Origin of the sequence: Paenibacillus sp. NEAU-GSW1, from assembly GCF_009737085.1 — a bacterium.
GTDB lineage: Bacteria > Bacillota > Bacilli > Paenibacillales > Paenibacillaceae > Pristimantibacillus.
Genome location: NZ_WOVL01000021.1, coordinates 1 through 57,671, shown reverse-complemented (window position 1 = coordinate 57,671; position 57,671 = coordinate 1). Strand labels below are relative to the sequence as shown.

Genomic DNA, 57,671 nt, shown 5'->3' with positions numbered 1-57,671 from the left:
CTCGTCCATTCCTCAGCCCGATCCCGGGCGCAAAAGGCAGTTTTCCGCGATAAGCGGCGAAATTCCATCGCCTGCAAACCCGCCGTCAGGATGTCGTTTCCACACGCGATGCCCGGCGGCAACCGCTCGCTGCCGCGAAGAAGAGCCGAAGCTTCGCGCTGTCGGCTCCGATCACCTTGCGGCTTGCCATTATCCTCTTGGCTGAGCTTTGATTTTATCGGTTTCATAGGCTGTCTTGAAGGTCGTAAACGGGCTTTCGAGACGGCTTTTTTTCGTTTGACATTGCTCCCGACCTTCAAGTGGCTTAAACTAACGTAAATAGAACCTTCTACACCATCATTAGAGGAGCTGTATGGTTTGTACGAAATTACGATCGATTTGATAAGAGATTGGAACGATACGGTAAAGGAAATTTTTCGCGGATCCGGTTATCCGCTTCCTGAGAATATAAGCGACGAAGAGATTGGAATCGCTTATTTTATGCAGACGGCGCAGTCGGAGGAAGAGGCCGCGCAGCTAAGCGCGGAAAATCGAGTACGGCTTTCTTCGCTGCAGCAAACGATTGCGGACAATCTCGAAAGCGTCATTGCGCCGGATATTCGCAGCCGTACCGGGTACGAGGGTACCCAGTTCTCATTCAAGTGGGTGTACAACAACGGCGAGCATATTGTCGAGGAACGCTCTTCCTATCGTATTCCGCTGTAAGCTGTAAAAAAAACCGCCATTCAATATGCTCGCTGCCGAGGCTGTTGAATGGCGGTTAAATATTTTCGTTTATTCCTCGGCCTCGCCGTAATGCGCAGCGCAAAAAGCGGCAAGCTCCTGAAGCTCCTCGTCCTCAAGCTCGAAGTCCAGATGCTTCTCCGATTCCTTCTCAATAATATCATGCTTGATGATTTCGCCTGCTTCGCCCTCTACCCGATATACGACGCGCAGATAGATGCCTTTGCTGGAGTATAGCTCGTCCTCTTCATCAAGCTCGATGTCGATCAGAAATTCATAACGTTTGCCGGCCAGAATGCCGAACGGATCTTTAATAAACTCAACGCTGTAACTGCTAATTGTCAGTAACTGTTCTGCTTCCATTTGTTTATTTCTCTCCTCGGAACGGATTATAGAATAGTTTTGGAATGCCTGTGTCAAAACGCAGCAATTTGCCGCTTACAGGATGCTCGAACGCGAGCACGCGCGCATGCAAGCCAAGACGCGGGATCGGCTTGGCGCGGGAGCCGTACTTCTTGTCGCCGACGACCGGGTGGCCGATATCTTGCATGTGGACGCGGATCTGATTTTTGCGACCGGTTTCCAGATGTACTTCCAGAAGCGAAAATTGCTTGCCTGCTTGCAGCAGCTTATAGTGGGTAACCGCGAGCTGTCCGTCATTCGGGTGCGGGCTGGAGTACATGCGCAGCGTGCTGCTTTCCTTCAGCCACGATTTGACCGTTCCGACCGATTTCTTAACGGTTCCCTCGACAAGGGCAACGTAAGAACGCTCTTGGACAATATCTTGCCAATTGTTTTGCAGCTTCTGCTGCACCGCTTCGCTCTTGGCGAACATCATGACGCCGGATGTGTCGCGATCGAGACGGTGAACGATGAAAATACGCCCTTTAGGATCGGCTGCGCGCACATGGGCATTTAATTGGCGGTAAGCGGTAAGCTCTGTTTCTTTATCCGTTGCAATCGAGAGCAGACCGGAATCTTTGTTCACAACGATAATGTGCTCGTCCTCATGCAATATAGCCAAACCGGCAAGCGGAACTGTCTCCGGCGCGCGCTCCTTGCGGATTATGACCGTTTGTCCCGGCTCCAGCATGAAATTGTATTTCGTCTCTGCGCGTCCATCCACAAACACTTGGCCATGCGCCAGCAGCGATTTCACGCTGTTTCGGCCTTGATTCAGCTGCGCGAGCAAAAAAGAGAGCAGCTCCGCCGGCTCCGCCGCCGTCAGCCGATTCTCCGGCGAGCCCGTTCCCCTCGGTCCGGCGCTCTTTGGTTTCTTGGACATTGCTGTATACCTCCTGCGAGTTCCTTGCTGCACCAACTATATCATGATTGCGAATGCAATACTATTCGCCGCTTTCTGATCGAGCACCGATTGCATCAATCTATGAAAAGTGTTTCATAGACAATAAACGGGAGCGATGTTACGATATTGAAATAATGTCCAGCCATAATGTGGAGGTCCTCATACTGTGAAAATGTTTAAAAATTCTGTTCTGCTAAGCACCGTCATCGCAGGAAGCTTGCTAATTGCCCCATTGTCCGGCGGCGCGGCCCATGCGGCCTCGGCGCAGCCTGCTTCAGTTGCAAGCGCCGCAAAATTAGCGGTCACTGCCACAAGCACGAAATCGATATCGGTATATCTCAATGATGAGAAATTACAGCTGTCCTCGCCGCCGTTTGTTAAGGACGGTGTCACTTTTGTGCCGATGCGTTCGATTTTCACTGCGCTTGGAGCTTCTGTTTATTGGGAATCGAAGTCGCAAACCATAGTCGGATCGAAGCCAGGTGTTACCGTCACGCTTACGGTGGGATCCAAAACAGCGGTCATTAACGGCAAGGCTTCCAAACTGGAAGCCGCTCCGATTGTGAAGAGCGGCGTTACTTACGTGCCGGCGAGGTTTGTGGCAGAGTCACTTGACGCAACGGTCAATTGGGATGCAAGGACGAATTCCGTTCGCATTATGACCCAAGCATATGAGCAGCAAAAAGAAGCGGAAGCGCAACGGGCAAAGCTGACCACGACGCAAATCGTTGATAAATATGACGATAGCGTAGTGCTTATTTCAACCAACAGAGCGATGGGTAGCGGCGTCGTTATCGGTGACCGCTGGATACTGACGAACCATCATGTCATCGTTGATGCCGCCTCTGCGACTGTTTTGACGGTTGACGGCGACAATTTCGAGGTTGCCGGTGTCGCGGCCTACGATGAGGACTATGATTTGGCGATTATTCAAACGAAAGAATCGCTTGGCGTTGCGCCTGTTGAGTTAGGCTATGCCGACCTGACATCTAAAAAAGGCGATAAAGTCGTAGCAATCGGCAGTCCGTTAGGCCTTCAAAACACGGTTTCCGACGGCTTGATCAGCAATATCGTATATGAAGGCGGCGTTCGCTATATTCAAACGAGCGCGCCGATTGACCACGGCAGCTCCGGCGGCGCGCTGTTTAATGAATACGGGGAATTAATCGGCATTACTACAGCCGGCTACACCTCGCAAGCGGATTTGAACTTTGCCGTTGCCGTAACGTACGGGCGATTGCTTTATGCAGGTTTGCCGGCTAAACCGGCTGCCAACGTGAAATTTCTGGAATCGCCGCTGCCAAAGACGCTTGTCGGCGCATCGAACGAACGGATACAAGAAGTTATAGCGGACAACTTTTCCTATCTGCAGACGAGTGAAGGTCTTGTAGAATTTAGCGATTGGAACGTAACGCGCGACGCTGAGGGCTGGCTCGTCATTTCAGCAACGATCGACCCGTCTGCTTACTTGCTTTACGGAGGCACAATCGAAGCGGATTTGCGCGCATGGGCGTTAAATTTAGGCTATGAGCTGAGTGAAATGCTGCCGGACGAGCCGGTTCAGCTGCTCATTAACTTTGACCGCGAATACAGCTTTAAACCGCGAGGTTTTACTGAAGATGAAGTGCACGCGACAGAAGACGGCAAATGGCGCTTGTTCTTTCCAGTCATCAACTTGCAGGTGAAGGACAAGGCAATTATTACCGTTCGGGCCTAATTATTATCATTCAATCGGATACATTTGTTTTCAATGCCGGGGGTTCTCCGTTCAGCATGTACGCTGACGGAGAGCCCCTTCTTTTTTGCGGCGCTTTTCGGTACAATAGGAAGCATCTTGATTGAAGGCAGAGAGGGTATCGCTATGAAAGTCGTATTGACTACATTAAACGCTAAATATATTCACACGTCGCTTGCGCTTCGTTGCTTGAAGGCATACAGCGCGAAAGATTTCGATATCGACATCGTCGAATATACGATTAAGGACCCGGCTATGAATATCGTGTCCGATCTTTTCACGCGCAACCCGGATGTCGTAGGCTTCTCCTGCTATATTTGGAATATCGAAGAGACCATTACGGTTATCAATATGCTTCGAAAAATCAAGCCGGAGCTGAAGATCGTCCTAGGAGGACCGGAGGTCAGCTACGATACGGACTATTGGATGGAACGCATCCCTGAGGTTGATTTTATCGTCGTTGGCGAAGGGGAAGAGACGTTTCACCATTTGCTTACGGAGCTTGAGGGAGCAGGCAAATTCCATATGGTATTCGGACTTGCTTATCGCAAACAGCGCGAGGATCGCGTTGAAGTGCTAATTAATCCCGGACGTCCGAAACTCGACCTCGCGACGCTGCCGTCGCCTTACCGCTTCAAGGAGGATTTGCCGACGCTTGCGAACCGGATTGTCTATTTCGAGACGAGCCGCGGCTGCCCGTTCAGCTGCCAGTTCTGCTTGTCCAGCATCGAGGTCGGCGTACGTTACTTCGATATGGAACGGACGAAGGCGGACATTTTGTATTTAATTGATTCAGGAGCCAAACTTATTAAATTCGTCGACCGTACCTTTAATATTAAACGGGACTATGCGCTGGAAATTTTTCAGTTTCTTATCGAGAACCATCGCGGCTGTGTATTCCAATTTGAAATCACAGCCGATATTATGCGCCCTGAGGTGCTAGACTACTTGGCGGAACATGCGCCGCCTGGCATATTCCGCTTTGAAATCGGCGTTCAGTCGACGAACGATCCGACAAACCTCGCTGTCCAGCGCAGACAGAACTGGTCCAAGCTGGTGCGCACCGTCACGAAAGTGAAGGAGTCCGGGAAAATCGATCAGCACCTCGATTTGATCGCCGGCTTGCCGCTTGAAAACTATGATACGTTTACGGGCACTTTTAACGACGTGTTCGCTCTGCGTCCAGAGGAACTGCAGCTTGGTTTTCTGAAAATGCTGCGCGGCACCGGACTTCGCCGCGACGCCGAAAAATGGGGCTATATTTATATGGATCACTCCCCGTATGAAATGCTGGGCAACGACTTGATGCCGTTTGGCGATATCGTGCGCATTAAGCGGGTAGAAGACGTGCTTGAGAAGTATTGGAACGCGCATCGGATGGACCGCACGCTGCTGCATCTGATCGACAACGTGTTTCCTTCCGCTTTTGCGTTCTTCCAGTCGTTTGGCGACTATTGGGAAGCGCAAGGCTGGCAAAAAATCGGCCATCAGCTGGAGGATTTGTTCTCCCGTCTATGGTCGTTCCTGAACGCTTATCGCGATGATGCGGCTTCGGAAGGCCGGGATAAGCTCGATTTGGATGTCGTGCTTGGGCTGATGAAATACGACTATTTCCTCAATCACAACTACAAGCCGCGCAAAACGTGGTGGGCGTTTACGATGGATAAAGCGGAATGGGGCGCTTGGATGCGCCGCCTTGTCGAACGGCCGGAGGACGTTTCTGCCGGGTTTGCCGCACATGGCCTGTCGGAGAAGGAGCTGCACAAGCATGCGGTCATTGAGATGCTGCCGTTTGATTTGGAAGCTTACTTGGAAAAGGGGGAAGTCCGCAAGGATACGCGGACGCTGCTCGCTGTCCTGTATGCGCTCGACAACGGAAACGGCGGAAAGCCGGTGCCAAAGGCCTACATGTTAAAAGACGGAGCTGCGGAAACGGCCGGCGCTTAACCGACAAAAAAATGCCGCTAAACCGAAAAAGACGCCTTCATTGAAGGCGTCTTTTTCGGTTTAGCGCAATGCTGGTTGCAACTTAGTTGATCTCATGCGCGAACTGGCGGGGACGGTAATTTGACTCCTGTTGGCGCACAATTTCGTTGAAATAGCACTGTCGCACAGTGTTATTTGGTCGAACGGCAGGCACGTTGGTGAAATAGCGCTGTGGCACAGCTTTATATTTCAAAATTGGCTGGGCTGCGCACAATTTCGTTGAAATAGCACTGTCGCACAGTGTTATTTGGTCGAACGGCAGGCACGTTGGTGAAATAGCGCTGTGGCACAGCTTTATATTTCAAAATTGGCTGGGCTGCGCACAATTTCGTTGAAATAGCACTGTCGCACAGTGTTATTTGGTCGAACGGCAGGCACGTTGGTGAAATAGCGCTGTGGCACAGCTTTATATTTCAAAATTGGCTGGGCTGCGCACAATTTCGTTGAAATAGCACTGTTGCACAGTGTTATTTGGTCGAACGGCAGGCACGTTGGTGAAATAGCGCTGTCACACAGCGTTATCAATATGTAGGGCTTAGCTTTTTAAGCTTGCCGTCGTTTTTCAACGGCAATTAAGTATGGCGCGGTTTGTCTCTGCGGCTGCCGGTACAGCATCGCGGCTGCGGCCGCGCCTGGCAGCTGCGATGCCCATGCTTCAACGGCAGCAGCCTCGATCTCTCCGCCGGGATGGCCCGGGTAGAGGACGCAAGTGACGATCCCGCCGGGGCGAAGCAGCGACAAAGCCGCATTCAGGGCAGCAATCGTTGTCGCCGGCTCCGTTATGACCGTTTCGTCGCCTCCCGGCAAATAGCCGAGATTAAACATGACGGCGGCTACGTTGCCTGCAGCTTCCGGAGCAACGGCTGCAGCCATTTCTGCATGGCTGCGGAGAAGCAGGCGCAAGGCGGGAAGCCTGCCGTCCGCGTCCAGCGCTGCAAGCCGCGTCCTCGTCCGGTCGAGCGCGTCCTGCTGAATATCGAACGCATACAAGGTACCCTTCGGTCCGACGAGAGTGGCGAGAGCAAGCGCGTCTACGCCGGTGCCCGCTGTCGCGTCAATGACGATATCGCCCGGATGAGTCCGTTCCGCAATCCACTTATGCGCCATGCCCAGTACAGAAAGAAATCCCATTTTAAACCTTCCTCCAATGCTTGCCTTGCCACGAATCTCGGCGTTTCAGCTCGTCGTCGATACCGTTGAGCACAGCCCACTTGTTCATGCTCCACATCGGCCCGATCAGCAGGCTGCGCGGCGCGTCTCCGGTCAGCCGATGGACGATCATTTCCGGCGGCAGAAATTCAAGCGAATCGACGATCAGTTTAATGTACTCGTCCTGCTCCAGAAACCGCAGCAGGCCGGCTTCGTATTGCTTCACCATCGGCGTTTTGCGCATCAAGTGAAGCAGATGAATTTTAATCCCTTGCACGTCCATTTGGGCGACAGCGCGTCCGGTATCGAGCATCATTTCATGCGTTTCTTGCGGCAAGCCGTAAATAATATGGGCGCAGACGCGAATGCCGCGCTTGCGAAGGCGGCGCACTGCATCAAGATAACAATCGGTGTCGTGTGCGCGGTTAATGAGAGCGGAGGTCGACTCATGGATTGTCTGCAGCCCCATCTCCACCCACAGGTAAGTTCGCTCATTCAGCTCCGCCAAGTAGTCCACGACATCGTCCGGCAAACAGTCGGGACGCGTTGCGATCGACAAGCCGACAACGCCGGGCTGCTGCAAGATGATTTCATAATACTCGCGCAGCTCCTCCAATGGAGCATAAGTGTTGGTATAAGCTTGGAAATAGCCGATATATTTCGCGTCCGGCCATTTCAAATGCTGGCGGTCGCGGATCGTATTGAATTGCGTGACGAGATCGTCGCGTCTACTGCCGGCGAAATCTCCGGAGCCTCTGGCGCTGCAAAAGGTACAGCCGCCCTTGGCAATCGAGCCGTCGCGGTTCGGACAGGTGAAGCCGGCGTCGAGCGTCACTTTAAACACTTTTTCCCCGAAATGCTCCCGCATCTCGTAGTTCCAGGTATGAAATCGTTTGTCGCCCCAAAGCTGCGGCTCAGGCGATAGCTGCAAAGCGTTCATGCGTTCACCTCCTTACATCAGAATCTTTGAACATGACATCAGGACCTTTGAGCGGAGCTCAAAGTCACTCTGCATCTTCAAAGTCACTCCTTAGCTAATGAATTGCTTTTTATTTTACCGAAAACCGTCCGCAATTGCCATGCTGCGAAAGGGGATTTGCGGATCAAAAAACAACTGGAAAAAATAACGCTTTCACCACAAATTGGGCTTGCTAAACCTAACACGATCTGTTATATTAAAAGTGCGACAAGACAACAAAAAAACCTAACATACTCTATTCGTACTGATTGTCATAGAACGTCGATTAACTGGAAATGCTGTAAATAAAATCGATGAGGTGATCTGTAATGAGCCAAACAAAAATTCCGCATGGCGACGAATTGGTAAAGGTAGAATTGACAGTGAAAGAACTGATGGCGCTTAGCGGCGTCCGTTTCCCCAACAATCATCATATTGAGGTGTCTGCACGCAGAAAGCTGAACGAAGTGCTGGAAGAAACGTTCGAAATCGATTCGAGCAGCGCTCCGATCGACTATCGCATGCTTACCTAAGTACAAAAAATAATTAGCCATTGGCTAAATTTAAGCCGCGGGATTGCTCCTGCGGCTTTTTCATGGTCATTGCGAAACGCAGCGTATGCCGCTGCACAGAGGCAGCGTGTACGCTTGTTTGTCCAAGCCCTTTACAACCGGACGGAACTTGGGCAAAATAAGTATCAGTTTATTGATCCAATGGATTGTAGGAGGACATCATCAACATGCGTTTAAGAGGAAGAAAAGGAATTCGTGAAAGCATAGAGGCGCAACCGGAGCTGGTCGTGCTTGACGGAGCGCCGCTTAAAGGCAAATGGCGCGAGTTTTTCGGCAACGACAACCCGATTTATGTCGAGCTTGGCATGGGCAAGGGACGCTTTATTAGCCATATGAGCGCTCTCAACCCTAATATCAACTTTATCGGCGTCGATATGTATGACGAGCTGATCCGCCGCGCAAGCGAGAAGGCGCGCGAAATTTGGCAAGAGCAGGGCGTAGACAATCCGCCGAATCTGGCGTTGCTTCGTGCAAATATCGAGCATATTGAGACGATGTTCGAGCCGGGAGAATTGCAGCGCATCCATCTGAATTTCAGCGATCCGTGGCCGAAAAGCAAACACGCTCGCCGCAGGCTGACACATCCGCGGTTTCTCGCGAAATATGAGCAGCTGCTGAACGAGCGCGGTGAAATTCATTTTAAGACCGATTCGCAATCGCTGTTTGAATTTTCGTTAAACAGCTTCGCGGAAGTGGAAATGCATTTGCGCAACATCTCGCTTCATTTGCATAAGGACGAGCCTCGCGAGGATCTCGTATTTACCGAATATGAAATGAAGTTTATGGGCAAGGGCCAGCCCATTTATCGGCTTGAAGCGGTAGTCGGCGAAGCCGTGCTTGCCGAGCATCGCGCCAACAAGCGCGAGGCTGCCCGCCGTGAAGCGGCGGCTGCTGAGGCAGCTGATGCCGCAGCGGCAGCAGGACTCGCAAGCCGGGAAGAGGACGAATAGCCATTCGTTGAACGGCTATCGACTCGTGCGGCGGCTGGCTAGATCGGATTTACCCAATTATATTCGACCGCAATGGCTGTCAGCGTGCCGATCAGCGCGCCGACGGCCACATCGGAAGGATAATGGAGTCCGAGGTACATTCTAGACCAGCCGACCGATACGCCGATGACAACAGCGATCGGCAGCGCGATGACAATCCAGGTCCCGCTTGCGGCGACCAGCGGTATTAGCCAAGCAAATATGGCGGTCGTATGACCGGACGGAAATGAGGAATCGACCAGCGGTTTCCTTCCCGTATTCATCCCCTCAAGCGCTTGATAAGGGCGCAGCCTCTTGAATTTTCTCTTCACGATAAAAACCGGAAAATGACTGATTACGACTGCGGTAAAGCATTGCCACCCCGTCATGTTCCAAGGCGCGGGCGCAAGAAGCGCGAAGAGCAAAGCGCTCGAGCAAGTGAAAGTAGCACCGCCCATATGCGTAATCGTTGCCAGCCATTTTCCAATCCATCGATGCAGCCTTCTGTGCATTCTCCGTTGATTGGCCCAGATGATGAACTGTTGTTCGCGGGTTCTTAGTTTTTCTATCACTCGTCTCATCTGTGTCCCTCCTAAAAAGTTTGCGGGGCAAACTTACTTCGAAAGCGTGTGCTTAAAGTTTGCGGAGCAAACGAATGCATGATTCGCACACATTATAACCGATATTGCGATATAGATGTTTAAAAAAAAGATAACTTCATTTTGAAATTTATATAAAGGAGCCCCGTATTACAAAATGGGCCTATTGGCAAAACTGATATGGAAGTGCAAGTTTTGCCGCATAATCGTTCACGTTTTTGACACAATGCGGAGCAATAGCCCGGGAAACTTTTTAGCGTCTCTTGTCGTTAGTAAGGACGGAAGGGCTAAAAAGAAAGCAAACAGGTGAAAATAAGGCTGATTCGCCGCAAAAGGAGGTAATTGAGATATTCATACGCCATGCAAGCGTTTTTCTGGCTGGATTGCGCATAATGGCGGCAAATTAAGCTTTTGACAAAGTTGGTCATTGTGTGGAAAATCAGTAAAGTCAACGATGACGTTTTTCCATATAGATAAGCGAAGTGCGTCAAAGTAGAGAAAATATATAATAAAGAGCCTGTCGGGGCTGCAGTCGCAAGTTGGACGCAGTGATTAGAACGGGCAATTAAAAAGGGGTCTTAAGGGGGCAGTACCGAATGTTCAATACGATAATGTTTGTGTTTCAAATCGCTTTTGCTTTGCTCGGCTTGTACCAGCTGTTTCTAACGTTTTACGGCTGGCACCGCAAAAAGGAAGATTTATCTCATGCTCCGCAAAAGAAATTCGCTTTGCTTGTCGCCGCTCACAATGAGGAACAGGTAGTAGGCGCATTGATCGAAAATTTATTGAAAATGAAATATCCTCGCGAGCTGTACGATATTTTCGTTATTTGCGACAACTGCACAGACGGAACGGTTAAAGTTGTAAACAGCTACGACGGCGTGTATGCATGCGAACGGGTTAACACGAACCAGCGCGGCAAAGGCTATGCCGTAGAATGGATGCTTAAAGAGCTGTGGAAAATGCCGAAGAGCTATGACGGCGTATGTATTTTTGACGCTGACAATCTTGTGGCGACTGACTTCCTGCAATATATGAATAATGATCTGATCAATGGAAACAAAGTGATCCAAGGTTACCTTGACACGAAAAACCCGAACGACTCGTGGGTTAGTTCCGCAAACGCGATTAACTACTGGTTCTGCAACCGCCTTTGGCAGCTGCCTAGAACGAACTTGAAGCTTGCCAACTTCCTTGGCGGCACAGGCATGTGCTTTGATGCCAAGCTGCTGAAAGAAATGGGCTGGGGCGCAACGAGTCTTGTTGAGGATCTCGAGTTTACCGTACGTTGTATCCAACGCGGAATTTACCCGAAATTTAATTATGAGGCAAAAGTATTTGACGAGAAGCCGATTACGTTCCAGGCTTCGGCTCGTCAGCGTCTTCGCTGGATGCAAGGCCATTTCGACGTAACGCGCAAATATATGCTTCCGCTGCTTTGGCAGGGCATCAAAGAAGGCAGCTGGACGAAGATCGACGCCGCGCTTTATGTTTTCAACGCATACAACTACTTGGCAGGCTTCTTCATCTCGGCGATAATTTGGGGCGATATCGTATTGTCGGGAGGCAACTACGTCACTTCGGTTTACAATCTCCTGCCGCTGTGGCTGAGCATTCCGTATATGCTGTACGTATTTATTCAAATTCCGCTTTCGATGTACCTGGCGAAAGTCAATTGGAAGCTGTATCTGCGCATTCCGACGTTTCTGCTGTTTACGCTGTCGTGGTGGCCGATTACGGTTCACGCCTTCTTTACGCAAAACAACAAAAAGTGGAGCCACACGCAGCATACGCGCGTTATTCGTCTGGAAGAAGTGCAAAGCAAACAGCTTTAAAGGTTGCTTGCTGAATGGGTTGACACAGTAAAGAACGCTATGGTATATTATATCGGTAACAGTTTTAAAGTGAATAGACGCACAAGAAGAAGCGCCCGCTTCTCACCTTTCGGCACAGGCTGACTGGTTCGCGATAATCGATTGTTATCGAACATTTCTATGTCTGAAATGATGAGAACGGTTATGGAATGCGGGTTCGCGCGAACCCGCATTTTTTTTATTTTTGAGAACCCAATGCGCAAGCATTCCACTATGGAGGTGGCACGTTATTAGCAGAGAACATCAAATCAACGATGAGATCCGGGCTAGAGAGGTACGCCTTGTCGGCGCGGAAGGCGAGCAAATCGGCATCAAGTCGATTCGCGACGCACTGCAAATGGCAATTGACTTGAATCTGGATCTAGTGAATGTTGCTCCTACAGCGAAACCGCCTGTATGCCGCATCATGGACTACGGCAAATTCCGTTACGAGCAGCAGAAGAAAGAGAAGGAAGCCCGCAAAAATCAAAAGATCGTCGACTTGAAGGAAGTTTGGTTCCGTGCGAACATCGATGAGCACGACTACCAAACGAAATACCGCAATGTCGTGAAATTTTTGGGCGAGGGCGACAAGGTCAAAGCTTCCGTTCGGTTCCGCGGGCGTGAAATCGCGCATGCGGCGATCGGCCAGAAAATTCTGGACCGTCTGTCGCAAGAGGTTGCCGAAATATGCAGCGTAGAGCGTGCGCCGAAGCTGGAAGGCCGGAGCATGATTATGATTTTGGCACCAAAAAGCAATAGTTAATTTAAGGGAGGATAAACGACATGCCTAAGATGAAAACGCACAGCAGTCTGAAAGACCGCTTCAAAATTACCGGTACTGGTAAAGTGAAACGCTACAAAGCGTACCGCAATCACTTGCTTTCCCACAAATCGGGACGTCAAAAACGCGTTCTTGCTGGCCAGCCGCTTATGGCTGCAGGCGACGTTCGCCGCATTCAGCAAGGCCTTGCTAACCTGAAATAGTATTGTACGACCATTATAGAAAGTAAAATCAACTTATGGGAGGTTTCCACTCATGGCAAGAGTTAAAGGCGGATTTGTCCGCACTCGTCGTCGGAAAAGAATTTTAAAGCTGGCTAAAGGTTATTTCGGTTCGAAACATCGTCTGTTTAAAACAGCGAAGGAGCAAGTAGGTAAATCCCTGCTGTACGCTTACCGTGACCGTCGTACGACTAAACGCAATTTCCGCAGACTGTGGATCGTTCGTATCAACGCGGCTGCTCGCCAAAACGGCCTGTCGTACAACAAATTCATGTACGGCTTGAAACTGGCTGGCGTAGAAGTGAACCGCAAAATGCTTGCTGACCTGGCTGTTAACGACATCAACTCGTTCAACTCCCTTGCAGGCGTTGCAAAATCGAAAATCAACGCTTAGTATTGCATTAAGCGTATAAAGAGGCTGTCCCCGAGCGGGACAGCCTCTTCTTTTTGCCGTTATTTAACGAGAATTTTTACTTCTTTAGGTTCGAGCGTTACGTTAATCGAGCCGTTATTAACCGTAACTTTATCGGTGCCCATTTGGTTTGTTAATTGCGCGCCGTTGGAAAGGCTGCTGAGATTGCCGATCGTGCGCGTCTGCGAGCTCCACGAATCGTTAATGAGCACAACGACTTCGTCGCCGTCTTTGGAGCGTTGGAAATCGGTTCGGGCCCCCTAAAGACATGAACACAACCCTCCCCTTATTTATGCAACCGTTTGCGCAAAAGACAATGAAACCACCTTTTTTAGTAGTGAACGATCCAACATTAATCGATTATTCAGAATCATCTGAATACAATCAACCGACCTTTGTGAACGGTTGCAAGCTAGATTATAAAGCAAACACCAGAACAAACAACCGAATACATTGAACAGTAAAGTGTAGAATTTTGTCTAGTTCTATGGATATACCTCTCTAGCATTAGCGCTCATTTTTGTTTATTAAGGACAAACAAACAATCCCTCTTAAAAAATATGAATATAGTATAGAACAACGGAGGGAAGGAGGGATTTGGCATGGGTCATGTGACGAAAGAGCAGGCAAGACGGCTGGTCGGCAAAAATATTTATGCAGTACGCAAAGACGGCACAGTTGTAAAAGGCAAGCTCGTTCGCGTGCATAACAACCAGCTCGTCATTGCTCCGCTGGCAAGTAAAAACAAAGGCAAAAAGGTTCAAGTGAAGTTCGGTTTCTGTTTTCTACCGCTTCTTTTCCTGTTCGCAATAGGAACTTGCGGTTTCGGCGGCGGCTTCGGCGGCGGTTACGGCGGCGGCTATGGAGGCAGTTACTGCGGTTGCGGATGCGGCGGCTACAACAAGTGCTATAACCAAGGCTACTATTAAGCTGATCGTTATAGATTAGAACCAAGCTGCGGCTGGGGCGAAGCGAGCGGCTTCATCATTTCATAGCATCGAAGGTTGGCGTCATAGCGGGTTATTTGATAGCCCAGGCGGGAGTAGAAACGATGTGCTCTACCATTGTTCTCGTCAACAAACAAGTATGCTGCGGCGCACTGATGAGCTATGCCGTAAGCTTCGCAACCAGCCATAAGCTTTTTTCCCCATTCTCGATTGCGGTGCTCAGGGTGGGTAACGAGCATGTCGATGTACAAGAAGGAATCGAGCTTTTCAAAATGGACAAAGCCGTAGGGCTTTGTCGTTTTGCCTGCCGCGGCAACGTAGGTAGCGCCTCTTCTGAAGCGTATAGGCAGCTCGCGCACAGCATGCGCGTCCAGCGTATGCACGGAGTGTGACAGCGGCATCAGTTCCGTGCGGATCAAGCGGAATATTTCCGCGTCGTCAGTTCTTGCGTTTCGAAATCGGATCATCGGCGAACAATTCCTTCCCGGGCAGAATGAGATTGCCGACAAACGGCTATGCTACTATATGAGGAAAATGATGTTTGTGCGACGTTGTTTTTTTTAAGCCATTTTCCTTGACGAACAGGAATTGACGGAATATAATGAAGGCAGTCTTATTTAATATGTCATCGGCAATGATGAGGACGAAGTGTTAAGGGCTCTTACTGTTCAGAGAGCAGACGGATTAGCTGCAACCGTCGCCAGAATCCCTTTTCTACGAGCTCACCTCGGAGCTGTTTCCCTGAAAAGCAACAACCGTTGCGCATTAGGGGAAATCGCAAGGCACGCGTTACTGTGCCGCAGGTATGGACGTTTTGTGCACACACGTTCTTACCTATTGAGGTTATACATCGAGAGATGTATAACGAATTTGGGTGGTACCACGGAAGATCAACCTTTCGTCCCTCGAGTCTTCGAATTATCGAAGCGAGAGGACGAAAGGTTTTTTTGTTTGATCACATGATTTTGGTTTAATTATGTCAGGAGGAGGATGGCCGATGGTCACGCAAAGCGCAACACTGAAGTCAAAACAAGAGTTAATTGAAAAGATGAAAAAGCCGGAAGTAATTACAGGCTCCGAAATGTTACTCCGTAGTTTGGTGCTGGAAGGCGTCGAATGTGTATTTGGATATCCGGGTGGCGCAGTGTTGTACATCTACGACGCGATGCACGGATTCTCCGATTTTAATCATATTCTTACCCGTCACGAGCAAGGCGCAATTCATGCAGCAGACGGTTATGCACGCTCCAGCGGCAACGTAGGCGTTTGTATCGCAACTTCTGGACCGGGGGCAACAAACCTTGTTACAGGCATTGCAACCGCATATATGGATTCGGTTCCGCTCGTTGTTATTACAGGTAATGTCATGTCCAGCCTGATCGGCAGCGACGCTTTCCAAGAAGCGGACATTACAGGCATCACGATGCCGATTACGAAGCACAGCTACCTGGTTCGCAATGTAGAGGATCTGCCGCGCATCATTCACGAGGCGTTCCATATCGCGAATACGGGCCGCAAAGGTCCGGTATTGATCGACATTCCTAAGGATGTATCGGCGAACAAAGCGCTGTTCCAGCCGGTTAACGAAGTGAGCATCCGCGGCTACAACCCGACGGTGACGCCTAACAAGCTGCAAGTCGACAAGCTGATCAAAGCGATCGAGCAAGCAGAGCGTCCGCTTATTCTTGCAGGCGGCGGCGTCGTTTACTCCGGCGCTCACGAAGAGCTGCTCGAGTTCGTTACGAAAACGGAAATTCCGATTACGACAACGCTTCTGGGTCTTGGCGGCTTCCCAAGCGGCAACGATCTTTGGATCGGCATGCCGGGCATGCACGGCACCTATACAGCGAATAAATCGATTCAATCGGCTGATTTGCTCATTAATATCGGAGCGCGTTTCGATGACCGCGTAACCGGCAAGCTTTCCGGCTTCGCTCCGCTTGCAAAAATCGTTCACATCGATATCGATCCGGCGGAAATCGGCAAAAACGTACCGACGGACATTCCGATCGTTGGCGACGTTAAGACGGTGCTCCAGCTTGCGAATCAGCAAGCGAAACGCGCAGATAAAGCAGATGACTGGCGCGCGAGCGTGCAAGCGTCGAAGCTGCAATATCCGTTCAGCTATCAGGACTCCGATGAAGTGCTGAAGCCGCAATGGGTAATCGAGATGCTTCATGAAACGACGAACGGCGACGCTATCGTAACGACGGACGTAGGCCAGCACCAAATGTGGGCCGCGCAATATTACAACTTCAATAAACCGCGCTCGTGGGTAACTTCCGGCGGTTTGGGCACAATGGGATTTGGATTCCCTTCCGCGATCGGCGCTCAGATGGCCAACCCGGATCGGGTTGTCGTATCGATCAACGGCGACGGCGGCATGCAAATGTGCGCGCAAGAGCTTGCGATCTGCGCAATCAACAACATTCCGGTAAAAGTTGTTATTATCAACAATGAAGTGCTTGGCATGGTTCGCCAGTGGCAAGAGCTCATTTATGACAACCGCTACAGCCATATCGACCTTGCAGGCAGCCCCGACTTCGTGAAGCTGGCTGACGCTTACGGCGTTCGCGGATTCCGCGCAACGAACAAGGAAGACGCTCGCAAAGTTTGGGAAGAGGCGCTTCGCCATCCAGGTCCGGCAGTCGTCGAATTCGTCGTTAATAAAGAAGAAAACGTGTATCCGATGGTTGCCCAAGGAAGCACGATCGACGAAATGATCATGGGGGATGCGTAAATGAAAAAGCATACGATTGCAGTTATTGTCAATGACCAGCCCGGCGTTCTGCAACGCGTATCCGGCTTGTTCGGACGCCGCGGTTTCAATATCGAGAGCATTACAGTAGGAACAAGCGAAGAGCAAGGCTTGTCCCGTATGGTTATCGTCACCACTGGCGATGACCATACGCTGGAACAAGTAACAAAGCAATTGTACAAGCTCATCGACGTCATTAAAGTTGTCGATCTGAGCTCCAACCCGATGGTAGCGCGCGAGCTTGCTTTAATTAAAGTAAGCGCTGAGCCGGCTGCCCGTCCGGAAATTCTTGGCGTAGTCGAGACGTTTCGCGCGGCTGTCGTCGATATCGGCACTCATTCGCTTATCGTACAGGTTGTCGGAGACACGGAAAAAATCGACGCAATGGTCGAGCTGCTCAAGCCTTACGGCATCAAAGAACTTTCGCGCACAGGCGTTACGGCGCTGAACCGCGGCAACAAATAAACTACTATATCTATAAACATCCCGCTTTGAGCGGGAGTTTAAGCGGAGAAGCTGTTTCTCTTCTTAAACACCCGCTCAAAAGGGTTAAATTAAAGGAGGCAATTATTATCATGGCAGTTACTTTGTACTATGAAAAAGATTCAGACATCAACGTTCTCCAAGGTAAAACAATCGCAGTTATCGGTTACGGCAGCCAAGGTCACGCACAAGCGCAAAACCTTCGCGACAGCGGCCTGAAAGTCGTTATCGGTCTTCGTCCGGGCAAATCCGCTGACGTTGCTAAAAAAGACGGTTTCGAGGTTCTGACAGTTGCTGAAGCGACTAAAGTTGCTGACGTCGTTCAAATCTTGCTTCCAGACGAAACACAAGCAAAAGTATACGCGGAAGAAATCGAGCCTAACCTGAAAAAAGGCGCTTCGCTCATGTTCTCCCACGGCTTCAACATTCACTACGGCCAAATCGTGCCTAGCAAAGATACAGACGTATTCTTGGTTGCGCCTAAATCGCCAGGTCACATGGTTCGCCGCACATACCAAGAGGGCTTCGGCGTTCCTGGTCTGATCGCGATCCATCAAGACGCTACTGGCAATGCGAAAGCAATCGGCCTTGCTTATGCAAAAGGCATCGGTTGTACGCGTGCTGGCGTTATCGAAACTTCTTTCAAAGAAGAAACAGAAACCGACTTGTTCGGCGAACAAGCTGTACTTTGCGGCGGCGCTTCCGCGCTCGTTAAAGCTGGCTTCGAAACGCTGGTTGAAGCAGGCTACGCTCCAGAAATGGCTTACTTCGAGTGCTTGCACGAGCTGAAACTGATCGTTGACCTGATGTATGAAGGCGGACTTGCAACGATGCGCGATTCCATCTCCAACACAGCTGAATACGGCGACTATGTAACAGGTCCTCGCATCGTTACAGAAGAAACGAAAAAAGAAATGAAACGCGTTCTTGAAGACATCCAATCCGGACGTTTCGCACGCGACTTCATCCTTGAAAACCAATCCAACCGCGCTATGCTGACGGCTACTCGCCGTAACGAAGCTGCTCATCCAATCGAGCAAACTGGCAAACAGCTGCGCGAGCTGATGCACTGGATCAAGAAGTAATAACAGATAGCCAGTCATAGGGACAGGCTAAACCAAATAGACTGCAATTGATTGATATTATCCCGGTTCGCCGGAGCTGTCCGGATGCGTTGCCGTATCTGTGGCAAAGTCTCCGCGCGCTCCGGGATGATTCTGTTAGCGGAGGTGCAAGCAACATGCGGAAAATATATATTTTCGATACGACGCTTCGTGACGGGGAGCAATCGCCCGGTGTCAATCTGAACACGAAGGAAAAGGTGGAAATCGCCCTTCAGCTGGAGAAGCTTGGCGTGGATCGGATGGAAGCCGGCTTCCCGGCAGCATCGCCCGGCGACTTGGCTGCGGTTAACGCCGTTGCGCGCGCAGTGAAAAATGCAACGATTATCGGCCTGTCGCGTTCCCGCGAGCAGGATATTGATGCCGTGCGCGAAGCGTTGAAAGGCGCAGAAGATCCTTGCATTCATCTGTTTCTGGCGACCAGCCCGATTCACCGCAAGCATAAACTGCGGATGGAGAAGGAGCAGGTGCTGGAGACTGCTGAGCGCGCGATCCGCTATGCGAAGCAATATTTTAGCAAAATCGAATTCTCTCCTGAAGATGCAGGCCGCACAGAGCTGGACTTCCTGTGCCAAGTAACGGATATGGCGATTCGCGCAGGCGCGACGGTTGTCAACATTCCCGATACGGTCGGCTATTTGAATCCGCTTGAATACGGCAACATCTTCAAGACGCTGAAGGAGAACGTTCCGAATATCGAAACGATTCAGCTCAGCGCCCATTGCCATGACGATCTTGGCATGGCGACAGCGAATGCGCTTTCCGCGATTTTGAACGGCGCCGATCAAATCGAGGGCACAATCAACGGTATCGGCGAGCGTGCAGGCAACACGGCAATCGAAGAGATTGCTTTGGCGCTTGAGACGCGTTCGGACTATTTCGGCGCGAAAACGTCGCTGAATTTGAAAGAAATCGCAAAAACGAGCCGTCTTGTCAGCAAGCTTACGGGCATGGTTATTCCAGGCAACAAAGCGATCGTTGGCGCGAACGCCTTCGCGCATGAGTCTGGCATTCACCAGGACGGCATGCTGAAGGAGAAAACGACTTACGAGATTATTTCTCCCGATACAATCGGCCTTCGCGAATCGAAGCTCGTACTCGGCAAGCATTCCGGACGCCATGCGTTCCGTGAAAAGCTGATCGATCTCGGCTACGAATTGGAAGAAGAGTCGATTAACGCTGCGTTTGCGAAGTTCAAAGACCTTGCTGACCGCAAGAAAAACGTAACGGACGAAGATATTCGCGCGATGCTGGAAGAGAAGCTGACGGATACGCCGGAAGTATTCACATTGGAGACGATCCAAGTAAACTACGGCAATCAGTCGACGCCTAGCGCTTCCGTTCGCATCCGTAAAGCGGAAGGCGACGTTCGCGAAGAAGCTGCAATCGGCAACGGTTCTGTGGACGCGATCTACAATGCAATCGATAAAGTGACGGAGGAGACGGTCGAGCTTGAGGACTACTCCATCAAGTCGGTATCGCAAGGCAAAGACGCGCTCGGCGAAGTGCATGTCGTGCTGAAGCAGGATGAAGTGTCGGCGCAAGGCCGCGGCCTGAGCACCGATATTCTTGAAGCAAGCGCGCGCGCTTATATCGATGCGCTGAACCGTTTGATCGAGAAGCGGAAGGCTCCGGGACGCCGCGACAAAATGAGCTTGATATAAAAAAGAGGCTCTGTCGTTTGAAAACATGATGGATGATTATTTTCGCAGATGGAACGTGGAATCTCCTTACGGCCGCTGTTGTATTTCCTTTTTTGTTGAACCATTAATTAGGGGAACAAAAAGGAAATACAAAGGCGGACGCGATGCTCCTTCAGGAGATTTCCACTTTTCCAACACTGCGATAATCATCCATATGTTAAAAACGGCAAGAGCTTTTTTTATATCAAAGAGAGAGAAAGAGAAGGTGCTGGGATGCTGGCTAAAGAGCATTTGAGGACGTCGAGACGGGACGAGATGATCGACATCACAAGGCAAGTGGGCGCAATTGTGAAGAACGAAGGCTTGGCTGACGGGCTGGCCGTCGTCTATTGCCCGCATACGACAGCAGGCATTACGATTCAAGAAAATGCCGATCCGGATGTAAAGCATGATATTCTGATGCGGCTGGACGAGGTCTATCCTTGTGAGCATCCGAAATATCGTCATGCAGAGGGCAATACCGCTTCGCATTTGAAGGCGTTGACGACCGGGACGAGCCAGACGGTCGTTGTAAGTGAAGGCAAGCTGCTGCTCGGCACATGGCAGGGCATCTATTTTTGCGAATTCGACGGGCCTCGCGCAAGAACTTACTATGTAAAACTGCTCAAAGGATAATTTTTCTCAAATTATAGGAAAGTATAAGTTTTCTCTATACTTGACCTATAATTCTCGGAATGAAACGCGCTGCGCCGCCAAAGGACGGCGACAGCCGTTTCACCTTGAATAACTTTATAAGCGTTGCCTATAAAGATGATAGATTTTATATCTTTGTTTAAATGGACGAAATGTGGTACAAATGATAATAGATTGAGAATCACAAAGCTTATTTCAAGCTAATATGAGGGAGTGTAATATTCACATGTCAGAAGTGAAAAAAATCGCGGTTATCGCCGGCGACGGCATTGGTCCTGAGGTTGTAGGCGAAGCGCTTAAAGTATTGAAAAAAACGGAAGAGCTTTTCGGCTATCAATTTGAAACGGAGCACGGTTTGTTCGGCGGTATCGCGATCGACGAAAAAGGTACTCCGCTGCCGCAAGAAACGCTTGATCTTTGTAAAAACGCTGACGCTGTATTGCTTGGCGCGGTTGGCGGCCCGAAATGGGACAACAACTCGAAAGAGCTTCGTCCAGAAACAGGCTTGCTCGGCATTCGCAAAGCGCTTGGCCTGTTCTCCAACATTCGCCCGGCTAACGTATTCGATTGCTTGAAGGAAGCTTCGACGCTTAAACCGGAAGTGCTCGAAGGCACGGATCTGATCGTCGTACGCGAGCTGACAGGCGGCATCTACTTCGGCGAGAAATTCCGCCGCGAAGGCGCAAACGGCGAAGAAGCGGTAGACACTTGCGTATACAATGTGCAAGAGGTTGAGCGCATCGTACGCCAAGCATTCGATATCGCAATGACGCGCAGCAAGCGTCTGGCATCGGTTGACAAAGCGAACGTATTGGAAACTTCCCGTTTGTGGCGTGAAGTTGTAAACCGGATTGCTCCTGAGTATCCGGAAGTTGAGCTTGAGCATGTACTGGTCGACAACTGCGCAATGCAGCTGCTCCGCCGTCCGTCGAGCTTCGACGTTATCGTAACGGAAAACATGTTCGGCGACATCCTGAGCGACGAAGCAGCGATGCTGACAGGCTCCATCGGCATGCTTTCCTCCGCTTCCCTGGGCGAAGGCAGCTTCGGCCTGTACGAGCCGGTTCACGGCTCTGCGCCTGACATTGCTGGACAAGGCATCTCCAACCCGATCGCTACGATTCTGTCGGTTGCGCTTATGTTCCGTTTGACTTTCGGCTACCACGAAGCGGCTCAAGTCATCGAAGATGCGGTTAAAAACGTACTCGACGCTGGGCACCGTACAGGCGACATCGCCGTTGACAAGAGCACGGCAATCGGAACGACTGCAATGGGCGATCTGATCGTTGCTGCAATGAAAAAGGCTTAATTATATTTATTATAATTAAGTAATAATTTTAATATTGACTTGATTATAGTCTAATGATAGTATCTATGGCATAGTCACCATTGGTAAATGGCGGATGACGAGAGAAAATTCGGATAGGTCAAGGAGGATATTACAATGGCAGAACGTTTGGTAGGTCGCCCGGCACCTGATTTTACGATGGAAACAGCCACTGGCGACGGTAAAGACTTTGGTACGGCATCTTTGGCGGATTACAAAGGCAAATGGCTGGTATTATTCTTCTACCCATTGGATTTTACATTTGTATGCCCTACTGAAATTACAGCTCTGAGCCTTGCTTCTGAAGAGTTCGCAAAACTGAACACGGAAGTGCTCGGCGTCAGCGTAGACAGCAAGCATAGTCACCGCGCGTGGATTAACACGCCTGTTAACGATAACGGTCTTGGCAAATTGAGCTTCCCGCTTGCTGCTGACATCACGAAAAAAGTAGCAGGCGATTATGGCGTATTGATCGAAGAAGAAGGCATCGCGCTTCGCGGCCTGTTCATTATCGATCCGCAAGGCGAAGTGAAATACCAAGTTGTTAACCATAACGATGTTGGCCGCAGCGTTGATGAAACGCTTCGCGTTCTGCAAGCTTTGCAATCCGGCGGTCTTTGCCCGATGAACTGGAAGCCGGGCCAACAACATCTGGTTGCGAAGTAATCTCTGCTACAAGCCAGAGAAACAGCTCACATAAGCAATTAGTGAAAAAATAGCGGTGCAGGTGTTATCTCTGCATCGCTATTTTACGTTTATTCGAATGATTCTGGAGAAGCGATAGCGTTCGCTTTTGCTTGTGGATTCCTATATTAAATCTTTCAATTGGAATGATTAATATTTCAATATCTGACAATGGGGTCTATAAAGCAGGAATTTCATCTTCACTGCTCGAATAGTTTATATGAAACAAACAGCCATACAACCAATCGAATAATTCTCGTTTGTCTGCTGCAGATCGATCTGCGGCCGGACGCATAAGGAGGGAACCGGCGATGAGCTTTTGCTGCGGTGCAAGTATGATTGGCACGAAAGGGACGCTGAAACATATTCGGACGAATATTCATAATGTTCCGATCATGTTCTGTCCGGTATGCCATCGGGTTGAAATTCACTATCTTGTGGAGAACGAATACGAGATATTGGCTGAATATGCGCACGGAGACGGCGCAGACGAAGTCGATTTTGGGGAGTATGTTGAACAGGAAGGCAAGGAGCTTTTGGAAAATTGCGTCAATCATGAGAACGAGGATCCGATGGACGTCGTTCTAAGCCAGATTGACATGGCGCTCGATTTGCTTTGTTTTGCGGGACAAATCGGCGATAAGGCATGGCAGGATGAACTGAAAAAGCGGTTAGGCACATTAAACGGCAGACGCAATAAATTGAGACAGAGACGAACCTCTGTCTAATGTTGATATGAAACGATGCCTCCTTCGCGGAGGCTTTTCATTTTTCTCAGAAAATTGAACGTACACCCCCTGAAATCAAATCATGCTAGCGAAACATATGAACAGAGAGGTGGAGCGGTTGTTACTCTTGTTGTTCAAACGGTTTATGGGGAAGTCCAATTCCTCGAATGCCGAAGAGCTGCAGCATAAAGCGGCTCCTGAACAGATCATTGTAAGAATTAAGCAAGGCGATGAGGCGCTGAGAGAGCAATTCATAGCCGACTATAAGCCTTATGTCACGAAGGTGACAAGCCGTTTCTGCAAACGGTATATAGACCCGTCAAGGGATGATGAATTCAGTATTGCTTTGACGGCGTTCAATGAGGCAATCAACCAGTTTTCCTCCGAATCCGGCAGGTCTTTTCTAGGGTTCGCAGAAACGGTCATACGACGCCGTTTAATCGATTATGTACGCAAGGAGCAGCGTCACTTTCAATCGGTTCCATACAGCTCCTTCGACCAGCAGGATGAAGAGGAGCAGCCCTACAATCCGGTTGAAACCCGGCAAGCGCTGCAAGCTTACGACTTGGAACGGGCGGCAGAAGAACGCCGGATGGAAATTATGGAGTACAGCAAGGAGCTGGAAGGCTTCGGCGTAACGTTTCTTGAGCTGGTGGAGTGCTCGCCTAAGCACGCCGATTCACGGGAGATGCTGAAAGGCATCGCCGGGTCGCTGGCGTCGAATGAGAAATTGTTTGAACAATTGCGCACAACAGGCAAGCTTCCGGTTAAAGAGCTGACGGATCTATGCGAAGTCTCTCGCAAAACGATTGAGCGCAATCGGAAATATATAATTGCAGTTGCTTTTATTATGAAAGGTACATATCCTTATTTGTTCGATTACATAAATAAGTACGATCAAACTACGCAAATGGGCAAGGGGGCAGGGTTATGAATCGCGGCGTCGTGATGCAAGTGAAAAATAATAAAGCTGTAGTCATGACGTCCGACGGCGGATTTGTATCCGTTCCGCTTAACCGCAAGGCGCAAGTCGGGGAAGAGATCGTATTTGATTCCCTTCATTTGCAAGCGGTACGCCGTAAGCCTCGCCGCACCCACTGGTATGCTGGAGCAGCTGCCGCTATCGTTCTTATGCTGCTGCCGTTGCTTTTTCTCGTGCAAAGCGCAAACCACCCGGTTGTTGCCTATGTGAGCATGGATATTAATCCAAGCATCGAGATTGGAGTCGATGAGAATAAAAACGTATGGGAGCTTCGCGCGTTAAACGATGACGGCAGCGACATTATCGAAGATATTGACTTTAAAGGCAAGCCGATTGATAAGGTTGCGGATCAAATCGTTAAAAAGATCGCAAACGCCGATTATTTGGCCGGGGCGGATAAAGATATTGTCATTACAAGCTTGCTTCTGAATGAAAAGGCCGGAGTCGAGTTTGAAAAGGCGTTGTCCAGCCAGCTCGATGCGGCAATTATGAATGTGATCGACCAGTTGGCTCTTGAAGTGGAAGCGAACATTATGGCATTGTCGATTCCTGTCGAGCTTCGAGACGAAGCAGCTATGAATGGCGTATCATCCGGCAAAATGGCGGTCTATTTGATGGCCAAAGAAGAAGGGTACGAAATTCCGCTGGAATTGTTGAAAAACGAGTCGATCGACAAGGTGTCGGAACCGTACGGCGGCGTGGAGCAAATCGTCGACCATTCGGATAATGCGAGCAAGGAAAAGCTCAAGGAGCTCGTAGATAAAGAAAAGAAAGAGAAGAAAGAAAAGGCGGATAAGGCTAAAGATCAATCTGCGAAATCGACGCCAAATCCGACTGAGGGGAATTCCGGAACGGCAACAAGCAAGCCGCAGCAAACCTCTAAGCCAAGCGCTGCTGCTGATAAACCGAAAAGCGGCCAAACGGATAAACCGCGCACGACGAAGCAACCGGATCTTAAGAATGATAAACGCGGCAACAGCGGCAAGAACAGCGGCGGCAGCAGCAGCAATAAGGGCTCGTCCGGCAAGAAGGACGATGATGATCGTTCGGGCTGGAATTGGGGCAAGAAGGATGACAATTCCAAATCTAACGATAAAAATCGTAATCAAGACAATGACGATGGCGACGACGATAATCGAAAAAATGATGATAATCGCGATCGCGGCAATGCGGATGGCGATTACGGCGATTATGGAGATGATCGCGACAATGATAGAAATGACAGCGATTCGAATAAGAACGATAAGCAAGAAGACAGCAATGAGGATCGAGACAATACGAATAAACATAACGATGACGATGACCGCAAAGATGACGGTGATCGTCGCGGCGGCCAGCGCAATTGATATTGTTTACAATATATTAGGAATGGAAATTCCAATATTCGACAAAGTCTCCGATTGACAGCAAATGTTAACAAATTTTATGATAAAATAAATTGTTCGCATCGTCATTGATGTTGTCGGGGAGGATTATTGGATGCAGCTGGCTCAAAAGCGCTATTTCCCGGCTCTTGCCGAATTTGTTCGCAACGGAATGGAAATGTCTCTTGTTAAAGCAAAGGAACTCGGAAGTGAAATGCAAGGCTTTCGTCCCGAGGATGTCATTGCTCTTCATGAAGAATGTATGCAGACAATTGTGGCTAATGTTGAATCGGATGAAGCGATACAGCTTTATAATCGTTCGTTTATGTTTTTAATAGAAGTGATGGTCACTTTTCGTGAGGCCTCGCTGGATGATCAGCTCAACAATCAACGATTTTCTGAAATGCGGGAAATGCTTTTTCATTCCAACCGTTCTTTCGAAATGGTAAAAAATAAGTATGAAAACGTGCTTCAACACATGGACAGCGGGATCGCATTGTTCGACAGCGAAGGCGTACTGTCTTTTATTAACGTTCAAATGGCAAAGCTGCTCGACATTCCTCGCAAAACGCTTATCGGCTGCAATTTAAACGAGATTTTAACGAATCGCCAGCTGAATACAACGACAAAACGGCTAATCGTACGCCTTTATAAGGAATTGTTCCGAAGGAGAAGCGGCTATTACGAATTTCAAGACAAGGATGGCAAGCATCTGCTTGTAACCGTTACTTATGGAGATCAGCTGGACGGCGATTTTCTAATAAGCGTGAAGGATGTTTCCGAATACAAGCAGATTGAGCAAACTGCGCTGCAGAACGACAAGCTTGCCATGCTCGGACGAATATCGGCTGCAATAGCGCACGAAATTCGAAATCCGCTCACTTCGATTCGAGGATTCATACAGCTATTGCGGCCTTATTTAATGCAGCTGGGCAAAGAGGAATACGCGCGCATTATTTTAGCGGAAATTGACCGGGCTAACGACATTATTTATGAGTTTTTAAATTCATCCAAGCCTTCTGCTCCAATGAAGAAAGCAGTATCGATCAATCAGCTTGTCCAAGAGGTTGTGCTGTTAACGGAAAGCGAAGCGCTGATGCGCAATTGCCATATTCAAGTTGAATCCTATGACAATGATACCGATGTGACCGTGTCGATCGATGTGAAGCAAATTAAACAGGTCATTTTAAATATTATGAAAAACGCTTTGGATGCCATTGAGGAGATCAGTGACAAACGAAGAGGCCGAATTGACGTCATAACCCGTTCAGACGGGCAGAATGCAGAAATTATACTTCGCGATAACGGCAAAGGGATGGACCGTCCGACGCTCGCCCGATTGTTCGACCCTTTTTTTACGACTAAGGAAGCGGGAACCGGTCTTGGATTGTCTGTCAGCTATCGCATTATCCGCAATCATAACGGTTCGATTCGCGTGGATAGCTGTGAAGGTAACGGAACAACATTTACAATCTATTTGCCATTGGCAGAATAAAGCATTAGAATCGGGGTATGCACCCCGATTTTGTTTTTGAAAGAGAGGTTTAAAAGATATGACTACATCCTTTACATATGAATCAGCAGCGTCTGCCGGTTCGGCGGAAGCAATCGTTCGACTGATCAGTCCAACAGATCTGAAGGATCAGACGGCGCAGTGGGTACAGCCGCAAATCGATATCGCGCTTCGCGCATGTCATGCAAAGGGGCTGTTTAAAGGAGAACAGGAGCAAGCGGAGATTATTGCTACGCTCGGTCTTCATTCGGCTAACCATATTATTTTCGTAGGGATAGGCAATGCTGTAGGACTTGCTGGTCTGCGACTTGCAGGAGCAACAGCTGCGAAGGCGCTAAAGCGAATTAAAGCGCAAACGGTACAGCTTCAAGTGCCGCAGGAAGTCATTGATGGCGGAAACGGATACTCGGCTGAACAAGCGTCGCAAGCGTTAACGGAAGGTCTTAAATTAGCGATCTATGACAGACTTCCAGAGCTGCGAAATGAGAAGCAGCGCTACGAGATTAGCAAGCTTTCTTTCGTCCTGGCTGGCGGAGGCGCTGAACCTTCGGGCTATGCCGAGAAATGGAATGCAGGCATTGCTCGCGGAGAGCTGTTCGCGGAAGGCGTAAAAGCGGCTCGCGATTTGACGAATCTCGCAGGCAACCGGCTGACGCCGGAAGGGCTGGCAGCTTATGCGGAAAATATGGCGCGGGAATATGACTTTGATATTGAAGTCATTGACGAGTGGACGGCTGCCGAGCAAGGCATGGGCGGATTGCTTGGCGTCGGACAAGGCAGCGCGAATCCGCCTCGAATGATCGTGCTTCATTATAAAGGCGCTCCCGATGATAATGAGACTTGGGGATTGATCGGGAAAGGCATTACGTTTGACACTGGCGGTATTTCGCTGAAAAAAGCGGCAGGAATGGAAGAGATGATATCGGATATGGGAGGAGCGGCTGCCGTTATTGGGGCGCTGCGAATTGTCGGTGAGATAAAGCCTGCCGTCAATATCGTTGCAGTCATTCCTACTGCGGAGAATATGCCGTCGGATCGGGCGTTCAAGCCGGGCGATATTATAACGATGATGAACGGGCTGAAGGTAGAAGTGGTAAATACCGACGCAGAGGGCCGACTTGTGCTGGGCGACGGTTTAACGACGGCAATTCGCCGGGGAGCGACGAAGCTGGTTGACGTTGCGACGCTTACCGGTGCCGTTCTGTCCGCTCTTGGCATTGAAGCAACGGGAGCGGTAACGAATGACGAGAGCTTAATGGAGCAAGTCAAACAAGCCTCTGAGAAAAGCGGAGAACGGGTATGGCAGCTTCCTGCTTACCCGGAGTATAAAAAGCAATTGACAAGCGATGCCGCTGATTTGAAAAACAGCGGAGGCCGATACGCAGGAACGATTACAGGCGGACTGTTCGTCGGCGCATTCGCAGAGGAGCTGCCTTGGGTGCATCTGGACATTGCCGGTACAGCTTTTCTGGATCGAAGCAGAAGCTGGGAGCCTAAAGGAGCAACCGGCGTTATGGTCCGTACGCTAGCTGAGCTTGTTACGGGCGAATAGACAACAGAGGCGGATTAACAGGGATGGGGAAGGAGAAATAGCATGCAGCTTATCAATAAGCAATCCGTGCAGGAACGTATTAATGCTTGGAAAAACCGGCCGCTGTATGCGCATGTCGAGATGACGTCTGGCGCATATGCGGCACATAACGACAGCAGCAAACATCCGGCGGCTACTTTTATAAGCAACGCCGTTGTACAATATTCAGCAGGCTCAATTGCCGGCGACGGGCCGTATCGCGTAGGTTTGAAAACGTCCAATGGCTGGATTTATTCGGAAGGATTGACCCATTGGGACTCTGGCGACGTCGAAAGACTCATTCTGGCTGGACATGACAGCCAAGGCAAGCTCGTTGTCGCGTTGCAGCTGAGTGAGAGCCCTTTTTAGAATAGCAGTGGGTATTAAGAACAAGAAAGGGAGGATCGAAGATGGCAACTTGGCAAAAAGCAGAGCGTATTCTCGTCATTCTGCCGCATCCGGACGATGAAGCGTTCGGCCTCTCGGGAACGTTGGCCAAATCGATAGAGGAAGGCGCACATGTGACCTATGCGTGCCTGACGCTTGGCGAGATGGGGCGCACAATGGGCGTGCCGCCGTTTGCAAATCGGGTAACGCTGCCGGAATACCGCAAGAAGGAGCTGGAGGAGTCTTGCCTGGCCATCGGCATTCAAGATGTTCGGCTTCTTGGCTTTCACGATAAAATGATCGAGTTTGAGGATCAGGACAAGCTGGATGGCAGCATTGACGCTATCATTAAGGAAATTCGGCCAGAAGTAATATTGACGTTCTATCCCGGTTATAGCGTTCATCCCGATCATGACGCATGCGGAGCATCGGTCGTCCGAACAGTTGGCCGGATGCCTGCTAATGAGCGCCCTCGCGTATTGTGCATAGCGTTCTCGCGCAATACGGTGGAAAATATTGGCGAACCCGATATTTATAACGATGTGACAGACTTTTTGGAGCAAAAGGTAGCGTCAATTCGCGCGCATCGCTCACAGTTTCAATTTGCCGAGCTGGAGGGCCGTGAGAGCTGGAAGCGCAAAGAGGTTCGCGACCGTTTTGGAATAGAGCGGTTCTGGACATATCGGTATTAATTTTATATGCTGCGCTGCCGTTGGGATGTAAACGGCGGCGCAGTTTTTTATTTTAGGCTCAAATGAGCCTAAAACGAGCAGAAACAGCATTCGAGAGCGTGAAAAGCGAACAGCTGTAGGTGTGCAGCGGGATCACTTTAATCTTTTAAGTAAATGCTATAGTTTTGCGGGTACTCGGATGATTAGCATCCCTTTATAATATTCGGCATTGTCGAATTGATAGATGATTATTCCATATATTAAGGGGATGATTCTGCATATAGCGATACTTTATAATTAAAACTGGTGTGTTGAAAGGGGAATGATTATGTACAAAGTGCTGCTGGTGGATGACGAAATTTTTGTCCGCAAAGGATTATTGAATTTAATGGACTGGCAATCTTTGCATTATGAAATATGCGGAGAAGCGGAAAACGGCAGCGAAGCGCTTGAACAGATTAGCCTGCTGCAGCCGGATCTTGTCATCACGGACATTCGGATGCCGGTATTGGACGGACTGGGGCTCATTCAGAAGCTAACGGAAAGCATGGAGAATCCGCCTGTTTTTATTATTATAAGCGGTTATCACGATTTTAAATATGCGCAGCAGGCGTTAAGATACGGCGTACACGATTATATATTGAAGCCAATAGACGAGGCTGAATTGGAGTCAACGCTTCGCAAGCTCTCCGGTACGCTTAACGTCAAACGTTTGGCCAGCTTGACCGGAGAGAAGCAGGTCTCGGAATCGGTCGTCGAGACGCTCATAAAAGGCCACCTCTCCGAAGATGATGTGAAAGCGCTTGCCCGCGCGCTGCAGCTCGACGAGTCGGAGTCGTTCGTCTATGTGCTGGCGGAGCTTCACGGACGGGGAGCGAACGGACAACTGCCAGCGCAGTGGACAGCGAAAGAAGCAGCGGTCGCGCTGCAGTTTTTGCCGGAGGAGCATCGCAGCCGCATTCCGGTCTATGAACAGCAGAAAGGGCTGTTCGGGCTGCTGTTGCCGATTGACCGGATAACGGAAGGCAGCAGCTGTGAAACCATATATCGAGGTCTTCAAAGGGAGCTAAGCCGCGCCGCGAAAGCGGATGTGATGCTCTATATTGGCGATTCCGTCGAAGGGCTCGGAAAGGTGAAGCAAACGTACCAAAGCGCGAACGAAGCAATGTCCTATAAATTTGCCGAGGACGGTCAAAACATTTTGTTCGCGAACCGGCTTCAAGGCACTTTGCTCTATTACTTCGACATTGAGAACGATACGTATAAAAAGCTGCTGGAGCATGTGGAAGAGAATGATCAAGAGGCTTATGCGAGCGACATTGACCGTCTGTTCCAGGAATTTATCGAGAAGCGTTTTGCTCCAAGCGCGGTGGCGAATGCGATTACCCGCTGTGTCATCGGCATTATAAATATTATTCGCGAGATGGATGGAGATGAAACGGAGCTGAAGCTGCTGCCGAAAGTGATGGATTGGCAGAACGGATACAATCGGCTGCAGCATTTGAAGCCGTTATTTCTGGCGTTTGCAGCGGAGGCTGCCGCATACATGTCGGAACGGCGAGGCGAGCAGTCCAAGGGCGGCATTGAGCGGATTAAGAAATATATCGAGGCGCATTATACCGAGAACATTAGCTTAAAGAGCATTGCGGCTAAATTTTATATGAATTCGGCATATCTTGGGCAATTGTTCCGCAAATCGTACGGCGTATATTTCAACGATTATTTGTTAAGCATCCGAATTGCGGAAGCGAAGAAGCTGCTGCGTCAAACCGATCTGCGCATGTATGAGGTAGCAGAGCGGGTCGGATTCCAGAACGCCGATTATTTCGTTACCCAGTTCGAGAAGCTGGAGAAGGCGACGCCTACCGACTATCGCAATAAATTGTTAGGCAAAAAATGAACGGATGGAGATACAACGTGGGACGATTTCATTTAAACCATCTGAAGCTGCGCGACAAGCTGATTTTCATGTATTTTTTGTGCGTCTTTATTCCAATCGTGCTAACCAATATTTTTTTCTATAATGTGTCAACGAACAATATTATAAATCAAAAAACACATGATGCGGATATTGCGCTCGAACAGCTGCAGCGAGAGCTTCGTGCTGTCATCGACGAGGCTGCAGGCATATCTTATCTCTACTATATTGATCCAGTGCTTAACGACCATTTGAACCACCATTATGCCAGCCAAGCGGAGTATATTGAGGCGCTTAACGAAAAAATGCGCGGCATGTTCAATAAATCGGAGCAAGCGTATCATACGACGAACTCGACAATTATTTATACAGATAACAAGACGATGCTGGCCTCGGGCAATATTTTGCCGCTTACCGAATCGGTTGTTGCTGAGCCATGGTACCAGGATTTTATTCAGACAAACGTATCCTACCCTTATTTATACGTTAACGATAGTCAGATCAGCATGATCCAGCGCATGAACAATACCGTCACATCAGTCAACAGCATTGTAAAAATTGATCTGAATATGGCGACGGTAAGGCAACTGTTCGCCAATTCCGGTTTTGAGGGAAACATTTATTTTGTGCACCCGAATCAAACGGTTCATTTTGCCAACGATAAAGAAATGGACTGGAGCTCGGGCACGCTTCCAATAACGAAAGTCGAGAAGCCGGAAAAGCCGATTGAATTCAACAAGCTGTATGCCAACAACAACTATTTGAATGGATGGGCGCTGCACGGTGTCATGGATGAGAAAAATGTTTTGCACGAGGTCCGCAAGTCGGGCTCTTTTATTTTTTATTTGGCGGCTCTGAATTTCCTCCTCCCAACGATTATTATTGTGGTCATATCGAGATCGATTCACCATCGGCTCGTCCGCATTCTGATATATATGAAAAAGGTTAAACACCAGCAGTTCGAACCGATCCCGTACGAGGATTCGCGCGACGAGATCGGCCAGCTCACCAGCGAGTTCAATCGAATGACTGCGAGGATCGACAATTTGATTAATGACGTCTATATGGCTGATATCCAGAAGAAGGATTTGGAAATCCGTCAGCGTCAAGCGCAGCTTCACGCCCTGCATAGTCAGATCAATCCGCACTTTTTGTTCAATGCGCTGGAAACGATTCGGATGCGCAGCTTGATGAAGGGTGAGGGAGAGACGGCCAGGACGATCAATTACATGGCTAAAATTTTCCGCAAGTCTATTTCATGGAAGCGCAGCTGGGTGACGATTCGTGAAGAAATCGAGCTGATTGAATGCTTCCTTGAAATTCAAAAATACCGTTTCGGGGACAAGCTGCAATATCAGTTAACCGTTGAGGATGCTGTTTACGACCAAATGATTCCGAAAATGACGTTCCTGCCATTTGTAGAAAATGCCAGCATACACGGCGTCGAGGGATCGCCTGCTATCGGGCTGATCGCGCTGCATATCGGTTTATCCGGCAATCGGCTTGTTTTCCGCTTAAGCGACAATGGAATGGGGATGACGGAAAGCAAGCTTGACGAGCTGCTTCACTATTTGAAGGACGACGATACGATAGGCGACAATGTCGGCATGAAAAATGTATATACGCGTCTAAAGCTTTGCTACCCGGATGCGTTTGAATTCGATATTCAAAGCGAGCATGGCAAAGGGACGACGGTCGAGCTTCGGCTTCCTAAGGATGGAAAAACGGGAGAAGATATGCAATAAACCAATAGCGGCCTATAGCAAAACTATGCATTTTAAAGTACGAACTAAAGTTTGGCGGGTAATCAGGCAAGCGGTTTCGATCTATACTGAAAGTGCTTACAAGACGTTTGAAACTGAAAGGGGTATTTATGAAGATGGGCAACAAGAAATGGTTGAACGCAGGCCTGGCTGCCATGACGGCTTCTGTCATGCTCGTTGTTGGTTGCAGCAATGGCAACACGGGCAGCAAAGAGAGCAATAAACCGGCTGAATCGACAGCCGCTGCGGAAAACGACAAAACGCCGGTAACCTTTACTTACTACAGCTTTGGCAACAACAAAGATGTACTTGCAAGCGACACCATAATCGGTAAAGAGCTTCAAAAGCAAACTGGCGTGGACTGGAAAATGGAATTTCTCGTTGGGGACGTTAAAACAAAATCCGGCGTCATGATCGCGTCCGGCGACTATCCGGACGTTATCGTTCCAGAGGGCGAGATTGACAAGCTGCTCGATGCCGGCGCTTTTATCCCGCTGGACGATTTGATTGAGCAATACGGCCCTAACATTAAACGCGTTTACGGTCCTTATTTCGATAAGTTCAGACAAGAGGACGGCAAGATCTATCACCTGCCATTCTCCGCAGACCAAGGCTATATCGGCGACCCGACGATCGGTCAAGGCGCGTTCTGGATTCAACGCTCCGTACTGAAAGAGTTTGGCTATCCAAAAATCAAAACACTTGACGAGTACTTCGATCTGATTAAGAAGTACCAAGATAAATATCCGCAAGTTGACGGCAAGGACACAATCGGTTTTGCAACGTTCGCAGGCGTGAAGGACAACTTCTTCACAATCACGAACACTCCGATGCACCTTGCAGGCTATCCAAACGACGGCGGCGTTATGGTCGACATGACTACGCATGATGCTAAAGTTTACGCGGCGTCCGACTATGAGAAAAGATGGCTGCAGAAGCTGAATGAAGTGAACGCGGCAGGCATGTTCGATCCGGAATCGTTCACGGCGAACAAAGACCAATACTTGGCTAAGCTGACTTCCGGCCGCGTACTCGGCTATTTCAACTACGGCTGGCAAGTAGGAGACGCAACGAACAACTTGAAAAAAGCGGGCATCGATGAGAAGCGTTACGCTCCGCTGCCAATCGTGTTCGATGCGAATACGAAAGATCAGTATGTAGATCCTCCTGCTTTCGTTAACAACCGGGGTATCGGTATTTCCGTAAAAGCGAAAGATCCGGTACGCATTATTAAATATTTCGACAACCTGCTTAAAGAAGAGAACCAAATTCTTGTTCAATGGGGTATTAAAGATACGCATTATTCCGTGGATGCAGACGGCCGTTATGTCATGACCAAAGAGCAAATTGTAGACCGCAACGACAACGAGAAAAAACGCTCGATCGGCTGGAGCTACTTCGAGTACAGCTGGCCGCGTTACGGCAACAACTCCCTGCTTGCCGACGGTAACTCATATGCCGTAGGCAATCAGCCTGAAATTGTGGCTACAGAATACACAGACGGCGACAAAGCGATTCTTGATGCATACGGCGCGAAAACATTTTCCGAATACTTCGCGAAGCCGGATGAGCGCCCATGGTTCCCTGCATGGAGCATCAACAAAGGCCAAGGCACGCCTGAGCAAGTTTTCGAACAAAAAACAGCTGACGTACAACAAAAATACATTCCGAAACTCGTTCTCGCTGCACCAGGCGACTTCGAAAAAATTTGGAACGAATATGTAGCCGAATACAACAAGAATGATGTAAAAGGTTACGAAGCATTTATTACAAAAGTAGTTAAAGACCGCATCGACGGAAAATGGTAAAAAACTAAGCGTTAACGGAGGACCGGGGCGAAGCACGATGCTTCGGTCCTCCGGTTTTATGGAAGGGAGATTAATCAGGTGGAGAAACATATAGAACAAGCCGTTGCAAACCTTAATAGACCGTTATCCGGCAGCTCTCGTTTGCAGCTGTTTTTCAAAAAACTGCTGCAGCAAAAAGTGCTGATGCTGATGTCGCTTCCTTTTCTGCTGTGGGTATTCGTGTTTAAGTATGTGCCGCTTTGGGGCTGGACGATCGCGTTCCAGAAATTCAGACCGGCAAAAGATTTGTTCGATCAGCAATGGGTAGGCTGGAAAAACTTCGATTTTCTATTCAGCGAGGATCGCTTTTATCTCGTGCTTCGCAATACGCTCGTTATGAGCTCGATCAACTTAATTCTCGGATTCGTTACGGCCATCGTATTGGCCATCCTGCTAAATGAGCTTCGCAACATTATATTTAAGCGGTTCGTGCAGACGATCAGCTACTTGCCGCACTTTATATCGTGGGTTGTAGCGGCAAGCATCGTATCTTCGGCATTGTCGCCGGAAGGCATTATCAATATTATGCTTATCAAGCTAAACATTATCGATCAACCGATCCTATGGATTGGAAAAGGGGAATATTTCTGGGGCATTCTCGGCAGCGCTGAGGTGTGGAAAAACGTCGGCTGGAATACGATCATTTATTTGGCGGCTATTACGACGATCGACCCCTCGCAGTACGAGGCTGCGGAAATCGATGGGGCCAACCGGTTCCAGCGCATTCTGCATATTACGCTCCCAGGCTTGAAATCCGTCATCGTTATTTTATTGATTATGAACCTTGGGCATATTTTGGAATCGGGGTTCGAGCCGCAATACTTGCTCGGTAATCCTATGAACGTGGAATATTCCGAAAACCTTGATATATTCGTACTGAAATACGGGATGGACATGGGCAACTATGGTGTAGCGACGGCTGCCGGAATGTTTAAGACCGTCGTCAGCTTCATTTTCCTCATCGCGGCTAACAACATCGCGAAGAGAATGGGCGAAAGCCGGTTGTTCTAGAAGGAGGCATAAATGATGAGTGAAGGAAGTTCTTCCCGCAAAGTATATTTTAATTGGCCCGATAAAATTTTTGATACGGTCAACATTATTCTGATGCTCGGACTGGTATGCATTACGCTCTATCCGTTCATCAACATGTTCGCACTGTCGTTCAACGACGCGAACGATTCCATTCGCGGAGGCGTTTACTTCTGGCCTCGGATGTGGACGTTGGACAATTACAATTACATTTTTAATGAAGCATCGATTTATTTCGCAACGTTCATCTCGGCGGCGCGCACGATTCTCGGGACGGTTGTCTCCGTATTCTTTACGGCAATGCTTGCTTACACGATCAGCCGTCAGGAATATGTGCTGCGGAAGTTCGTAACGGTCGCTTTCATCTTTACGATGTATTTCAGCGGCGGCCTTATTCCGGGGTACTTGCTCATTAAAGAGCTGGGTATGATCAATTCGTTCTGGGTGTACATTATTCCGGGCATTATCAGCGTATTTAATATGATCGTTATTCGCTCCTTTATCGAGGGGCTGCCGGAAGGCATTATGGAATCGGCGAGAATGGACGGCGCGGGCGATTTTACAACGTTTTTCCGAATCGTGCTGCCGCTTACCGTTCCGGCGCTTGCCACTGTATCGCTATTCGTAGCCGTAGGGCAATGGAATTCGTGGTTCGACGTATTTCTGTACAACTCCTCGCATATTGAGTTAAGCACGCTGCAATACGAGTTGATGAAAATATTGCAAACGTCGAATACGGCAGCGAACTCGACTACTGCAGGCGACGCGTTTGCATCTGCGCAAAGCGGCGGCGTTTCGGTAACGCCGACCTCGATCCGCGCAACGATGACGATTATCGCAAGCTTGCCAATCATTATGGTGTATCCTTTCCTGCAAAAGTATTTCGTTAAAGGGATGACCGTTGGCGGCGTGAAGGGATAACGCAAGACAGTATAGAATGTATAGATAGGCCGCTTCCGATCCAAGATGTTCCATCAGGCGGACGCGGCCTTTTATAGAGAGGGGTACATGCGATGATCGATAATGGATATAAAGGCTGGCTGCGTTATGACCGAGTGAACAACGCAGCGCTGGCGGAAAGCTACCGCCAGTGGACGAAGCATATTGTAATCGCTGGCGAATACGGAGACGGCCCGCTGGCGTCGGCTGCAAATGAACTGAAGATGGCGCTGGATTCCATGCTTGGCATGCAGGCGGAAGTGCAATGGACCGGCACGGAGGATCGGCATGCAGGGAAGGCCATTGTGGTCGGAACGCTGGGCAGCTCCGCGATTATTGACAGCGCTTTAACGGACGTAACGGCAGTAAGCAGCGTGTCTGCTGAAAGCTATTGGCTGAGGACGGTGAATCAAGGCGGCCGGACGTATGTGCTTGCCGCCGGCGTTTCGGCATCCGGCGCATTATACGCTGTTTTCCATTTGCTGAGGCTCATCCAATCGGGTGAATCGCTGGAGTCGCTGCAAATTTCGGAATCGCCGAAATACAGCCTTCGGATGATCAATCATTGGGACAATATGGACGGCAGCATCGAGCGGGGGTATGCCGGCGATTCGATTTTTTTCCGCAACAATGAGCTGCTGTCCGGCTCCGGGCGTATTCGCGACTATGCGCGAATGATGGCTTCGATCGGCATTAACGGTATTGCCATTAATAATGTCAACGTGCATCGGCCGGAGACGTTCCTTATTACAGAGCGGCTGCTGCCTCAGGTGGCTGAAATTGCAAGCGTGTTCAGGGAATACGGCATCAAACTTTATTTAAGCGTTAATTATGCAGCGACGATAGAGCTTGGCGATTTGGACACAGCCGATCCGCTCGATGAGCGCGTACGAGCCTGGTGGAAGGAAAAGGCGGCTGAAGTGTACCGGCATATCCCGGATTTCGGCGGTTTCCTTGTGAAGGCCGATTCTGAAAATCGCCCGGGGCCGTTTACGTACGGCCGAAATCATGCGGACGGCGCCAATATGCTTGGCGAAGCGCTGCAGCCTTATGGCGGTCTCGTGCTTTGGAGATGCTTCGTGTACAACTGCCACCAGGATTGGCGGGATCGTTCGACCGATCGGGCGCGTGCGGCGTATGACCATTTCAAGCCGCTTGACGGACAGTTTATGGACAATGTCGTGCTGCAAATTAAAAACGGACCGATGGATTTCCAAGTGCGGGAGCCGGTATCGCCGTTGTTTGGCGCGATGCAGAAGACGAATCAAATGATGGAATTTCAAATTACGCAAGAATATACCGGTCAGCAGCGGCATGTCTGCTTCCTGGTGCCGCAATGGAAAGAAGTGCTTGATTTCGATACGCATCACGGCGGCAATGGAAGCACGATCAAAGAAATCGCCGCGGGCAATATTCATCCTTATATGCATAGCGGCATTACAGCGGTCAGCAATATTGGCGATGATGACAATTGGACGGGGCATCATCTGGCGCAAGCGAATCTGTATGGCTATGGGCGCTTGATCTGGAATCCGGATTTGACTTCCGAGCAAATCGCAAGCGAATGGACGTCGCTGACGTTCGGAGCGGACGAGACGGTCGGAGAGGCGGTCGTTTCCTTTCTGCTGGAATCGTGGTCTATCTATGAGAGCTACACGTCGCCGCTCGGCGTAGGCTGGATGGTGCGTCCGCATTATCACTACGGTCCGGATATCGACGGCTATGAATATTCGAAGTGGGGCACGTATCATTTTGCCGATCATCTTGGCATTGGCGTCAACCGGACGAAGGCTGACGGCACCGGCTATGCAGGGCAGTATGAGTCGGCAAATGCAGCCGTATATGAAAGCTTGGAAAGCTGTCCGGATGAGCTGCTCTTATTTTTCCATCATGTGCCGTACACGCATGTGCTTCACTCGGGTTCAACTGTTATACAGCATATTTACGATACGCATTTCAGCGGAGTGGAACGGGTCGCTTACTGGCAGGACCGCTGGGCAAAGCTTGAGGGACGAGTCGATGAACTGCGGTTCCGCCTTGTAGCCGGCAGATTGAACGAGCAGCTGGAGAACGCGAAAGAATGGCGCGATATTGTAAATACGTATTTTTATCGGAAATCGGGCATTGAGGATGCACGGGGCAGAACCATTTATTAATCGTCGCTAACCGCGGCGTGCAGAGGAGAGGGCGTTCAAATGAATAATAGCTTGCAAAAGTCGAATCTTGTAATTCCCGGACTTGGTCAACAGTACAAAGGTTTGTTTGATATCGGCGCAGCCGTGAGCCAAACGACAATCGAGACGCAGAAGGAATTACTGGCCGCACATTTTAACAGCATTACGGCGGAAAACGATATGAAATTCGAACGCATTCATCCGTTGAAAGACGTTTATACGTTTGAAGCTGCGGACCGCCTCGTTGATTTCGCCGCGAAGCACGGCATGCGGATGCGCGGCCATACACTCGTTTGGCACAATCAGACGCCGGACTGGGTGTTCGAGGAATCGGACGGCGTACCGGCCATTCGGGAAACGCTGCTTGCCCGTATGAAGGAACATATCGACATCGTGGCAGGACGGTATAAAGGACTTATTTATTGCTGGGATGTTGTAAATGAAGTCATCGAGGACAAAAGCGACGTTTGGCTGCGGGAGTCCAACTGGCTGAATGGCATTGGCGAAGACTTTATCGCCAAGGCGTTTCAATTTGCGCATGAGGCTGACCCGAATGCGCTGCTGTTCTATAACGATTACAATGAATGCAATCCCGAGAAGCGCGACAAAATTATTCGCCTGATTCAAATGCTGCAGCAGCAGGAGGTACCGATTCACGGAATCGGCCTGCAAGGGCATTGGAATCTGAATGGACCGAGCATTGCCGAAATTCGTGAAGCGATTGAGAAATATGCAGCGCTTGGGCTGCAGCTTCAAGTGACCGAGCTCGACATTTCGATGTTTGATTTTGAAGATCGCCGCACCGACTTGCTGCAGCCGACAGCGGAAATGCTGGAGAAGCAGGCGGAGCGCTATGAGCAGGTGTTCGGCTTGTTCCGTGAATATCATGAGGTCATTACTGCGATTACGTTCTGGGGAGCGGGAGACGACTATACCTGGCTTGACGATTTCCCAGTGAGAGGCAGAAAAAACTGGCCTTTCGTTTTTGACGAGAAGCATCAGCCTAAGCCGGCTTTTTGGAAAATTGCGAATTGGAACAATCGTTAACGCAATTAAATCATTTCCGGGGAAATAGGATAGGTGAGACGACGATGAAAACGCGGATGAAATATCGCAATCCGGTATTGCCTGGTTTTTATCCCGACCCGAGCGCGATTCGCGTCGGCGACGATTATTATTTGGCGACAAGCACGTTCGAATATTTTCCAGGCGTACCTCTTTTCCATAGTAAAGATTTAGTGAGCTGGAAGCAGATCGGCAACGTGCTGACGCGAAGCAGTCAAGTGGATATGCTGTCGCGGAAAAGCTCGGAAGGCATTTATGCGCCTGTACTTCGCCATCACGAAGGCGTTTTCTATTTGATTACGACCGATGTGTATGGCATCGGCAACTTTTATGTGACCGCAGCCGATCCGGCTGGACCATGGAGCGACCCGATTCGGATTCCGTACGGCAACATCGATCCGTCGCTATTCTTCGATGAAGACGGCAAAGTTTATGTGTCCGCTCAATCCGGTTTCGGGGAAACCTCTCATATTATTCAATATGAGATCGATATCGAGACAGGAGCGGCGCTGACGGAACCGGTTGTCGTATGGGAGGGCGATGAAGGGCCGTGGGTGGAAGGGCCGCATTTATACAAGATCAACGGCTTGTACTATATGATGACAGCCTCCGGCGGCACCGGTCCGCAGCATCGGGAAATTATCGGGCGAAGCGAGTCCCCGTACGGACCGTTTGAAATGCTGCCTCATCCCATCCTGACGCATAATCGTCTTTCGGATCATCCTATTCAATATACGGGTCACGTCGAGTTGATTGACGATAGCGCGGGCAATTGGTGGGCATTGTTTCTGGGGGTGCGTCCGCGGAACGCGAACGGCAGCGTGCTTGGCAGGGAAACGTTCCTCGCACCGGTTCAATGGGTGGACGGCTGGCCGATGATCGACAACAATGAAGGGCATGTTGGTCTGGAGATGGAAGTCGAGCTGGAGCATGCCGCGTGGGATTGCGGGGCTGCTCAAGTGGAGGAAAGCTTAGAAAGCAGCCGTGTAGCTGCAGATTCGCATGTCTATACCGATTTCGCATCTTTGCAATTGCTAGGTCCGGAGTGGCTGTACACTCGCGTGCTGCCTTCTGCGGATGCGGTACGGCTTTCGGAAGACGGACTGACTCTAATCGGCAATCGGCATACGCTGCGTGACGGAGCTTCAAATGTATTTGTGTGCAGACGCCAGCAGCATCACGAAATGCGCATCGAGACAAAGCTAAGCTTTGCGCCTGTCTCGGATGGCGAGTATGCAGGATTAGCGGCACGGCTCAGCGACGGCGCGTACTGTGCGATCGGCTTGAAACGGCGTGAAGGCGCGCTTGGCATCGCTTCTGCGATCGTCCGGAAGGGCGAAACGGAAGAGCAGTTTGTTGCGCTTGAAGCCGCCGGCTACGGAGATGGAGCGGGCGAAGCGCAGCTCGCCATCCGCTCTAATGAGGAGGAGTATGAGCTGTTGTACTCGCTGGACGGTGAGCATTGGCTGAGCGCAGGCGCAGCTTCTGCGGACGGTCTGACGCCGGATTCCGAAGGCGCCTTTACCGGCGTATGTGTCGGCATGTTTGTGAACGGTACTCCGGAAGAAGAGAATCAATCCGCTCCGGCGCATTTCCGATATTTCGATTATCAAGGAACAGAAGATTAAATGAAAGGCTTCGCCCCGCAGGGTTCACGGGTGCGAAGCCTTTTTTTTTTGCACATATAGCCGAGCAATTCCGACATAGAATGAGTTGGATATGCAGCGGTGTTAGGCGGAAGCGAACATTTTCGATAAAAAGGAGGTTTATGAGATGCACGCAAATCAGACGCTGCAGGCGCTAGGCGAGAACATGCGGTTGCTGTTCATTCGCAATGACGGTCAAAGCCCATTGGCTTCAGTGCTGTATGCGCAAGGCAATCGATTCAAACTATCGGCGCAGCCGGATCAGCTATTGATTCATTTGCTGGCGAACGATCCTTCGGAACATGATGATAGGGTTTGCGGTACGACGCTGGCTTGGCGTTTCGTAGGTGCTAGTCCCGATGTGCGGGTGAACGGAATGGAAGAGGAGCCCACTGCGTTTCATTTTTTTCGGGAAAAAACCTATACAGGCGTTCCGGCCTTTCGCAGCGCAGCTTGGAGCGAAGTGTGGCCAGGCATAGGTCTAATTGTTCGAGGAGAAGAAGGGCAATTGAAGTTTGATTGGCATGTTGCGCCGGGATCCGCTCCGGAACGGATCCGTTTCCGCTGCGAGGGGAGTGAAGGCTTTCGGCTGGACGAGGAAGGGAATTTGCTGCTTGATACCGCAGTTGGCATCATGACCGACCGGAAGCCGCTGGCCTATCAGAACCTAGACGGAGTGCGGAAGGAGGTCGGGTGCCGGTATGAACTGACGGATACGCAGGACGGATGCTGTGAGCTTTCGTTCGTCATGACGGAGCCCTACGACGCCAGCCTCCCGCTCGTCATCGATCCGATCCTTAGCTATTCTACTTACTTGGGCGGCAGCTTGGACGATTACGGCAGCGGCATTGCGGTGCAACGATGGAATGGCGAAGCTTACATCGTAGGTACGACCAGCTCGCTCAATTTTCCGACAACACCCGGCGCGTTCCAAACCTCACTTGCCGGCGGCGGCTCGCAGGATGCCTTTGTATCCAAACTCAGTCCAGAAGGCTCGTGGCTCATCTATTCCACGTATATAGGCGGTGTTGACGCGAGCAGCGGAATTGCGATCGCAGTTGACGATTACGGCAACGCTTATATAACGGGCTCGACCTCTTCATCCGATTTTCCCGTCACAACAGGCGCATTTCAAACCTCGTTCGGGGGCGGAACGAATACGGCATTCGTCGCGAAGCTCAACTGGAGCGGATCCGGGTTTGAATACGCCACTTATTTAGGCGGCACAGGCGCCAGCATCGGCAAAGGCATTGCCGTTGACGGCTCGGGGAACGCGTATGTAACGGGCTATACGGATGAGGCAGACTTTCCGGTCACTTCCGGGGCATTTCAGCAGACCAACGCAGGTGGCACGAGCGCATTTATTGCGAGATTGAATTCGTCTGGAAGTGCGCTTGATTATTCCACCTATGTAGGCGGAACAGCGAATGATTATGCGAATGCAATCGATGTCAGTTATTTCGGCGATGCCTACGTGACCGGCTATACGCTGTCTGCTGATTTTCCGACGACGCCGGGCGCGTTCCAGACGAGTTTCGGAGGCGGGGAGGCAGGCGAGGCGGAGCCTGGCGACGCCTTTGTCTTGAGGCTCGACCAATCGGGATCGGCGTTGGTATACTCGACCTTCTTGGGCGGCAGCCGCGCGGATTTCGGCAACGGCATCGCGGTGGACGACGGCGGCTATGCTTATGTGACCGGAAAAACAAGCTCGCCTGATTTTCCGGTTGGCGGCGGCGCATTTCAGCCATTCTTAAGAGGAATCGCAAACGCTTTTGTAACGAAGCTTGATCCGTCGGGAACCGGTATTGTCTATTCCACCTATTTGGGCGGATCCAATAGCGACGGCGGCAACGGAATTGCGGTTAATTTGAATGGTAATGTTCATGTCACCGGCGTGACAGAGTCGCATGATTTTCCATTGTTCGATCCGATTGAAGGCGGGTTTCCCGGATTGCAAAGCGCGTTCGTTACAACGATCGGCTATTACGGCTATTTGGAGTTCTCGACTTTTCTAGGCGGCGACCATACCTTTGGCTCTGGCATCGCCGTCGATGAGCAAGGGAATATCTATGCGACAGGACAGACGAACTCGTATGGCTTTCCGATAACGCCAGGAGCCTATCAGCCCTACAATGCAGGCCAAATCGATGCCTTTGCCGTCAAAATATCCGGCGAAGCCAAACTGGATATCCATAAGTTCGCCGACCGGTTTGATGTGCTTCCTGGTGAATTGGTTCATTTTATTATTGATTTGAAAAATTTCGGTTCGGTAGAAATAACGAATATTGTGATCGAAGATCCGTTGGTTGGTTATTTCAATGTTCTCCCGTTCATCCCGCCATTTTCCAGCCAAGAGATCGTTCTGGCATTCGTCGTGCCTCCGGACGCGCCGCCAGGGCCAATCGTAAATCAAGTGTTTGTCAGAGCTGACCAAATTCGCGATCCTCTGGTTGCGGAAGCGGTAATATTCGTAAATGCGGTCATGATTTTAAATGCAGTCAAATCAGTAAGCCCGCAGGCTGCGCGTCCCGGCGAGACGGTTGTATTCCGCATCGAGCTGCATAACCGAAGCAATGTCGATCTGATCAACATCCGGTTGTTTGATCCACTTATTGGACTTGATCAAACGATTGCGGTGCTGCATGTCGGCATGGATATCGTTATTGATTGGCCGTATGTGATTCCTCTTGATGCGAGAGCGGGCTTAACGATCGTTAACTTCGTCGAAATTACGGCGGACAATTTACCGAACCCTGAACAAATTGGCACTGTGGTTGAAGTGCTGCCCGCCCCGCGGCTCGCGATTACGAAAATTGCGGATCGTACAGTAGCGACTCCCGGCGAAACGATCAATTATGTGGTAACGGTGAGCAACACGGGCAATTCCGTCGTGACGGACATTGTTGTGACGGATGATCTTACCAGCCTTAGCGTTACGATCCCTTCGCTGGATGTCGACAAAACGGAAGTTATTAACGTACAGTTGCTGGTTCCGTTACAAACGCCGCCTAGAACGTATTCAAATACGGTTATCGCGATCAGCAATGAGGCGCCTGCTGTATCTGCTGATTTCGAAGTGGAGGTTGCCGCCGTTCCGCTGCTTGGCATTCGAAAAACGCCGGATCGGGAAAGCGTTTCTCCGGGGCAAACGTTGAATTATACGATCGTGCTTGAAAATATCGGCAACGTGCCGATTACCGGTATTCAAATCACCGATGAACTGCTGCAATATGCTGCCCCGGCGTCCGATCTTGCCGTTGGTGAGGCGCGTGAAATGATTATTCCTTATACGGTGCCGCTGGATGCGATTATCGGATCGCAGATCATCAATTTGCTCACCGTGGAATCAGCGCAGTTGGGAGCGCAGGAGGTTGAATCGACAGTAGACGTTGTCGGTTTTGGCCTGTCATTGCTGAAAACAGCGGATCGGGTGGTAGCCGCTCCAGGTGAGACGATTACTTACACGCTCATATTACAAAACGTGCTGGCAACCGATCAGACTAATGTCATTATAAGCGATCCGCTGCTTGCCATTTCGGAGACCGTTCCGATTTTGCCTGCAGGCGCAACGATTACAAGAACCGGCACCTTTACGGTGCCTGCCGGAGCTGCTGATGGAAGTGTTATTGTCAACACGTTTACAGCCGTTTCCGACCAGACGGTGCTGCAGCGCTATGAGACCGAGGTTGTTGTTCAAATTACGCCGGGAGAGACGACGACATTAGCCGTGCATAAGCTTGCGGACCGGAATGAGGCTGCGCCGCGAGAAACGATTGATTATTCCGTCGCCGTTACGAATACGGGCAGATTTGTGGCGACAAACGTCGTTGTGAACGATTCGCTGCTGGGAACACAGTTTGCGATTTCCGCAATTGCGCCTGGCCGAACGAAAATTGTGAAATTCAGCTATACGATTCCTGCCGGCACGAAGCAAGGAACGGTTGTAGCTAACCGAGTATCGGTGACTTGGACGGAACGGCCGCCGGGCATGCTGCCGATTCAAAGCGAAGCGCGCGTAGTCGTGTCGCTGCCTTCTTCGCTGCTCGATGTGAACGTAAGTGCGAATCCGGAAACGGCGCCGCCGGGAAATACCGTTCAAAAAACGATTACGTTAGAAAACATAACCGATCGGACGTTTACCAATGTGCATGTGATCGATCTCCTCTTGCGCTTTAGCGAAATTATCCCGTCTCTCGGACCGGGACAAAGACAGGTGTTTACACTGCCGTTCGTTATTCCTGCACAAGCGGAAGGAGGCGCTGTTTTCCGCAACAATGTTGCTGTCTTCAGCGATCAGACGGCGCTGCAGCAGCAAGCGGTGCTGATAACGGCCGAGACACAGCCGGATGCGATCTTGACGCAGGCCGTCAATCAACCTGAGGGCAGCCCAGGCGAGACGGTTGTTTTTACAATACGAGTGAAAAATACAGGCAATGTTCCGCTTGTCAACGGCCAATTGACCGGGGATCTGCTGAACATTAGGCTGACGACGGAAGTATTCGATCTAAACGCAGATGAAATCATTCGCGTGCCGTTTGTTTTGCCGGAGGTAGAGGAGGATACGGTTTTGACAAGCACGGTATTCGCGGTATCGGATAACGGTCCGCCGAGACAGGTGAGCGTGTCCGTAAGGGTTATTACAGATGAGGAATAAACAGTGACCGAAATCGAATGGAGCAAGCTGCGAAATTGCGGCTTGCTTTTTTTTGGGGACAGCTCTAGATGTTGCAGGCTGTTAAAAGGTTGTTGTCTATCGCTTGACAATTTTAACTGTATATTTTATTATAACAGTAACTTAATGAGTTACAGTTACATCGGAGGAAATAGTACTTAGAGGCGGTGATCAGAATGAGCATTGAAGTAAGCGATTGGGTACAAGGCAAAACGGTACATGGCGAATTTTTCTTCGGCTACGTGGAACAGGTTGATGAACCGAAAGGCTTAGTCAAAGTTAATGTCGTAAAATCGGATAATGAGGAAGCGATTGGAAAGGCTACTGTCGTGAGGGACGCTTGGCTGAAAAAGCTGCCAGAGCCATCCGTTCATTCGGATGCCGCTTCGATCCGCAATCTGATTGATCTTGCGCTTTCCACTTGGGATGAAGCATGGTTTATGGAACTGACGGAGCAATTAAAAACGGCGCTTGTCGATGATACTTATAAACAAAGGAATGATCGCGAACATGAAAACAGAATTTCAGCCATTATTTGAGCCCTACGAATTTAAGAAGGGCATACGGCTCAAGAACCGAATCGTTATGGCGCCCATGACAACGATATCCGGAAATGAAGACGGTACGGTATCGGATTCCGAGCTTGCCTATTACGAAAGGCGTTCCGGGGGAGTCGGCATGATCATTACAGCATGCACCTACGTTACCCGAAATGGCAAAGGCTTTCCCGGCGAGTTTGGCGGCGACATTGATGAACTGATTCCCAGCATGAGCAAGCTTGCTGCAGCGATTAAAGAAAAAGGGGCAAAGGCGGTCCTGCAAATTTTTCACGGGGGCCGGCTTTGTCCGCCTGCGCTCGTGCCAGGCGGCGATATCGTCAGCGCCAGCGCAGTCGCTTCGGAGCAAAACGGCGGCGTCGTGCCGAGAGCGTTGACTGAGGCGGAGGTTGAAGCGATTATACGCGATTTCGGCGAAACGACACGCAGGGCGATTGAAGCGGGCTATGACGGCATCGAGCTGCATGGCGCAAACGGGTATTTGCTGCAGCAGTTTTTCTCACCGCATTCCAATCGCAGGGAAGATGAGTGGGGCGGCAGCTTGGAGAAACGGATGAAATTTCCGCTTGCCGTATTGGATGAAGTGAAACGGGTAGCGGCCGAGCATACGGCTAATCCGTTCCTGATCGGCTACCGGCTTTCGCCGGAGGAGGCGGAGACGCCAGGCATTACGATGGAGGAAACATTCCGCCTCGTAGATGCGCTTACCGATCGAGGACTTGATTATATACATGTCTCGACGAACGAGTTTTGGTCGAAGCCAAGACGCGGCGCGGATGAGAGCAAATCCCGGATTGAGTGGATTCAAGAGCGAGTGGGCGGACGCGTACCCGTCATCGGAGTCGGCTCGATCCATACGCCTAACGAAGCGTTAGAAGCGCTCAATACCGGGATTGCCCTTGTCGCGTTAGGCCGCGAAATTGTTATCGAACCCGATTGGGTGGAGAAAACGGCCGAGGGCAGCGAGGATCAAATTAAGACGACGCTGAGCAAAAACCCGATCGGCAAGGAAGAGCTGACCATTCCCGATCCGATGTGGAATATGATCGTCAATACACCGGGGTGGTTCCCGATCGGGGATTAATGTAAAGAGCCAAGCGGATGGATTCCGCTTGGCTCTTGTTTTTTTGCAGCGCTTGTTTATTCCGCTTCCATCCCATCGGCCAACTCGATCAACTTCTGCATCGTATTCCAGTTGCGGACGGTGGCCGGGACGCCAAGCTTTTGAAGATTGACGGACAGCTTGCTGTCTCTCACGCTGTGCCGATAGAGCAAGTAGACCTCTCTGCCGACGATGCGATATTCGTCATCGCCGTTATTGGCTGATGCCAGCTTGTCTACGCCAGAGGCAGGGGGCTCCTCCGTAAGCATCGCTGCATATTGCACTTCTTTGTCCGTTGTCGCAGCCGCTTCGGCAATCGTCTCGGCGCTGAATGGACAATCGGCGACGATGCGCCGAATTTCCTCTGCCGTGCGGATGACCGCAGACAGCGCGATGCCAAACTTCTCTTCGATCAGCCGCTCGATGCGATCGCGAACGATCGCTTCGGTGTCATTTTCCTCCGCTTCGAACAAAATATTGCCGCTTTGGATATACGTCTGAACGCGTTTGAAACCGGCGGCTGTCATCTCCGAGCGAAGCTCCGCCATCTTGATTTTGTTGTGCCCGCCGACGTTTATGCCGCGCAGCAGTGCGATGTATATGGTCATAGTTGCAAACGGCCTCCGTTATTTTTACCAGCCGAAGTTGAGCGCTTTGCCGGTCTCTACATAGGATTTGATATTGCTCAAAATCATCGGCCAGCTTTCCTTCGTATTATCATAGGAAGGATGATCGGCAGGCCAATCGTCGTTTATGAGCATCAGTTTCGTGCTTTCTCCGACCGTCTCCAGCGACAGCGAGAGCTTTGTTTCCAATGTCGCGTGATTTTCACGGTAGGAAGGGCCGGGATGCTCAGTGAACCGCATCAGCTTGTGCGGCTCGAAGGCAAGCACTTCGCCATAGACATGAACGGTCTCATCGCCGTCATTGCCCGGTCCTACATACGCGTATGGCGAACCGATTTCGAAAGTTGATTGCAGCACACTGTTGAAGAAGATCGCTCGCGTCCCCTCCGGCGTGGTGAGCGCGTTCCATACTTGCTCCGGCGTCCCCCCGATATAGATGACATATTTCAGATCCATTGACATCGTTATTCCTCCGTTCATCCTATTTCTAATTGCTTCCATTTGATAGTATAACCGAGATCGGCAGCAAAGTATTGTAAAAACGCGACAACAGTATGTCCGTTAGGTTCAACACATCTCGTTTTTGCTCTCCGTACATCTCCAGCCCTTCCGTTGCCCCGACTATAATCTAGGTCAAGGAGAGTCTGCAGAAGGTTTTTCGCATCGAAATCAATTCGTATAATTCAATCATAACGACTGGAACAGTTTGGTCATACTGGTTTCGATTCACAGATTTTTCAGCTTGGAAACGAGTGAAGCCATGTTTCAAATTATACGATACGAGGAGATGTAAAAGGTGAAAAAGCTGATCGAATTTAAAGGGGTAAAGAAACAGTACAAAGTCGGGGAAGTGATGATTAATGCGCTTGATGGTGTCGATTTTTCCATATCGGAGGGAGAGTTCGTCGTTATACTCGGTGCCAGCGGCGCCGGTAAAAGCACCCTGTTGAACATACTGGGCGGCATGGATACAGCAACCTCAGGGAAAGTCGAAGTTGGCGGACAAGAACTGACCTCATTCAACGAGAAAAAATTAACGAAATATCGTGCGGAGAAAGTCGGCTTCGTCTTCCAATTTTATAACTTGATTCCGAATTTGAACGCTTTGGAAAATGTCGAATTTGCCGTTGAAGTATGCAAGAACCATCTGGACCCGAAACCTATTTTGACGCAGGTCGGGTTGAAAAATCGGATGAAAAACTTCCCGTCCCAGCTCTCCGGAGGCGAACAACAAAGGGTTGCCATTGCGAGAGCCGTTGCCAAAAACCCGCTGCTGCTGCTCTGTGACGAGCCAACCGGCGCTTTGGATTATGTAACAGGCAAGTCTGTCTTAAAGCTGCTGCAAGATTTGAACAGAGATACGAAAAAATGCGTCATCCTCGTCACGCACAACTCTGCAATTGCTCCGATGGCGGACAAAATCATTAAAGTAAAAAGCGGCAGAATAGAAAGCGTTACGATCAATGAGGATAAACAAAGCGTCGAAGGGATTGAATGGTGATCATGAAACTATATTTCAAGCTGTTACGGGATATAAAGAAATCGTTAGGGCAGTTTATAGCCTTTGTCATGGTCATCGCAGTAGGAGCGTTTTTCTATGGCGGACTGGTGACGTACAGCGATAATTTGAACGCTTATACGAAGGATTATTTCAAAGAACATAACTTAAGCGATTTGAACGTGTATTACAGCAAGCTTTCCAAAGAAGATGCGGCTGCGATTGGCGGAGTGAAAGGCATAACTAAAATAGAAGCCCGTTATACCTTTGATGCGGCGCAACCATTTGACGATTTTAAAGCAGAGCTAAAGATCCATTCGATCCCGGCAAACAACGAAATCAATACGCCGACCGTTATTGAGGGGAGCATCCCGTCACAAAAAGGCGAGATTTTATTGGATTCCCATTATGCAGCGGAGCATGGCATCAAGATTGGCGACAGCATCACAGTCCAGGCTAACGAACGAAATATTAACCTTACGGTAAGCGGCTTAGGCGAGAATGTTGAGCATGCCAAAAAGAATGAAATCCAAGACCATAAAGCTTACGGCTTCGCTTATATATCGGAAGAGTCAGCAACTGAAATCGCAGACGGCTTTACTTACAATGAAATTATGGTTGATGCTGCTGAAGGCTCTGATTTGGAGCAACTGGGGAAATCCATTGAAGCGCAATCCAAGCAACAACAGCTTGCTTATGTAGACCAAATAAGCAAAGAGCGGTCGTTCAGTTATTCTCAGATCAGCCAAACGATAGATAACAATAAATTGATGAGCAAGGTTATCCCTTTCGTACTCTTTCTGATCGAATCGATTATTTTGCTGTTGGCTATGTCGAGAATTATTGATTCGCAGCGGAATCAAATCGGCATTATGAAAGCTTTGGGCGTGAAGAATAGAAGCATCATGCTGCATTACATGGGCTACCCGGTGCTGGTAGGCATTATCGGCTCCATTATCGGCTGTGCCGTTGCAGGCGCTCTATTCGTTCCGTTAGTGACAGAGTCGAGCGCAAGGGCTTACGCTTTGCCGGGCATCGAGTTCTCGCTTTCGTACTTTTCAATCATTCCGCCGATCATTTTTTCCAGCGCATTCGGCATGCTGGCTTGTTACCTTAGCGGCAGAGCCATACTGAAAGAACGCGCCGCTCAAGCGATGCGTCCTAAGCCGCCGAAGAAAATGAAAAAGCTGCTTATTGAGAGAATTCCGGGACTATGGAGCAATATTTCTTACAGCTACAAACTCATTTTGCGAAATATTTTTTTAAATAAGTATAAAGCTTTGGCGAGCTCCATTGGCGTTGTTGTAAGTACGGTTTTGTTGATAACGGCGTTTGGCACACAAATGTCCTTGCTGAAAGTTGCGGGCCAGATCGAAGAGGTTTACACGTATGATTTAAGAGTAGATTATGCGATGGGAACGTCCTCGGATGCGATCAAACAGCCTTCTGGCGTCGAAAGCAGCTATTTGCTGTCCAGCTTTCCGGTCGAATTAATAACGGACAATGAAAAAGAAAATGCAACCCTGGCGGTTACTGAACCAGAAAATAATCTCATCCATTTCTTTGACGATAATGAAAAGAAGATATCGCTGGATAATAACGGCATCCTTGTACCGAAATCCTATGCTGACAAGTATCAAATTAAGAAGGGAGATACGATCCAGTTAAAGTTCACAGCGCCTGAGCTTAAAAATAAAACGGTCGATATGAAGGTGTTAGACATATCTACGCAATATTCTAATCCGTCGTTTTATTCTACGCCTGCTTACTTAAAGAGCTTCGACATCGACTACAATCCGACATCGCTATTAGTAAAAGCGAAAGACGCTAACGATCTCGCAAACGTCCGCGCCTCCTTCGAACAAGACAGCCAAGTCGACACCATTGCGGATAAAGAGGATCTGAAGAAGTCAGCGCAATATATCGTGAAGCAAAACAGCTTTGTGTTTATTATGTTTATCGTCTGTGCCGTCATCCTCTCCTTTGGCGCGATCTATACGATCTCATCTATCAACATTTATGAAAGGAATCGTGAGCTGGCGACATTAAAGGTACTGGGGTACCAGAAATACAAAATCAATCGGCTTATCTTCTTGGAAAACATTATCCTGACTACATTTGCGATACTGGTCGCTTTGCCAATAAGCAAATCTGTTTTTATGACGATCATCAGCGCATTGTCCAGCACGCACCAACAAATTCCCGATCAGTTGAATGCGGCAATTCTGTTGGGAGCTATTCTGGTTACATTCCTGCTAACGATTGTTTCCAACTTGCTTCTCCGTAAAAAAATATCCAAAATAAATATGATTGAATCGTTGAAGAGTATAGAATAATAGTAGTAGTAAGGGGCGGCTATCGAGCAGCCCCTTTTCTATCATAAGCGGGTATTTGGAATAAGGAGATAAAGACGATGACATATGAAGAGGTCATGCAAGCACTTGCCGATATGGGGACCGAGCAGACGAAAAATACATATATCCGGCATGGCGCAGTTGAGCCGTTTTTCGGCGTGAAAATCGGCGACATGAAGAAGCTGGTCAAGCATGTGAAAAAGGATCAAGCGCTCGCGTTGCAGCTGTACGAATCCGGCATCTATGACGCGATGTATCTCGCCGGTCTAACCGTCAATCCGAAGACGATGACGAAGGACAAGCTTCAGCATTGGGTGGCCAATGTGAAATGGTACTCGCCGGCCGAGTATACCGTTGCCGGGGTAGCGGCGGAAAGTCCGTATGCCCGCGAGCTGGCGGTCGAGTGGATCGACTCGACTGATGAGCTGGTCGCCGTATGCGGCTGGAGCACCTATGCCAATTATGTATCGATAGCGCCTGACGAGCAGCTGGACATCGAAGAAATTCGCGGCTATCTGGAGCGGGTGCAAGAGACAATCCACGGCGAGCGCAATCGCGTCCGCTATGTCATGAATACGTTCGTCATCTCCGTTGGCGCATACGTTAAAGAGCTGACAGAGGAAGCGAAGCAGGTCGCAGAGGCCATCGGCAAAGTCAATGTCGACGTCGGCAATACAGCCTGCAAAGTGCCGCTCGCGACGGAATATATCGGCAAGATCGAATCGATGGGACGCATCGGGAATAAGAAGAAGACTTGTATTTGTTGAGGGTAGTGTACAGACAAGGGCATACCGTATTATTGCGGTATGCTCTTTGTTTTATATAGTTGGAAATGCATGTTTATAAAGTTTAAAATGCGAAATTTTTAAATAGTTTGATAAAAAATGTAGTAACCTTTTCTTGGAAATAATCGTTCAAAAGTTAGTACGGAATACAATTATAAAAAGAAGGTGTGAAAGTGAGGTTAACTTTATTACTCAATCCTTTCATTCATTTGCTTTTCACAATCCTATTGGGAATAAGCTGGTCCGAATGGGATGGAATTTCGGTAACTGTTCTCGGTATATTCTATTTAATCGTATTTGTTGTAGACATTATTACATTTGTTTATTCAAAAGCGGATAGATGGATCGAGGTGGATCTTGAAAAATAGGAGTATATGGATAGTCATTATAGCCATAACCGTTAGTGCAACCACTTGGCTGCTAAAATCTTCTCCTTCAGAAGAGACGTTTAGTTTGCAAGATTACAAAGATCAGATACAGCAATCATCTATGACAAATGGAGCTATTCCAAATGCCGAGACGGCTAAGAAGGTGGCGGAAGTCATCCTAAATGAAATTTATGGAGCCGATCAAATTTCTGAGAGAAAGCCGCTAGTTGCAAAGTTTGATGATCAATCCAAAGTGTGGCTTGTTCAAGGAACGCTACCGGAAAATATACTGGGCGGAGTACCAAACATACTCCTGCAGCAAGCGGATGGGAAAGTACTTGCGGTTTGGCATGAAAAGTAGGAGGTATGTCCTTGAAATATAGAAAAATTATAATCAAAATGCTCATAGTCTTTATAACTGCAATATGTCTACACGATTTCATCTGGGGTCATGAAGTGGTAGTAACATTCAATAAACAGGTAGATGAGGAACAAGCGAACAAGATTGCAAAATCTTTAAGCTTGGATAGTGGTACTAGATGTTTTATTCCACCTAAAGGAACAGATACGCATGATGGCTATGTGTGCTTGTTGAAAGCTAAAAACAATTATTTTATGACTAAATTTGAAATGAATCAGATTAGACAGGATAAGAGTGAAGAAATTATTGTTATCCGTTTTTATAATGATTTGAGTGCAATATGGGAGCGGTATGAAGAAGCGGCAAAGCATTTTTGATCAAAATATTAATTCGATAGACGCTGCAGTAAAGAACAAAACTGAAAGAAAAGGTGCATAGAATTGACAAAAAAGATAAAAGTGACTCTTGTGATAGGAGCTTTTGCTTTCATTGTGTGCGTGGTAATCGGATCTTATTTCATGAAAATAGATAATAATAATGCGGATGGAAATTTGTTGGAAATTGCGATATATCCAGCAGGCACTTCAAGCGAAACCTACTTATTTTCACTCAGGCCAGAAAATATTCTCGAAGTATCGATAGGTGAAAGACGGTACGGGACTGACATACGATCGGATCGTTTTATGAAACAAACTGAGCTTGTCGAGCAGAAGAAGATTTCTCAACAACAGTTTAATGATCTTGTGGAGTCAGTAAACAAGGTAAAGAAACAAAGTCATCATGATACAAAGAAAATAGTTAAGGATGGATGAGACGTTATGGTTTATTACGAAGGCGAAGTGATGGAGTTAAATTTCACCAGTAATGAATCTGCGGAATTAGATACATTAATAGATGAATTAATAGAGCTGTCACCGATAACAGTAGATTTACATGGATGGGCTTAGTGTTTTGTTGAGCGAAGTCGAATGGGACTGGATCCCATTTTTATCCGGATATTGTAGAGTCATTGGGAGTTCCAATACAACAAGAGATAATTTTTGACAATCAAGTAGAGATAGGAATAATCGTTAGTTATTATATTATATTTATACTTTTTTAAAGTAAGTGAGTACTGAGAATATTGAGAAAACTATGTTGGCAAATATAAAAATTACTGACCCAAACTATTGTCTCGGCAAAAGAAAATTGGGGTCGGGAGTACTCGAGATGAAGTAAGTAACGACAATGTACAGAAAATTACTATTTATAGAGGACCTTAATTGTCTGAGCATGATAATCTGCTTGTATGTTGTGTGTTGTTTGCAGAACTAACTGAAGTCGGTGATCTATACTGCGTATATTTAAAAGGATAGTAATTACGTTATTCGTTGTAGTTTTCTGTATTATTGGGAGCCTCTACGTTTGTCGTCATACATTGGATGAATAATACAGAAGTAATAGCTACTAAAGACTTTAGCACTGTTATTGTAGAGGAGAATGAGCTGGTCGACTATAAATATTTTCTAAGTCCAGAAGGAGAGCTAAATAATCTTGACCTTGATATGCGTATAAATATCGCAGATTATATGAAAGAGAATAACTATAAATTAGCTGAAGGCAAACATGAGTTTTATTGCAAAATATTTTAGATTCGAACCAATCGGAGATTAATGAGAGGTGCTCCATATGGATGATGAATTAAAGAAAACAAGACGTTCGTTTATAGTTTTGATCGTTCTTTTTCTAGTAGTCCTGCTATTAGGATTTATTGGTTTTATGATTTTTGCTGATAGTATCTTTAAAGGCTTATGCAGCACAACAGGATGCTAATTATATTTTGAGGAATACGAATATCCGAACAGTTCTATGACAATGCAAGATTGACAACGAGCCAGTACGTTAGCAAAGGAAATGTATCAAATAAGCTATTCGTACGATTTGATGGGCAACAAATTAACGCAGACGAATGGCAATGAACTTACGATTACCTATTTGTATAATGCTAGAACTTGTTAGCCGCTCAATTGGATCATAGCGCTGTTTCAGTTATTGAGAACAAGCGACAATACGATGAGACGAAGATTGAACGCTATACGTATACAGCTGATGGTTTGATGCTAACCATGCGTGATCGTAACGGCAATACGACAAAATTCGTCTATGATGCACAAAGCAGGTTGATTTCCAAAAACGTCGAAGGAGAGCAAGCGTCTAAGGCCAAGCTTAACGAGCGCCAAGTGAAATTTACCTACGATGGTAACGGCAATCAGACAAGTATGACGGATACGACAGGTATAACTACGCGTGTATTCGATGAATTGAATCGTGTAATAAGTAAATCGGTTCCGAAACTAGGTACAGTCGTTTATCGTTATGATCTTAGTGAAGATTTGTCTGAGGGACATCGTCAGGAAATGACGACAGACGTTAAAGGAAATGTAACATTCAAGACTTTCGATCGGGTAAACCGTTTAATTGAAGTCAAATCAGGAGATGACCTGCCAGTAAAATATACGTATTATGCTAATGGAAGCCAGAAGTCGGTAGAATATCCGAACGGCGTCAAGGAAGTGTATACGTATACGAAGTTAAATCAATTGGCTAAGCTTCAAAACTTCGTGGGTTCTACTTTGCTTGATGAGTATACGTACACGTATGATCAAGCAGGAAATCAAACCTCTAAGATTGAATTGGTTCAAGGTGAAAATAAAGGTCAAACCAGCTATACGTATGATGAGCTAAACCGATTGCTCACCGTGAATGAACCGAGCGGAAAGAAAACGGTCTATACGTATGATGGTGCAGGTAATCGTGAACAAGAAACAGTTACTGAAGGAACTACCATTGC

The 57,671-nt window shown here is 49.0% G+C and carries 52 protein-coding genes, 1 pseudogene and 1 other annotated feature (1 of these 54 running past the window's edge); of the genes and pseudogenes, 44 read left to right on the top strand and 9 right to left on the bottom strand.

Going from position 1 to position 57,671, the window contains the following annotated elements; genetic code table 11:
• Both GOM71_RS16510 and GOM71_RS16505 read left to right on the top strand, forming a co-directional pair.
• Positions 1 to 205 carry the final stretch of an ABC transporter ATP-binding protein gene (locus GOM71_RS16510; RefSeq protein WP_156283012.1) on the top strand. 1,859 nt of this gene lie to the left of the window's left edge, so 205 of the gene's 2,064 nt are visible here — the last part of the coding sequence; the start codon falls outside the window, past its left edge; it ends in the stop codon at positions 203 to 205.
• A gap of 152 nt (positions 206 to 357) precedes the next feature.
• Positions 358 to 705, top strand: coding sequence for a hypothetical protein (locus tag GOM71_RS16505; RefSeq protein WP_156283010.1), 348 nt, complete (start codon positions 358 to 360; stop codon positions 703 to 705).
• Between the two features lie 69 nt (positions 706 to 774).
• Here the strand turns inward: GOM71_RS16505 and GOM71_RS16500 are convergent, their stop codons facing one another.
• Positions 775 to 1,086, bottom strand: a complete 312-nt coding sequence (locus tag GOM71_RS16500) for a DUF6509 family protein (RefSeq protein WP_156283008.1) — start codon at positions 1,084 to 1,086, stop codon at positions 775 to 777.
• A 4-nt stretch (positions 1,087 to 1,090) separates the two neighbouring features.
• On the bottom strand, positions 1,091 to 2,008 hold the full coding sequence (locus GOM71_RS16495) for an RluA family pseudouridine synthase (protein ID WP_156283006.1): 918 nt from the start codon (positions 2,006 to 2,008) through the stop codon (positions 1,091 to 1,093).
• 193 nt (positions 2,009 to 2,201) lie between these two features.
• Between GOM71_RS16495 and GOM71_RS16490 the strand changes: the two genes are divergently transcribed.
• Together GOM71_RS16490 and GOM71_RS16485 are read left to right on the top strand one after the other, a co-directional pair.
• Entirely contained in the window at positions 2,202 to 3,746 is a 1,545-nt protein-coding gene (locus GOM71_RS16490) for a stalk domain-containing protein (protein ID WP_253944888.1), read from the top strand.
• A 144-nt stretch (positions 3,747 to 3,890) separates the two neighbouring features.
• Positions 3,891 to 5,711: a B12-binding domain-containing radical SAM protein gene (locus tag GOM71_RS16485; RefSeq protein WP_156283002.1), complete on the top strand. Its 1,821-nt coding sequence runs from the start codon at positions 3,891 to 3,893 to the stop codon at positions 5,709 to 5,711.
• 582 nt (positions 5,712 to 6,293) lie between these two features.
• On the opposite strand, the gene mnmM is transcribed toward GOM71_RS16485, so the two are convergent.
• Both mnmM and mnmL read right to left on the bottom strand, forming a co-directional pair.
• Positions 6,294 to 6,881, bottom strand: coding sequence for a tRNA 5-(aminomethyl)-2-thiouridylate-methyltransferase MnmM (gene mnmM, locus GOM71_RS16480; RefSeq protein ID WP_156283000.1), 588 nt, complete (start codon positions 6,879 to 6,881; stop codon positions 6,294 to 6,296).
• A 1-nt stretch (position 6,882) separates the two neighbouring features.
• The gene (mnmL, locus tag GOM71_RS16475; protein WP_156282998.1) at positions 6,883 to 7,839 is read right to left on the bottom strand and encodes a tRNA modification radical SAM protein MnmL/YtqA; all 957 of its coding nucleotides are present in this window, start codon (positions 7,837 to 7,839) and stop codon (positions 6,883 to 6,885) included.
• A 347-nt stretch (positions 7,840 to 8,186) separates the two neighbouring features.
• Between mnmL and GOM71_RS16470 the strand changes: the two genes are divergently transcribed.
• Positions 8,187 to 8,390 carry a hypothetical protein gene (locus tag GOM71_RS16470; RefSeq protein ID WP_156282996.1) on the top strand — a complete coding sequence of 68 codons (204 nt, stop codon included), beginning with the start codon at positions 8,187 to 8,189 and terminating at the stop codon, positions 8,388 to 8,390.
• A gap of 206 nt (positions 8,391 to 8,596) precedes the next feature.
• A complete protein-coding gene (gene trmB / locus GOM71_RS16465; RefSeq protein ID WP_156282994.1) occupies positions 8,597 to 9,379 on the top strand; it encodes a tRNA (guanosine(46)-N7)-methyltransferase TrmB in 783 nt (260 codons plus the stop codon).
• Positions 9,380 to 9,417: 38 nt separating this feature from the next.
• On the opposite strand, the gene GOM71_RS16460 is transcribed toward trmB, so the two are convergent.
• Positions 9,418 to 9,978, bottom strand: coding sequence for a phosphatase PAP2 family protein (locus GOM71_RS16460; protein ID WP_156282992.1), 561 nt, complete (start codon positions 9,976 to 9,978; stop codon positions 9,418 to 9,420).
• A gap of 614 nt (positions 9,979 to 10,592) precedes the next feature.
• Here GOM71_RS16460 and GOM71_RS16455 point away from each other — a divergent pair.
• The 4 genes from GOM71_RS16455 to rplT all read left to right on the top strand — a co-directional run bounded on the left by GOM71_RS16455 (position 10,593) and on the right by rplT (position 13,248).
• A complete protein-coding gene (locus tag GOM71_RS16455; RefSeq protein ID WP_156282990.1) occupies positions 10,593 to 11,831 on the top strand; it encodes a glycosyltransferase family 2 protein in 1,239 nt (412 codons plus the stop codon).
• Between the two features lie 77 nt (positions 11,832 to 11,908).
• Positions 11,909 to 12,055, top strand: a sequence feature (ribosomal protein L20 leader region).
• A gap of 62 nt (positions 12,056 to 12,117) precedes the next feature.
• A complete protein-coding gene (gene infC, locus GOM71_RS16450; RefSeq protein ID WP_367649657.1) occupies positions 12,118 to 12,615 on the top strand; it encodes a translation initiation factor IF-3 in 498 nt (165 codons plus the stop codon).
• Positions 12,616 to 12,635: 20 nt separating this feature from the next.
• On the top strand, positions 12,636 to 12,836 hold the full coding sequence (gene rpmI, locus GOM71_RS16445) for a 50S ribosomal protein L35 (protein WP_015842912.1): 201 nt from the start codon (positions 12,636 to 12,638) through the stop codon (positions 12,834 to 12,836).
• A 52-nt stretch (positions 12,837 to 12,888) separates the two neighbouring features.
• Positions 12,889 to 13,248 carry a 50S ribosomal protein L20 gene (gene rplT / locus GOM71_RS16440; protein WP_156282986.1) on the top strand — a complete coding sequence of 120 codons (360 nt, stop codon included), beginning with the start codon at positions 12,889 to 12,891 and terminating at the stop codon, positions 13,246 to 13,248.
• A 59-nt stretch (positions 13,249 to 13,307) separates the two neighbouring features.
• Here rplT and GOM71_RS16435 read toward each other — a convergent pair.
• Positions 13,308 to 13,511, bottom strand: a pseudogene (locus tag GOM71_RS16435) (alpha-amylase family glycosyl hydrolase); the annotation flags it as partial.
• 357 nt (positions 13,512 to 13,868) lie between these two features.
• Between GOM71_RS16435 and GOM71_RS16430 the strand changes: the two are divergent.
• Positions 13,869 to 14,195 carry a hypothetical protein gene (locus GOM71_RS16430; RefSeq protein ID WP_156282984.1) on the top strand — a complete coding sequence of 109 codons (327 nt, stop codon included), beginning with the start codon at positions 13,869 to 13,871 and terminating at the stop codon, positions 14,193 to 14,195.
• 8 nt (positions 14,196 to 14,203) lie between these two features.
• On the opposite strand, the gene GOM71_RS16425 is transcribed toward GOM71_RS16430, so the two are convergent.
• Positions 14,204 to 14,680: a GNAT family N-acetyltransferase gene (locus GOM71_RS16425; RefSeq protein ID WP_156282983.1), complete on the bottom strand. Its 477-nt coding sequence runs from the start codon at positions 14,678 to 14,680 to the stop codon at positions 14,204 to 14,206.
• Between the two features lie 530 nt (positions 14,681 to 15,210).
• Here GOM71_RS16425 and ilvB point away from each other — a divergent pair.
• The 25 genes from ilvB (at position 15,211) to GOM71_RS16300 (ending at position 48,831) form a co-directional block, all read left to right on the top strand.
• Entirely contained in the window at positions 15,211 to 16,953 is a 1,743-nt protein-coding gene (ilvB, locus tag GOM71_RS16420) for a biosynthetic-type acetolactate synthase large subunit (RefSeq protein ID WP_156282982.1), read from the top strand.
• A complete protein-coding gene (gene ilvN / locus GOM71_RS16415; RefSeq protein ID WP_156282981.1) occupies positions 16,954 to 17,436 on the top strand; it encodes an acetolactate synthase small subunit in 483 nt (160 codons plus the stop codon).
• A 110-nt stretch (positions 17,437 to 17,546) separates the two neighbouring features.
• Positions 17,547 to 18,539: a ketol-acid reductoisomerase gene (ilvC, locus tag GOM71_RS16410; protein WP_156282980.1), complete on the top strand. Its 993-nt coding sequence runs from the start codon at positions 17,547 to 17,549 to the stop codon at positions 18,537 to 18,539.
• Positions 18,540 to 18,694: 155 nt separating this feature from the next.
• Positions 18,695 to 20,239 carry a 2-isopropylmalate synthase gene (locus GOM71_RS16405; protein WP_156282979.1) on the top strand — a complete coding sequence of 515 codons (1,545 nt, stop codon included), beginning with the start codon at positions 18,695 to 18,697 and terminating at the stop codon, positions 20,237 to 20,239.
• Positions 20,240 to 20,491: 252 nt separating this feature from the next.
• Positions 20,492 to 20,893 carry a secondary thiamine-phosphate synthase enzyme YjbQ gene (locus GOM71_RS16400; RefSeq protein ID WP_156282977.1) on the top strand — a complete coding sequence of 134 codons (402 nt, stop codon included), beginning with the start codon at positions 20,492 to 20,494 and terminating at the stop codon, positions 20,891 to 20,893.
• 244 nt (positions 20,894 to 21,137) lie between these two features.
• A complete protein-coding gene (gene leuB, locus GOM71_RS16395; RefSeq protein WP_156282975.1) occupies positions 21,138 to 22,220 on the top strand; it encodes a 3-isopropylmalate dehydrogenase in 1,083 nt (360 codons plus the stop codon).
• Positions 22,221 to 22,355: 135 nt separating this feature from the next.
• A complete protein-coding gene (locus GOM71_RS16390; RefSeq protein WP_156282973.1) occupies positions 22,356 to 22,904 on the top strand; it encodes a peroxiredoxin in 549 nt (182 codons plus the stop codon).
• A gap of 329 nt (positions 22,905 to 23,233) precedes the next feature.
• Positions 23,234 to 23,650, top strand: a complete 417-nt coding sequence (locus tag GOM71_RS16385; RefSeq protein ID WP_156282972.1) for a hypothetical protein — start codon at positions 23,234 to 23,236, stop codon at positions 23,648 to 23,650.
• Positions 23,651 to 23,795: 145 nt separating this feature from the next.
• Positions 23,796 to 24,584, top strand: coding sequence for an RNA polymerase sigma factor SigI (gene sigI, locus GOM71_RS16380; RefSeq protein WP_253944885.1), 789 nt, complete (start codon positions 23,796 to 23,798; stop codon positions 24,582 to 24,584).
• Positions 24,581 to 25,978, top strand: a complete 1,398-nt coding sequence (locus GOM71_RS16375; RefSeq protein WP_156282970.1) for an anti-sigma factor domain-containing protein — start codon at positions 24,581 to 24,583, stop codon at positions 25,976 to 25,978. Before sigI ends, GOM71_RS16375 begins: the two co-directional genes overlap by 4 nt.
• A 133-nt stretch (positions 25,979 to 26,111) precedes the next feature.
• Positions 26,112 to 27,491, top strand: coding sequence for an ATP-binding protein (locus GOM71_RS16370; protein WP_156282968.1), 1,380 nt, complete (start codon positions 26,112 to 26,114; stop codon positions 27,489 to 27,491).
• Positions 27,492 to 27,549: 58 nt separating this feature from the next.
• The gene (locus tag GOM71_RS16365; RefSeq protein WP_156282967.1) at positions 27,550 to 29,061 is read left to right on the top strand and encodes a leucyl aminopeptidase; all 1,512 of its coding nucleotides are present in this window, start codon (positions 27,550 to 27,552) and stop codon (positions 29,059 to 29,061) included.
• Between the two features lie 42 nt (positions 29,062 to 29,103).
• On the top strand, positions 29,104 to 29,448 hold the full coding sequence (locus GOM71_RS16360; protein WP_156282966.1) for a YojF family protein: 345 nt from the start codon (positions 29,104 to 29,106) through the stop codon (positions 29,446 to 29,448).
• 41 nt (positions 29,449 to 29,489) lie between these two features.
• Positions 29,490 to 30,158 carry a bacillithiol biosynthesis deacetylase BshB2 gene (gene bshB2 / locus GOM71_RS16355; protein WP_156282965.1) on the top strand — a complete coding sequence of 223 codons (669 nt, stop codon included), beginning with the start codon at positions 29,490 to 29,492 and terminating at the stop codon, positions 30,156 to 30,158.
• 307 nt (positions 30,159 to 30,465) lie between these two features.
• The gene (locus GOM71_RS16350; protein WP_156282964.1) at positions 30,466 to 32,037 is read left to right on the top strand and encodes a response regulator; all 1,572 of its coding nucleotides are present in this window, start codon (positions 30,466 to 30,468) and stop codon (positions 32,035 to 32,037) included.
• Positions 32,034 to 33,800 carry a sensor histidine kinase gene (locus GOM71_RS16345; protein ID WP_156282963.1) on the top strand — a complete coding sequence of 589 codons (1,767 nt, stop codon included), beginning with the start codon at positions 32,034 to 32,036 and terminating at the stop codon, positions 33,798 to 33,800. The genes GOM71_RS16350 and GOM71_RS16345 overlap by 4 nt, the downstream gene beginning before the upstream one ends.
• 134 nt (positions 33,801 to 33,934) lie before the next feature.
• A complete protein-coding gene (locus GOM71_RS16340; protein ID WP_156282961.1) occupies positions 33,935 to 35,626 on the top strand; it encodes an ABC transporter substrate-binding protein in 1,692 nt (563 codons plus the stop codon).
• 78 nt (positions 35,627 to 35,704) lie between these two features.
• On the top strand, positions 35,705 to 36,676 hold the full coding sequence (locus GOM71_RS16335; RefSeq protein ID WP_483311052.1) for an ABC transporter permease: 972 nt from the start codon (positions 35,705 to 35,707) through the stop codon (positions 36,674 to 36,676).
• A gap of 15 nt (positions 36,677 to 36,691) precedes the next feature.
• Complete coding sequence (locus GOM71_RS16330) at positions 36,692 to 37,615, top strand: carbohydrate ABC transporter permease (RefSeq protein ID WP_156282959.1); 924 nt, start codon at positions 36,692 to 36,694, stop codon at positions 37,613 to 37,615.
• 92 nt (positions 37,616 to 37,707) lie between these two features.
• Complete coding sequence (locus GOM71_RS16325) at positions 37,708 to 39,789, top strand: alpha-glucuronidase family glycosyl hydrolase (protein WP_156282957.1); 2,082 nt, start codon at positions 37,708 to 37,710, stop codon at positions 39,787 to 39,789.
• Between the two features lie 39 nt (positions 39,790 to 39,828).
• Positions 39,829 to 40,854: an endo-1,4-beta-xylanase gene (locus GOM71_RS16320; protein ID WP_156282955.1), complete on the top strand. Its 1,026-nt coding sequence runs from the start codon at positions 39,829 to 39,831 to the stop codon at positions 40,852 to 40,854.
• 44 nt (positions 40,855 to 40,898) lie between these two features.
• Positions 40,899 to 42,500: a glycoside hydrolase family 43 protein gene (locus GOM71_RS16315; RefSeq protein ID WP_156282953.1), complete on the top strand. Its 1,602-nt coding sequence runs from the start codon at positions 40,899 to 40,901 to the stop codon at positions 42,498 to 42,500.
• A 145-nt stretch (positions 42,501 to 42,645) separates the two neighbouring features.
• Entirely contained in the window at positions 42,646 to 47,172 is a 4,527-nt protein-coding gene (locus GOM71_RS16310; protein ID WP_156282951.1) for an SBBP repeat-containing protein, read from the top strand.
• 194 nt (positions 47,173 to 47,366) lie between these two features.
• Complete coding sequence (locus GOM71_RS16305) at positions 47,367 to 47,729, top strand: IDEAL domain-containing protein (protein WP_156282949.1); 363 nt, start codon at positions 47,367 to 47,369, stop codon at positions 47,727 to 47,729.
• Complete coding sequence (locus tag GOM71_RS16300; protein ID WP_156282947.1) at positions 47,701 to 48,831, top strand: NADH-dependent flavin oxidoreductase; 1,131 nt, start codon at positions 47,701 to 47,703, stop codon at positions 48,829 to 48,831. The genes GOM71_RS16305 and GOM71_RS16300 overlap by 29 nt, the downstream gene beginning before the upstream one ends.
• Positions 48,832 to 48,887: 56 nt before the next feature.
• Here the strand turns inward: GOM71_RS16300 and GOM71_RS16295 are convergent, their stop codons facing one another.
• Positions 48,888 to 49,457, bottom strand: coding sequence for a DUF1697 domain-containing protein (locus GOM71_RS16295; RefSeq protein ID WP_156282945.1), 570 nt, complete (start codon positions 49,455 to 49,457; stop codon positions 48,888 to 48,890).
• Between the two features lie 24 nt (positions 49,458 to 49,481).
• On the bottom strand, positions 49,482 to 49,931 hold the full coding sequence (locus GOM71_RS16290) for an SRPBCC domain-containing protein (protein ID WP_156283065.1): 450 nt from the start codon (positions 49,929 to 49,931) through the stop codon (positions 49,482 to 49,484).
• Positions 49,932 to 50,271: 340 nt separating this feature from the next.
• Here GOM71_RS16290 and GOM71_RS16285 point away from each other — a divergent pair, with 340 nt between their 5' ends.
• The 8 genes from GOM71_RS16285 to GOM71_RS16255 form a co-directional block, all read left to right on the top strand.
• Positions 50,272 to 50,976: an ABC transporter ATP-binding protein gene (locus GOM71_RS16285; protein ID WP_367649651.1), complete on the top strand. Its 705-nt coding sequence runs from the start codon at positions 50,272 to 50,274 to the stop codon at positions 50,974 to 50,976.
• A gap of 2 nt (positions 50,977 to 50,978) precedes the next feature.
• Positions 50,979 to 53,309, top strand: coding sequence for an ABC transporter permease (locus GOM71_RS16280; protein ID WP_156283063.1), 2,331 nt, complete (start codon positions 50,979 to 50,981; stop codon positions 53,307 to 53,309).
• A gap of 77 nt (positions 53,310 to 53,386) precedes the next feature.
• Entirely contained in the window at positions 53,387 to 54,094 is a 708-nt protein-coding gene (locus GOM71_RS16275; RefSeq protein ID WP_156282943.1) for a DNA alkylation repair protein, read from the top strand.
• Between the two features lie 471 nt (positions 54,095 to 54,565).
• Entirely contained in the window at positions 54,566 to 54,841 is a 276-nt protein-coding gene (locus GOM71_RS16270) for an NTF2 fold immunity protein (protein ID WP_156282941.1), read from the top strand.
• An 11-nt stretch (positions 54,842 to 54,852) separates the two neighbouring features.
• Entirely contained in the window at positions 54,853 to 55,218 is a 366-nt protein-coding gene (locus GOM71_RS16265) for a hypothetical protein (protein WP_156282939.1), read from the top strand.
• A 63-nt stretch (positions 55,219 to 55,281) separates the two neighbouring features.
• Positions 55,282 to 55,653, top strand: coding sequence for a hypothetical protein (locus tag GOM71_RS16260; protein ID WP_156282938.1), 372 nt, complete (start codon positions 55,282 to 55,284; stop codon positions 55,651 to 55,653).
• A gap of 609 nt (positions 55,654 to 56,262) precedes the next feature.
• Positions 56,263 to 56,472: a hypothetical protein gene (locus tag GOM71_RS23930; protein WP_173275731.1), complete on the top strand. Its 210-nt coding sequence runs from the start codon at positions 56,263 to 56,265 to the stop codon at positions 56,470 to 56,472.
• Positions 56,473 to 56,832: 360 nt separating this feature from the next.
• Positions 56,833 to 57,671, top strand: an 839-nt coding sequence (locus tag GOM71_RS16255) for an RHS repeat protein (RefSeq protein WP_173275728.1), incomplete at its 3' end; no start/stop codon positions are given.

What these genes read in the sequence shown, in the direction of transcription:
- GOM71_RS16330 (WP_156282959.1), top strand. Translation starts at nt 36,692, where the DNA reads ATGAGTGAAGGAAGTTCTTCCCGCAAAGTATATTTTAATTGGCCCGAT.
- GOM71_RS16365 (WP_156282967.1), top strand. Translation starts at nt 27,550, where the DNA reads ATGACTACATCCTTTACATATGAATCAGCAGCGTCTGCCGGTTCGGCG.
- GOM71_RS16275 (WP_156282943.1), top strand. Translation starts at nt 53,387, where the DNA reads ATGACATATGAAGAGGTCATGCAAGCACTTGCCGATATGGGGACCGAG.
- GOM71_RS16310 (WP_156282951.1), top strand. Translation starts at nt 42,646, where the DNA reads ATGCACGCAAATCAGACGCTGCAGGCGCTAGGCGAGAACATGCGGTTG.
- GOM71_RS16485 (WP_156283002.1), top strand. Translation starts at nt 3,891, where the DNA reads ATGAAAGTCGTATTGACTACATTAAACGCTAAATATATTCACACGTCG.
- GOM71_RS16370 (WP_156282968.1), top strand. Translation starts at nt 26,112, where the DNA reads ATGCAGCTGGCTCAAAAGCGCTATTTCCCGGCTCTTGCCGAATTTGTT.
- mnmM (WP_156283000.1), bottom strand. Translation starts at nt 6,881, where the DNA reads ATGGGATTTCTTTCTGTACTGGGCATGGCGCATAAGTGGATTGCGGAA.
- rplT (WP_156282986.1), top strand. Translation starts at nt 12,889, where the DNA reads ATGGCAAGAGTTAAAGGCGGATTTGTCCGCACTCGTCGTCGGAAAAGA.
- GOM71_RS16460 (WP_156282992.1), bottom strand. Translation starts at nt 9,978, where the DNA reads ATGAGACGAGTGATAGAAAAACTAAGAACCCGCGAACAACAGTTCATC.
- GOM71_RS16455 (WP_156282990.1), top strand. Translation starts at nt 10,593, where the DNA reads ATGTTCAATACGATAATGTTTGTGTTTCAAATCGCTTTTGCTTTGCTC.
- GOM71_RS16400 (WP_156282977.1), top strand. Translation starts at nt 20,492, where the DNA reads ATGCTGGCTAAAGAGCATTTGAGGACGTCGAGACGGGACGAGATGATC.
- GOM71_RS16500 (WP_156283008.1), bottom strand. Translation starts at nt 1,086, where the DNA reads ATGGAAGCAGAACAGTTACTGACAATTAGCAGTTACAGCGTTGAGTTT.
- GOM71_RS16305 (WP_156282949.1), top strand. Translation starts at nt 47,367, where the DNA reads ATGAGCATTGAAGTAAGCGATTGGGTACAAGGCAAAACGGTACATGGC.
- ilvN (WP_156282981.1), top strand. Translation starts at nt 16,954, where the DNA reads ATGAAAAAGCATACGATTGCAGTTATTGTCAATGACCAGCCCGGCGTT.
- trmB (WP_156282994.1), top strand. Translation starts at nt 8,597, where the DNA reads ATGCGTTTAAGAGGAAGAAAAGGAATTCGTGAAAGCATAGAGGCGCAA.
- GOM71_RS16490 (WP_253944888.1), top strand. Translation starts at nt 2,202, where the DNA reads ATGTTTAAAAATTCTGTTCTGCTAAGCACCGTCATCGCAGGAAGCTTG.
- rpmI (WP_015842912.1), top strand. Translation starts at nt 12,636, where the DNA reads ATGCCTAAGATGAAAACGCACAGCAGTCTGAAAGACCGCTTCAAAATT.
- GOM71_RS16345 (WP_156282963.1), top strand. Translation starts at nt 32,034, where the DNA reads ATGAACGGATGGAGATACAACGTGGGACGATTTCATTTAAACCATCTG.
- GOM71_RS16350 (WP_156282964.1), top strand. Translation starts at nt 30,466, where the DNA reads ATGTACAAAGTGCTGCTGGTGGATGACGAAATTTTTGTCCGCAAAGGA.
- GOM71_RS23930 (WP_173275731.1), top strand. Translation starts at nt 56,263, where the DNA reads ATGAATAATACAGAAGTAATAGCTACTAAAGACTTTAGCACTGTTATT.
- GOM71_RS16495 (WP_156283006.1), bottom strand. Translation starts at nt 2,008, where the DNA reads ATGTCCAAGAAACCAAAGAGCGCCGGACCGAGGGGAACGGGCTCGCCG.
- GOM71_RS16340 (WP_156282961.1), top strand. Translation starts at nt 33,935, where the DNA reads ATGGGCAACAAGAAATGGTTGAACGCAGGCCTGGCTGCCATGACGGCT.
- mnmL (WP_156282998.1), bottom strand. Translation starts at nt 7,839, where the DNA reads ATGAACGCTTTGCAGCTATCGCCTGAGCCGCAGCTTTGGGGCGACAAA.
- GOM71_RS16315 (WP_156282953.1), top strand. Translation starts at nt 40,899, where the DNA reads ATGAAAACGCGGATGAAATATCGCAATCCGGTATTGCCTGGTTTTTAT.
- GOM71_RS16470 (WP_156282996.1), top strand. Translation starts at nt 8,187, where the DNA reads ATGAGCCAAACAAAAATTCCGCATGGCGACGAATTGGTAAAGGTAGAA.
- GOM71_RS16375 (WP_156282970.1), top strand. Translation starts at nt 24,581, where the DNA reads ATGAATCGCGGCGTCGTGATGCAAGTGAAAAATAATAAAGCTGTAGTC.
- sigI (WP_253944885.1), top strand. Translation starts at nt 23,796, where the DNA reads ATGGGGAAGTCCAATTCCTCGAATGCCGAAGAGCTGCAGCATAAAGCG.
- GOM71_RS16325 (WP_156282957.1), top strand. Translation starts at nt 37,708, where the DNA reads ATGATCGATAATGGATATAAAGGCTGGCTGCGTTATGACCGAGTGAAC.
- ilvC (WP_156282980.1), top strand. Translation starts at nt 17,547, where the DNA reads ATGGCAGTTACTTTGTACTATGAAAAAGATTCAGACATCAACGTTCTC.
- GOM71_RS16290 (WP_156283065.1), bottom strand. Translation starts at nt 49,931, where the DNA reads ATGGATCTGAAATATGTCATCTATATCGGGGGGACGCCGGAGCAAGTA.
- GOM71_RS16390 (WP_156282973.1), top strand. Translation starts at nt 22,356, where the DNA reads ATGGCAGAACGTTTGGTAGGTCGCCCGGCACCTGATTTTACGATGGAA.
- GOM71_RS16385 (WP_156282972.1), top strand. Translation starts at nt 23,234, where the DNA reads ATGAGCTTTTGCTGCGGTGCAAGTATGATTGGCACGAAAGGGACGCTG.
- GOM71_RS16425 (WP_156282983.1), bottom strand. Translation starts at nt 14,680, where the DNA reads ATGATCCGATTTCGAAACGCAAGAACTGACGACGCGGAAATATTCCGC.
- GOM71_RS16320 (WP_156282955.1), top strand. Translation starts at nt 39,829, where the DNA reads ATGAATAATAGCTTGCAAAAGTCGAATCTTGTAATTCCCGGACTTGGT.
- GOM71_RS16280 (WP_156283063.1), top strand. Translation starts at nt 50,979, where the DNA reads ATGAAACTATATTTCAAGCTGTTACGGGATATAAAGAAATCGTTAGGG.
- GOM71_RS16295 (WP_156282945.1), bottom strand. Translation starts at nt 49,457, where the DNA reads ATGACCATATACATCGCACTGCTGCGCGGCATAAACGTCGGCGGGCAC.
- ilvB (WP_156282982.1), top strand. Translation starts at nt 15,211, where the DNA reads ATGGTCACGCAAAGCGCAACACTGAAGTCAAAACAAGAGTTAATTGAA.
- GOM71_RS16300 (WP_156282947.1), top strand. Translation starts at nt 47,701, where the DNA reads ATGAAAACAGAATTTCAGCCATTATTTGAGCCCTACGAATTTAAGAAG.
- GOM71_RS16430 (WP_156282984.1), top strand. Translation starts at nt 13,869, where the DNA reads ATGGGTCATGTGACGAAAGAGCAGGCAAGACGGCTGGTCGGCAAAAAT.
- GOM71_RS16360 (WP_156282966.1), top strand. Translation starts at nt 29,104, where the DNA reads ATGCAGCTTATCAATAAGCAATCCGTGCAGGAACGTATTAATGCTTGG.
- bshB2 (WP_156282965.1), top strand. Translation starts at nt 29,490, where the DNA reads ATGGCAACTTGGCAAAAAGCAGAGCGTATTCTCGTCATTCTGCCGCAT.
- GOM71_RS16405 (WP_156282979.1), top strand. Translation starts at nt 18,695, where the DNA reads ATGCGGAAAATATATATTTTCGATACGACGCTTCGTGACGGGGAGCAA.
- leuB (WP_156282975.1), top strand. Translation starts at nt 21,138, where the DNA reads ATGTCAGAAGTGAAAAAAATCGCGGTTATCGCCGGCGACGGCATTGGT.